Origin of the sequence: Fodinicurvata fenggangensis DSM 21160, from assembly GCF_000686045.1 — a bacterium.
GTDB classification, from domain to species: Bacteria; Pseudomonadota; Alphaproteobacteria; order Kiloniellales; family DSM-21159; genus Fodinicurvata; species Fodinicurvata fenggangensis.
Genome location: NZ_JMLV01000005.1, coordinates 57672 through 115342, shown reverse-complemented (window position 1 = coordinate 115342; position 57671 = coordinate 57672). Strand labels below are relative to the sequence as shown.

At 61.3% G+C, this 57671-nt stretch carries 56 protein-coding genes, 1 tRNA gene and 1 riboswitch (2 of these 58 cut by a window edge); of the genes, 20 read left to right on the top strand and 37 right to left on the bottom strand.

Going from position 1 to position 57671, the window contains the following annotated elements; genetic code table 11:
- Positions 1-502 carry the 3' portion of a 4-hydroxy-2-oxoheptanedioate aldolase gene (gene hpaI / locus BP38_RS0109385; RefSeq protein WP_026987524.1) on the top strand. It extends 281 nt beyond the left edge of the window, so only the last 502 of its 783 coding nucleotides appear in the window; its start codon lies off the left edge, out of view; its stop codon occupies positions 500-502.
- A 2-nt stretch (positions 503-504) separates the two neighbouring features.
- On the opposite strand, the gene BP38_RS0109380 is transcribed toward hpaI, so the two are convergent.
- The 3 genes from BP38_RS0109380 to BP38_RS19895 all read right to left on the bottom strand — a co-directional run bounded on the left by BP38_RS0109380 (position 505) and on the right by BP38_RS19895 (position 2594).
- Positions 505-1464, bottom strand: coding sequence for a calcium/sodium antiporter (locus BP38_RS0109380; protein WP_035724476.1), 960 nt, complete (start codon positions 1462-1464; stop codon positions 505-507).
- 107 nt (positions 1465-1571) lie between these two features.
- A complete protein-coding gene (locus BP38_RS0109375) occupies positions 1572-2126 on the bottom strand; it encodes a PAS domain-containing protein (RefSeq protein ID WP_026987522.1) in 555 nt (184 codons plus the stop codon).
- A gap of 102 nt (positions 2127-2228) precedes the next feature.
- Positions 2229-2594 carry a hypothetical protein gene (locus BP38_RS19895; RefSeq protein ID WP_155992325.1) on the bottom strand — a complete coding sequence of 122 codons (366 nt, stop codon included), beginning with the start codon at positions 2592-2594 and terminating at the stop codon, positions 2229-2231.
- 181 nt (positions 2595-2775) lie between these two features.
- Here BP38_RS19895 and BP38_RS0109365 point away from each other — a divergent pair, with 181 nt between their 5' ends.
- The gene (locus BP38_RS0109365; RefSeq protein ID WP_026987521.1) at positions 2776-4065 is read left to right on the top strand and encodes an NCS2 family permease; all 1290 of its coding nucleotides are present in this window, start codon (positions 2776-2778) and stop codon (positions 4063-4065) included.
- A 343-nt stretch (positions 4066-4408) separates the two neighbouring features.
- Here BP38_RS0109365 and BP38_RS0109360 read toward each other — a convergent pair whose 3' ends face one another.
- From BP38_RS0109360 to BP38_RS0109265, 20 genes are all read right to left on the bottom strand, one after another.
- A complete protein-coding gene (locus tag BP38_RS0109360) occupies positions 4409-5539 on the bottom strand; it encodes an alanine racemase (protein ID WP_026987520.1) in 1131 nt (376 codons plus the stop codon).
- A 101-nt stretch (positions 5540-5640) separates the two neighbouring features.
- A complete protein-coding gene (locus BP38_RS0109355; protein WP_026987519.1) occupies positions 5641-5895 on the bottom strand; it encodes a DUF1467 family protein in 255 nt (84 codons plus the stop codon).
- A gap of 67 nt (positions 5896-5962) precedes the next feature.
- Positions 5963-6367 (bottom strand): methylmalonyl-CoA epimerase, encoded by a 405-nt coding sequence (mce, locus tag BP38_RS0109350; RefSeq protein ID WP_026987518.1) that lies wholly within the window; start codon positions 6365-6367, stop codon positions 5963-5965.
- Positions 6368-6427: 60 nt separating this feature from the next.
- Complete coding sequence (locus BP38_RS0109345) at positions 6428-8122, bottom strand: ribonuclease J (RefSeq protein WP_245602375.1); 1695 nt, start codon at positions 8120-8122, stop codon at positions 6428-6430.
- Positions 8119-8898, bottom strand: coding sequence for a type III pantothenate kinase (locus tag BP38_RS0109340; protein ID WP_026987516.1), 780 nt, complete (start codon positions 8896-8898; stop codon positions 8119-8121). Before BP38_RS0109340 ends, BP38_RS0109345 begins: the two co-directional genes overlap by 4 nt.
- A 3-nt stretch (positions 8899-8901) precedes the next feature.
- The gene (locus BP38_RS0109335; protein WP_026987515.1) at positions 8902-9672 is read right to left on the bottom strand and encodes a biotin--[acetyl-CoA-carboxylase] ligase; all 771 of its coding nucleotides are present in this window, start codon (positions 9670-9672) and stop codon (positions 8902-8904) included.
- Positions 9669-11120, bottom strand: a complete 1452-nt coding sequence (nuoN, locus tag BP38_RS0109330; RefSeq protein WP_026987514.1) for an NADH-quinone oxidoreductase subunit NuoN — start codon at positions 11118-11120, stop codon at positions 9669-9671. The genes BP38_RS0109335 and nuoN overlap by 4 nt, the downstream gene beginning before the upstream one ends.
- Positions 11121-11132: 12 nt before the next feature.
- Positions 11133-12659 carry an NADH-quinone oxidoreductase subunit M gene (locus BP38_RS0109325; RefSeq protein ID WP_026987513.1) on the bottom strand — a complete coding sequence of 509 codons (1527 nt, stop codon included), beginning with the start codon at positions 12657-12659 and terminating at the stop codon, positions 11133-11135.
- Positions 12660-12669: 10 nt separating this feature from the next.
- Positions 12670-14610: an NADH-quinone oxidoreductase subunit L gene (gene nuoL / locus BP38_RS0109320; RefSeq protein ID WP_026987512.1), complete on the bottom strand. Its 1941-nt coding sequence runs from the start codon at positions 14608-14610 to the stop codon at positions 12670-12672.
- A gap of 9 nt (positions 14611-14619) precedes the next feature.
- The gene (nuoK, locus tag BP38_RS0109315) at positions 14620-14928 is read right to left on the bottom strand and encodes an NADH-quinone oxidoreductase subunit NuoK (protein ID WP_026987511.1); all 309 of its coding nucleotides are present in this window, start codon (positions 14926-14928) and stop codon (positions 14620-14622) included.
- A 2-nt stretch (positions 14929-14930) separates the two neighbouring features.
- Positions 14931-15545, bottom strand: a complete 615-nt coding sequence (locus tag BP38_RS0109310; RefSeq protein WP_026987510.1) for an NADH-quinone oxidoreductase subunit J — start codon at positions 15543-15545, stop codon at positions 14931-14933.
- A gap of 109 nt (positions 15546-15654) precedes the next feature.
- Positions 15655-16143, bottom strand: a complete 489-nt coding sequence (gene nuoI / locus BP38_RS0109305; RefSeq protein ID WP_026987509.1) for an NADH-quinone oxidoreductase subunit NuoI — start codon at positions 16141-16143, stop codon at positions 15655-15657.
- Between the two features lie 147 nt (positions 16144-16290).
- Positions 16291-17301, bottom strand: coding sequence for an NADH-quinone oxidoreductase subunit NuoH (gene nuoH / locus BP38_RS0109300; RefSeq protein WP_026987508.1), 1011 nt, complete (start codon positions 17299-17301; stop codon positions 16291-16293).
- Between the two features lie 48 nt (positions 17302-17349).
- Positions 17350-19422 carry an NADH-quinone oxidoreductase subunit NuoG gene (gene nuoG / locus BP38_RS0109295; protein WP_026987507.1) on the bottom strand — a complete coding sequence of 691 codons (2073 nt, stop codon included), beginning with the start codon at positions 19420-19422 and terminating at the stop codon, positions 17350-17352.
- A 36-nt stretch (positions 19423-19458) separates the two neighbouring features.
- Positions 19459-20748 (bottom strand): NADH-quinone oxidoreductase subunit NuoF, encoded by a 1290-nt coding sequence (gene nuoF, locus BP38_RS0109290; RefSeq protein WP_026987506.1) that lies wholly within the window; start codon positions 20746-20748, stop codon positions 19459-19461.
- Positions 20748-21374, bottom strand: coding sequence for an NADH-quinone oxidoreductase subunit NuoE (nuoE, locus tag BP38_RS0109285; protein ID WP_035724472.1), 627 nt, complete (start codon positions 21372-21374; stop codon positions 20748-20750). The genes nuoF and nuoE overlap by 1 nt, the downstream gene beginning before the upstream one ends.
- Positions 21371-22549, bottom strand: a complete 1179-nt coding sequence (locus BP38_RS0109280) for an NADH-quinone oxidoreductase subunit D (protein ID WP_026987504.1) — start codon at positions 22547-22549, stop codon at positions 21371-21373. Before BP38_RS0109280 ends, nuoE begins: the two co-directional genes overlap by 4 nt.
- Positions 22549-23175: an NADH-quinone oxidoreductase subunit C gene (locus BP38_RS0109275; RefSeq protein ID WP_026987503.1), complete on the bottom strand. Its 627-nt coding sequence runs from the start codon at positions 23173-23175 to the stop codon at positions 22549-22551. Before BP38_RS0109275 ends, BP38_RS0109280 begins: the two co-directional genes overlap by 1 nt.
- Positions 23176-23204: 29 nt before the next feature.
- Positions 23205-23753: a NuoB/complex I 20 kDa subunit family protein gene (locus BP38_RS0109270; protein WP_026987502.1), complete on the bottom strand. Its 549-nt coding sequence runs from the start codon at positions 23751-23753 to the stop codon at positions 23205-23207.
- A complete protein-coding gene (locus tag BP38_RS0109265; protein WP_026987501.1) occupies positions 23744-24109 on the bottom strand; it encodes an NADH-quinone oxidoreductase subunit A in 366 nt (121 codons plus the stop codon). Before BP38_RS0109265 ends, BP38_RS0109270 begins: the two co-directional genes overlap by 10 nt.
- 378 nt (positions 24110-24487) lie before the next feature.
- Between BP38_RS0109265 and BP38_RS0109260 the strand changes: the two genes are divergently transcribed.
- Entirely contained in the window at positions 24488-25660 is a 1173-nt protein-coding gene (locus BP38_RS0109260) for an IS481 family transposase (protein WP_026987500.1), read from the top strand.
- Positions 25661-25716: 56 nt separating this feature from the next.
- Here the strand turns inward: BP38_RS0109260 and BP38_RS0109255 are convergent.
- Both BP38_RS0109255 and BP38_RS19890 read right to left on the bottom strand, forming a co-directional pair.
- Positions 25717-25793: transfer RNA gene (locus BP38_RS0109255), tRNA-Asp, on the bottom strand.
- Positions 25794-25869: 76 nt separating this feature from the next.
- On the bottom strand, positions 25870-26757 hold the full coding sequence (locus BP38_RS19890; RefSeq protein ID WP_051609168.1) for a lysophospholipid acyltransferase family protein: 888 nt from the start codon (positions 26755-26757) through the stop codon (positions 25870-25872).
- A gap of 372 nt (positions 26758-27129) precedes the next feature.
- Here BP38_RS19890 and BP38_RS0109245 point away from each other — a divergent pair, with 372 nt between their 5' ends.
- Genes BP38_RS0109245 through BP38_RS0109210 form a run of 8 tightly spaced genes read left to right on the top strand, consistent with a single transcriptional unit; the run spans position 27130 to position 35133 of the window.
- Entirely contained in the window at positions 27130-27891 is a 762-nt protein-coding gene (locus BP38_RS0109245) for a sterol desaturase family protein (RefSeq protein WP_026987499.1), read from the top strand.
- Positions 27892-27916: 25 nt separating this feature from the next.
- Positions 27917-29077, top strand: a complete 1161-nt coding sequence (locus BP38_RS0109240; protein WP_051609166.1) for a hypothetical protein — start codon at positions 27917-27919, stop codon at positions 29075-29077.
- Positions 29074-29901 carry a nucleotidyltransferase family protein gene (locus tag BP38_RS0109235; RefSeq protein WP_026987497.1) on the top strand — a complete coding sequence of 276 codons (828 nt, stop codon included), beginning with the start codon at positions 29074-29076 and terminating at the stop codon, positions 29899-29901. The genes BP38_RS0109240 and BP38_RS0109235 overlap by 4 nt, the downstream gene beginning before the upstream one ends.
- 15 nt (positions 29902-29916) lie before the next feature.
- Positions 29917-30822, top strand: coding sequence for a metallophosphoesterase family protein (locus tag BP38_RS0109230; protein ID WP_026987496.1), 906 nt, complete (start codon positions 29917-29919; stop codon positions 30820-30822).
- Positions 30823-30834: 12 nt separating this feature from the next.
- Positions 30835-32064 carry an LPS export ABC transporter permease LptF gene (gene lptF / locus BP38_RS0109225; protein ID WP_026987495.1) on the top strand — a complete coding sequence of 410 codons (1230 nt, stop codon included), beginning with the start codon at positions 30835-30837 and terminating at the stop codon, positions 32062-32064.
- The gene (locus tag BP38_RS0109220) at positions 32061-33185 is read left to right on the top strand and encodes an LptF/LptG family permease (RefSeq protein ID WP_026987494.1); all 1125 of its coding nucleotides are present in this window, start codon (positions 32061-32063) and stop codon (positions 33183-33185) included. Before lptF ends, BP38_RS0109220 begins: the two co-directional genes overlap by 4 nt.
- A 58-nt stretch (positions 33186-33243) precedes the next feature.
- On the top strand, positions 33244-34203 hold the full coding sequence (locus BP38_RS0109215; RefSeq protein WP_026987493.1) for a diacylglycerol kinase family protein: 960 nt from the start codon (positions 33244-33246) through the stop codon (positions 34201-34203).
- A 9-nt stretch (positions 34204-34212) separates the two neighbouring features.
- Complete coding sequence (locus BP38_RS0109210; protein WP_035724470.1) at positions 34213-35133, top strand: hypothetical protein; 921 nt, start codon at positions 34213-34215, stop codon at positions 35131-35133.
- A gap of 16 nt (positions 35134-35149) precedes the next feature.
- On the opposite strand, the gene spt is transcribed toward BP38_RS0109210, so the two are convergent.
- Genes spt through BP38_RS19880 form a run of 4 tightly spaced genes read right to left on the bottom strand, consistent with a single transcriptional unit; the run spans position 35150 to position 39497 of the window.
- Positions 35150-36358, bottom strand: coding sequence for a serine palmitoyltransferase (spt, locus tag BP38_RS0109205; RefSeq protein WP_026987491.1), 1209 nt, complete (start codon positions 36356-36358; stop codon positions 35150-35152).
- A 6-nt stretch (positions 36359-36364) separates the two neighbouring features.
- A complete protein-coding gene (locus tag BP38_RS0109200) occupies positions 36365-36625 on the bottom strand; it encodes an acyl carrier protein (RefSeq protein WP_211250283.1) in 261 nt (86 codons plus the stop codon).
- Between the two features lie 45 nt (positions 36626-36670).
- Positions 36671-37660 (bottom strand): NAD-dependent epimerase/dehydratase family protein, encoded by a 990-nt coding sequence (locus BP38_RS19885; protein ID WP_035724467.1) that lies wholly within the window; start codon positions 37658-37660, stop codon positions 36671-36673.
- Positions 37661-37700: 40 nt separating this feature from the next.
- Positions 37701-39497: a fatty acyl-AMP ligase gene (locus BP38_RS19880; protein WP_051609165.1), complete on the bottom strand. Its 1797-nt coding sequence runs from the start codon at positions 39495-39497 to the stop codon at positions 37701-37703.
- Between the two features lie 503 nt (positions 39498-40000).
- Here BP38_RS19880 and BP38_RS0109185 point away from each other — a divergent pair.
- Positions 40001-40666 carry a DsbA family oxidoreductase gene (locus BP38_RS0109185; RefSeq protein ID WP_026987489.1) on the top strand — a complete coding sequence of 222 codons (666 nt, stop codon included), beginning with the start codon at positions 40001-40003 and terminating at the stop codon, positions 40664-40666.
- 61 nt (positions 40667-40727) lie between these two features.
- Here the strand turns inward: BP38_RS0109185 and BP38_RS0109180 are convergent, their stop codons facing one another.
- The 3 genes from BP38_RS0109180 to BP38_RS0109170 all read right to left on the bottom strand — a co-directional run bounded on the left by BP38_RS0109180 (position 40728) and on the right by BP38_RS0109170 (position 43669).
- Positions 40728-41219, bottom strand: coding sequence for a hypothetical protein (locus tag BP38_RS0109180; RefSeq protein ID WP_035724461.1), 492 nt, complete (start codon positions 41217-41219; stop codon positions 40728-40730).
- Positions 41191-42858, bottom strand: coding sequence for a sensor domain-containing phosphodiesterase (locus BP38_RS21735; RefSeq protein WP_051609164.1), 1668 nt, complete (start codon positions 42856-42858; stop codon positions 41191-41193). Before BP38_RS21735 ends, BP38_RS0109180 begins: the two co-directional genes overlap by 29 nt.
- A 172-nt stretch (positions 42859-43030) precedes the next feature.
- Positions 43031-43669 (bottom strand): TetR/AcrR family transcriptional regulator, encoded by a 639-nt coding sequence (locus tag BP38_RS0109170; RefSeq protein WP_211250282.1) that lies wholly within the window; start codon positions 43667-43669, stop codon positions 43031-43033.
- 223 nt (positions 43670-43892) lie between these two features.
- Here BP38_RS0109170 and BP38_RS0109165 point away from each other — a divergent pair, with 223 nt between their 5' ends.
- Positions 43893-45221 carry a tetratricopeptide repeat protein gene (locus tag BP38_RS0109165; RefSeq protein WP_026987486.1) on the top strand — a complete coding sequence of 443 codons (1329 nt, stop codon included), beginning with the start codon at positions 43893-43895 and terminating at the stop codon, positions 45219-45221.
- Positions 45222-45368: 147 nt separating this feature from the next.
- On the opposite strand, the gene BP38_RS0109155 is transcribed toward BP38_RS0109165, so the two are convergent.
- The 5 genes from BP38_RS0109155 to BP38_RS0109130 all read right to left on the bottom strand — a co-directional run bounded on the left by BP38_RS0109155 (position 45369) and on the right by BP38_RS0109130 (position 49650).
- Positions 45369-46289 carry an extracellular catalytic domain type 1 short-chain-length polyhydroxyalkanoate depolymerase gene (locus BP38_RS0109155; RefSeq protein WP_035724458.1) on the bottom strand — a complete coding sequence of 307 codons (921 nt, stop codon included), beginning with the start codon at positions 46287-46289 and terminating at the stop codon, positions 45369-45371.
- 44 nt (positions 46290-46333) lie between these two features.
- Positions 46334-47044 carry a histidine kinase dimerization/phosphoacceptor domain -containing protein gene (locus tag BP38_RS21730; RefSeq protein WP_162175142.1) on the bottom strand — a complete coding sequence of 237 codons (711 nt, stop codon included), beginning with the start codon at positions 47042-47044 and terminating at the stop codon, positions 46334-46336.
- Positions 47045-47229: 185 nt separating this feature from the next.
- The gene (locus tag BP38_RS0109145; RefSeq protein ID WP_026987484.1) at positions 47230-47901 is read right to left on the bottom strand and encodes a Crp/Fnr family transcriptional regulator; all 672 of its coding nucleotides are present in this window, start codon (positions 47899-47901) and stop codon (positions 47230-47232) included.
- 397 nt (positions 47902-48298) lie between these two features.
- Positions 48299-48883, bottom strand: a complete 585-nt coding sequence (locus BP38_RS0109135) for a hypothetical protein (protein WP_035724454.1) — start codon at positions 48881-48883, stop codon at positions 48299-48301.
- Between the two features lie 71 nt (positions 48884-48954).
- Positions 48955-49650 carry an RluA family pseudouridine synthase gene (locus BP38_RS0109130; RefSeq protein WP_026987481.1) on the bottom strand — a complete coding sequence of 232 codons (696 nt, stop codon included), beginning with the start codon at positions 49648-49650 and terminating at the stop codon, positions 48955-48957.
- Between the two features lie 207 nt (positions 49651-49857).
- On the opposite strand from BP38_RS0109130, the gene BP38_RS19865 reads away from it, so the two are divergent.
- The 7 genes from BP38_RS19865 to BP38_RS0109095 form a co-directional block, all read left to right on the top strand.
- Positions 49858-51210, top strand: coding sequence for a DUF2254 domain-containing protein (locus tag BP38_RS19865; RefSeq protein WP_051609162.1), 1353 nt, complete (start codon positions 49858-49860; stop codon positions 51208-51210).
- 38 nt (positions 51211-51248) lie between these two features.
- Positions 51249-51405: riboswitch (yybP-ykoY riboswitch) on the top strand.
- 62 nt (positions 51406-51467) lie between these two features.
- Positions 51468-52061 (top strand): TMEM165/GDT1 family protein, encoded by a 594-nt coding sequence (locus BP38_RS0109120; RefSeq protein WP_026987480.1) that lies wholly within the window; start codon positions 51468-51470, stop codon positions 52059-52061.
- A 48-nt stretch (positions 52062-52109) separates the two neighbouring features.
- On the top strand, positions 52110-53567 hold the full coding sequence (locus tag BP38_RS0109115) for a sigma-54-dependent transcriptional regulator (protein ID WP_081816563.1): 1458 nt from the start codon (positions 52110-52112) through the stop codon (positions 53565-53567).
- Between the two features lie 40 nt (positions 53568-53607).
- Positions 53608-56007: a putative bifunctional diguanylate cyclase/phosphodiesterase gene (locus BP38_RS19860; protein WP_051609161.1), complete on the top strand. Its 2400-nt coding sequence runs from the start codon at positions 53608-53610 to the stop codon at positions 56005-56007.
- Between the two features lie 91 nt (positions 56008-56098).
- Entirely contained in the window at positions 56099-56413 is a 315-nt protein-coding gene (locus BP38_RS0109105; protein WP_035724451.1) for an ArsR/SmtB family transcription factor, read from the top strand.
- A gap of 45 nt (positions 56414-56458) precedes the next feature.
- Entirely contained in the window at positions 56459-57493 is a 1035-nt protein-coding gene (locus tag BP38_RS0109100; RefSeq protein ID WP_026987477.1) for a permease, read from the top strand.
- A gap of 76 nt (positions 57494-57569) precedes the next feature.
- Positions 57570-57671, top strand: partial view of a LysE family translocator gene (locus BP38_RS0109095; protein ID WP_026987476.1) — the start only. 543 nt of this gene lie beyond the right edge of the window; 102 of the gene's 645 nt are visible here — the first part of the coding sequence; its start codon is at positions 57570-57572; its stop codon lies off the right edge, out of view.

Sequence of the window (57671 nt, the reverse complement as noted above, 5' to 3'; positions counted from 1 at the left end):
CATGGTGGAAACGGCCGAACAGGCTCGTGAACTCGTGGCCGCCACCCAGTATCCGCCCCACGGACAGCGTGGCGTGGGCAGTGCCTTTGCCAGAGCTTCCCGTTTCAGCACCGTTCCCGACTATGCCACCACAGCCGATGAAGGAATTTGCCTGCTGGTCCAGGTGGAGACCGTGAAAGGCCTGGACAACATAGACGCCATCGCCGCAACTGAAGGTGTGGAGGGGGTTTTTATTGGCCCCGCCGACCTCTCGGCCAGCCTGGGCCATCTGGGCAATGCCGGTCACCCCGAGGTTCGTGAGGCCATTTCGCATGCCTTTGCCCGCATCCTGGCCGCTGGCAAGGCACCGGGAATTCTGGCGCCCGAGCAGGAAATGGCCTGGCAGTGTCTCAAGGAAGGCGCCCTGTTCGTAGCCGTGGGCGGGGATATCGGCCTTCTGCACCGTCATGCGAGCGCGCTGAGCCGCCATTACCGTGAAGGTCTGCCCGACCTGAAGCGCTGAGACTATCCGCTGGCGGTCACAAGCACGGCAATATAGACCAGATAGCCGCCGAGGAAGATCCCGCCTTCCAGGCGCGACAGCCGGCAGCCGCTCCAGGCGGCAACGAGCAGCAGCAGGGTCGCCCCCAGCATCACCCAAAGGTCGCGGTCCAGAATTTTCTGCGGTATGGAGATATCCTCGACCAGGGCGGTCACTCCCAGGATGCCCAGCAGGTTGAAGAGGTTGGAGCCCACGATGTTGCCGAAGGCCACATCCGACTGGCGGCGCAAGGCGGCCATGACCGAGGTCACCAGTTCCGGCAGTGACGTGCCCACCGCCACAATGGTGAGGCCGATCAGTGTTTCCGAGAGACCAGCAGCCGCGGCAAGTTCGATGGCACCGGACACAAGCAACTTCGCACCGGCCAACGTGCAGGCCAAGCCGATCAGCGCCATCGTCAGGCTTCGCCAAAGCGGTGACGCATGCACAGGCACGAAGGCTTCTGCCTCGTGCCTGTGCATGTGTGCACCAGCGTCTTGGCTACGGCTTTCCTGCAGGTAGCACCAGACAACATATGCCATCAGGGTCGCCACCATCCCGCCCCCCATCACCGCGGTCACCTCGCCCGACGGCACCAACAGGCAGGCCGCCAGGCTGACAACCAGCAACATGGCTCCATCGCGCTTGAGCGCAGCAGGGTCAACCAGCAAGGGGGAAAGCAGAGCGGAAAGTCCGAGGATCAGCAGTATGTTCGCAATGTTCGAGCCGACAACATTGCCGACCGCGATGCCAGGGGAACCGGAGAGGGCCGCATTGATGCTGGTCAGCAATTCCGGGGTGGAGGTGCCGAAACCCACCAGGGTCAGGCCGACCAGCAAGGGGGAGATGCCCAACCGCGTGGCACTTGCGACGGCCCCGCGGACCAGCATTTCCCCGCCCAGAAGCAGCAGCCCCAGTCCCGCCACAATAAACAGCCACGTCATGATGAAACCGCCAGCGCTCGTCTAATGATGACTACAGGGTCATCAGATGGGAGCACCACCGCGCTTAACAAGCCGCCTCGACACCAACGCCTATGCGACCCCCCCCTCTAATGACAGCGAAACTCAAGGAGCTTGGCCGAATCCTGCGACGTCCGTTCGGCTTCACGGAAATATCGTTCCGAAATCTGCCGAAGGCTGGGCGGGTGATGGTCGGCGGCCAACAGATAGCCGATCTTTCCGTCTTCGCCGCCAAGCGGCAGGAGAATCCGGTAATACTCCGGGGCCTTGCTTTTCTCCCAACCGGCGACCCAGTGGACCAGCACTTCGCCGCGTTCGACAGTCTCGCAGTAATGACGATACAGCATGCGCCCGAACTGGGGTGGATTCAGGTCCTGCGGGCGCTTGCCCTTCAAACGCGTGTGATGGATCGCGTTGATACTCTCGCCGACAAGTCGAAAGTTGAAATCCAATGCCCCTTGGTCGTTTCGCGTGACTTCGATCAGGAAAAGCCAATCCAGCCATTCGCGAAGTTCAAGGGGGTCCAGATCCTTCTTGAGCGGGAGCTGCCCTCCAGGCGCCAGGCTCCGCCAATAGGCGTACAGCCGATACAAGTCCGGATAATCCTTCTCGATAAGCGCAACTTCCCTTGCCTGTAGCACCACCGCGCGCCCTCCAGCTTGAATCCCCACCTTATGGTTGAGAAAGAATAGCCCTCACAGCGGGAAATGCACCAAAAATTTGAATTGGCAGGTCGTTTTCTCTGCTTACTTTGAATTTTCCAGGCATTCCTTCGCCACCAACTGGCGATCCCTGTCTGTCAGGGGGTCGCCATTCCAATAGGCAGTCCCATCCTCGTCCACTCGGACCTCACCCAGTCGGATCGCCGAGGAGGAAAAGGCGCTGTCCGGAAAGGGGGTGACCTCGAGGGGAAAGGTGAACGACTCCGGCAGCTCGAATTGGCTGCCACCACCAAGGTCGGCCGGTGCAACGGCATTTCCCTCCACATCCACACCGGGCTTGTAAGCCGGATCCTGTCCGCTTTCCGGCGTATAGGGCTGTAACAGTTGACAGTCCGCAGCGGAAATCGTGACTTTTACGCTTTCCGCTGCCACAGAAAGGGGAAGTGCCAAGAAAGCCGCAACAAGAAATAAGCTGTAGCCTTTCACCATGGGAAAAGGATAGCTTAGGCGCGTTTTTCGGCAAAGGAAAAGACGCTGGCGAAAAGGGGGAAAATACTTTCCTGGCGTCAAAAACTGGAAGCGCCTGCCGCCATGTCGGACAAGGGCGGAAGGCATGCAAAAAGGGGGCAAGATGCTGCAATCCTATTTCAAGCTGGCCGAGCATGGCACGACGGTGCGTACCGAAGTCCTGGCCGGCTTCACCACCTTCCTGACCATGGCCTACATCACCTTCGTCAATCCGGCGATCCTTTCGGAAACGGGGATGGATTTCGGTGCCGTCTTCGTGGCCACATGCGTGGCGGCGGCCATAGGCACGCTGGTTATGGGGCTCTACGCCAACTATCCCATTGCACTGGCACCGGGCATGGGACTGAACGCCTATTTCACCTATGGCGTCGTGCTGGGCATGGGCTACGAATGGCAGGTCGCCCTGGGGGCCGTCTTCCTGTCGGGTGTCCTCTTCCTGATTCTCTCCCTGCTGCCGGTGCGTGAATGGATCATCAATGCCATTCCACGCAGCCTGAAGATGGCGATCTCGGCCGGCATCGGCCTGTTCCTGGCCATCATCGCCATGAAAGAATCCGGCATCGTCGTGGACAGCGAGGCAACCTTGATAACGCTCGGGGACCTCACGGCCTGGCCGGCCATCCTGGCCCTCTTCGGTTTCTTCGTGATGGTCGCCCTGGACGTCCACCGCATTCCCGGGTCGGTCATCATCGGCATCCTGCTGGTCACGGCCATCGGCGTCAGCCTGGGCATTTCCGAGTTCAAGGGTTTCATCGACCTGCCGCCCAATCCGGCACCCACGTTCCTGCAGCTGGATATCGGCGGCGCCCTGCAGATTGGCCTCGTGAGCATCGTCTTCACCTTCCTGCTGGTTGACCTCTTCGATACGGCGGGCACCCTGGTAGGTGTCGCCCACCGCGGTGGCTTGCTGGACGAGAACGGCCGTCTGCCGCGCCTGCGGCAAGCCCTTCTGTCGGACTCCTCGGCCTCGGTCGCGGGCTCCCTGCTCGGCACCTCAACCACCACCTGCTACATCGAGAGCGCTGCGGGTATCCAGCAGGGCGGGCGCACCGGGCTGACGGCCGTCGTGGTGGCCGCACTGTTCCTGCTGTGCCTCTTCATCTCGCCGCTGGCCAATACCATCCCCTCCTACGCCACGGCCCCGGCCCTGCTCTATGTGGCCTGCATCATGGCGCGCGGCATTGCCGAACTGGACTGGTCGGATGTCACGGAAGCGACGCCGGCGGTGATCACGGCAATCGCCATGCCCTTCACCTATTCCATTGCGGATGGCATCGGGATAGGATTCATTTCCTATGCGGTCATAAAGCTGCTTTCCGGCCGTCCGGCGCAGTGCCCGATTGCGGTCTACCTGATCGCCATACTTTTCGCGATCAAGTTTGCCTTCCTGTAAACAGGGATAACATTACAAGATGAACGGCCCGCGCACAGCAAGCGGGCCGTTCTTTTTTGACTGCTCCATACTGCAGCGCAGCATAAAATTGTGATGACTCCGCGATTTCTTTCCCTTACTTTCACGATCGTCCACGCAAGGGTGCGTGGATACCAAGTCTGCGGAGGAACGCCGCCCGATTTTCCCCTAGAAGAAAACGGGCAAGAGAAAAGGATCCAAGAGGCTTAAAGCCCGCATCCTTTCAGGCAGGTCGCGAAAGCGAACCTGCCTTTGTTTTTGTCACGAACAGCTCCCGAATTAGGCCAGGCATCTTCTCTTCTGCAAGGGACGCTGTTCAGGCGCTTTACCAGCCGTTGGTTCTCTGCCACTGACCGATGACTGTTCCCTCTGAATCGTGCACCGTATAGCCCTGATAAGCCGCCGCGGTCATGCAGGCGTGATTTGGCCAGATCCTGAGCTTCGTGCCGATCGGAAATCGTGTGAAATCCAAATCCCCTCCGGCCTGACGCAGCAGTCCATGCTCCTGATGCACTGTTTCGACAAACAGGCCCTCAAGAAGCTTGCCATTCAGGCCGGAAACCCAGCCGTAACCAACATCGTCAAGAAAGCGCTTTGCACTGACGTCCTTCGACAACGCCAATCCACCCGCATCAACCAGCAGCGCTCCGGTATGGCGGTTATGTCCGATCACGCTGCATAGGACGGACAATGCCAGGTCCTCCCACTGACAGCTACCGATCCCCAACTGATCAAGGTCATTGAAAACATAAACGCCTGGACGCATTTCGGTGAGCCCATCCAGCCTCTCGGCCGCGACAGCAGTGGGCGTGGAGCCAGCACTGACAATGTCACAGGGCAGGCCCGCTTCACGAAGCCTCTGCGCCGCATCCACAAGTGCCGAGCGTTCCTGCTCCGCGACCTCACGCAGTCTGCTGAATCCCTGGACCTCATAGGCATGCCCGGCATGGGTCATCACACCCTTCAGCTCAAGTTCCGGTGCCTCGTGAATCGCGCGGGCCACGTTCAGGAGTTCAGGCGCATCCGGCAGCAGGCCTGCGCGGCCCCCGCCGCTGTCAATCTCGATCAGGAACTGGAAGCGCGTCTCTAGGCTCAGTGCCTGTTCAGCCAATCCGGCGACCGCCTCGATACTGTCGGCCACAAGCAGCATCCCTGTGCCACTGGCCTGCAGTGCCATGACCTCTTCGGAACGCGCCGGGATCATGCTGACGGCATAGAGAATATCGCGGATACCGGCCTGCGAGAAATACCTTGCCTCATCCAGTGTCGAGACCGTGATTGCGCCTGTATGGCCTGCTGTTGCGTAACCGGCCACATCACTCGATTTGGCGGTTTTCATGTGCGGGCGCAGCGCAAGGCCCGCCCGCTTCATACGCTGGGACATGCGCTCGCAATTGCGGCGCAGGACGCCCTCATTCAGCAGCAGGTTGGGAGTTTTGAGTTCGTCGAGGTGCATGAGCCTTCCAGCAGTTCAGAGATTTTGCCCGAAGTCTTGTCTCGATCCGTTATGAAAATCCGGCCATCGGGACTCAGGAGTCCGGCCGATTGCCCGGTCCCTCAAGAGTAGATGTCGGGCGCCAGGTCGCGGAAGGAGATGATATCGGCTTCGATCACGAAATAAATGATCAGCCAGATGACCGCGCTGATGACAGTCGTGACAAGCGCCTTGCGTCCCAGCATGGGGTTTTCCGGCGCGCCTGCCTCATGGCCCGGCTCCGGGTTCTCATTGCGCCTCACCCCCCATGGCAGGACGGTGAAGATGACCAGCCACCAGACGACGATATAGACCATCAAGCCGGTAAACCAGTTCATCGCCCGATCACCTCACCCTGGACGGTCCGGCCGTCATCGCAAAGACACTGCATCGAAGTCATTCCTGTCAGACCTGCTCCAGTTCGATCAGGGTTCCGAAGAAATCCTTGGGGTGCAGGAACAGGACCGGTTTTCCATGGGCGCCGGTCTTCGGTTCGCCATCCCCCAGGACACGTGCACCCTGCGAGACCAGTCGGTCGCGTGCGTCATGGATATCATCCACCTCGTAACAGATATGATGGATGCCGCCCGCAGGCGATTTCTGCAGGAAGTTGGCAATGGGCGAGTCCTCGCCCAGCGGGCGCAGCAACTCGATCTTGGTGTTGGGCAGCTCGACGAAAACCACGGTTACGCCATGATCGGGCTGGTCCAACGGTTTCGACACCTGGGCACCCAGGGTATCGCGATAGCTTGCCGCGGCGGCTTCCAGATCCGGCACCGCAATGGCCACATGGTTCAAACGCCCGATCATGCCAGTTCGTCCTTCTGCTTCGTCCCTTGCCCTTGCCTGAGGAAAACCCATTCCACCGGATCAGTCCAGGCGGATGACCTGGACCTCGATGATCGGTTTCTTGCCCAGAATCCGTGTCAAGGCGCGCCGTGCAGCCACACGCGCCGCCTCGCCAACGGCATCATCGTCGCCTCGATCCTGACGACTGAGACGATGTAACGCATCCTCTACGGCATCCAGGACATCCTCCTCGATCTGCGGTTCCTTATCCATGTCGAACAGACCACTGGCCGAAAGCACCGGATCGGCAGCCAGGTCCCCCGTATCGTCCACCACAAGAGTCAGCACCGCCGAGCCATTGAAGACCATGCGCTTGCGCATGCGCAGGACGGGACTCTCCAACTCACGCAGCACCGTACCATCCACGACCAGGCGGCCACTGTGGACATGGTCGATCACCTCCGCAGGTCCCGGGACCAGGCGCACCATCGCGCCATTTCGCGTGTCTATGATTTCCGGCACCTGGCAATCGCGCGCCAGGGCGGCATGGGCCGCCAGGTGGCGCGGTTCACCATGAACAGGAACCGCCACACGGGGACGCACCCACTGGTACATCTGCGAAAGCTCGTCGCGACAGGGATGGCCGGAGACATGGATATCCCGCTTCACATCGGCCGTGATCAGGTTGATCCCCCGGTCCGAAAGCAGGTTGTAGAGTGCCAGGATGGATTTCTCATTGCCCGGAATAACCCGTGACGAGAAGACCACGCTGTCCCCTTCCTGCAGTTCCACATCCTGATGGTCCCCGTTCGCGATGCGCCAGAGGGCCGCCCGCGGCTCCCCCTGAGAGCCTGTGCAGAGCAGCAACACCTCTTCACGGGGCAGGTAATCGATATCCCGCACATCGATCAGCGCCGGCATGTTCTGCAGATAGCCGGCCTCGCGGGCCGAAGCGATGATCCGGTGCATCGAGCGTCCCACCAGGGCCACGCGACGCCCATGGGTTTCAGCCACATGCATGACCGTCTCCAGCCGGGCCACATTGCTCGCGAAACAGGCAACGGCCACCCGGCCCTTGAGTCCGGCAAGCTCGCGCTCCAGCGCGGCACGCACATCCAGTTCCGATCCGGAATCGCCCTCGACCATGGCGTTCGTGGAATCGCAGATCATGGCCTGGACGTTCTCATCGGCAAGCGCAACCAGGCGCTGCTTGTCGTAGTTGTCCCCGACCAGGGGATCGGGGTCCAGCTTCCAATCGCCCGTGTGCAGGACAGTGCCGCAGGACGAGCGCAGGATCACGGCGTTGGGCTCGGGGATGGAGTGCGTCAGGGTCACCAGCTCGATCTCGAAGGGGCCCACCCGGAACTGCCCGGACAGCGGCACCTCGATGATCTCCGGTACGTCCGTCGCCTTGTCGTCGGCGAACTTCCGGCGCAGCAAGGCCGCCGTGAAGGGGGTGGCATAGACGGGGCAGCGCAGTTGCGGCCAGAGATAGCTGACCGCACCGATATGATCCTCGTGCGCATGGGTCAGCACCAGGCCGGCCAGGCTGTTCGCCCGCTCGACGATGAAGTCCGGATCGGGCATGACCACTTCGATGCCCGGCAAGTCATGCTCGCCGAAAGCCACGCCCAGGTCGATCATCAGCCACTGTCCGGCATGCCCATAGAGGTTCATGTTCATACCGATCTCACCCGTTCCCCCCAGGGGCAGGAACAGCAGTTCATCGTCACCCGGCGTATGAATGCCCGGAGCAGTCTTGCGTTTCTTGGTCACGCGGGTGCCTTCCTGTATGTGTGATAGAGCATTCGCAATCCGATGACCGTCAGGTCACGATTGACGTGATCGATCGCATCGGTCGTTTCGTGAAACAGGGGCGCCAGCCCGCCGGTTCCGATGACCGTGTGGGCCTGGTCCTTTTCCTTCTGAATACGCGAAACAAGCCCTTCGATCAGTCCAATATACCCCCAGAACACACCGGACTGCATGGCGGTAACAGTGTCGTCCCCGATCACGGCCCTGGGCTTTTCCACCGCAATGCGCGGCAGGCGGGCCGCGGCATTGTAGAGCGCATCCATGGACAGGTTGATCCCCGGGGCGATGATTCCGCCGCTGTAACCGCCGTCGGGATCGATCATGTCGAAGGTCGTCGCCGTTCCGAAATCCACCACAATCAGCGCACCGCCATAGATCTCGTGAGCCGCAACGGCGTTGGCCAGGCGGTCCGCACCCACCTGCTCCGGACGCGAAATCCTTATGGGAATGTTGTAGGCGGCGACCGCCTCTTCCACGGAAAAGGCACTGCAATCGAAGTAGTTGGAAACCAGACGGTCCAGTTCGCGGCTGGCGGCCGGGACCACGTTCGAAATGATGCAGCCCTCCACATCACTTGGTTTGATGCCTTTCAACGCCATCAGCTGCGTCAGCCAGACCGCATATTCATCGGCCGTCCGGCGCGCGTTGGATGAACAACGCCACTGGGCCACCAGGCGCTCACCCTCGAACAGAGCGAAAACGGCGTTGGTGTTCCCGGAATCAATGGTCAGAAGCATGGCTTATCCTGCAGGAAAGACGTTTCCGCTGGAAATACGCCGCCGCGTGCCATCATCAAGCAGCAGCAGAAGGTATCCGTTCGTGTCGATATCCTCGAACACTCCCGAAAGCGTTTCCGATGGCAGGCGCACTTCGATGCGCTTGCCCTTGTGCTCGGCATGCTGCAGCCAGCGGGCGCGAACTGCGTCAAATCCGTTGTCCAGCCAACGGCTGGTCCAGGTTAGCATGTGACGCGCAAAGGCCTCCAGCATTTCCGCCTCGTCCACCTGCCCTCCACCCTCGTTGTGCAGGCAGGTTGCGCGATAGGGCGTATCGAGCGGCGCGCTCGCGATATTGATTCCGCAGCCCAGGATCAGGTGATCGATCCCTCCCTCGGCCCCCGAACGGGTTTCCATCAGGATGCCGGCAACCTTGCCGTTGTTCAGCAGGACATCGTTGGGCCACTTGTAGGTTACATTGACCGGCGGAGAGACGGCGCCAATGGCATCGCCGATTGCCAGCGCCGTCACGAAACCCAGCTGCACCGCCTGGGAGGGCTCGCACTCGGGACGCAACACCAGAGAGAGATAGAGATTGCCCGTCGGGCTGCTCCAGTCACGTCCCTGCCGGCCGCGCCCCTTTGTCTGCTCTTGCGCCCAGACCAGTGTTCCGTCTTCAGCGCCTTCTTCGGCCAGCCGCCTGGCCTCGTCCATGGTGGAGCCGACCGAGGATAACTGGACAAGCCTGTAGGCCGGCGGAAGGCGAACAGGCCGTTCCGCATCTCTCTCCGTCATGGCCCAGCGGGGAAGAAGGCCTCGGCGGCGGCCGAAGCGCTTTCGAGAATGGGCGAGGGCATGATGAAGAACAGCAGCACGATAACACTGGTCGCCGTCAGCACCACAGCCATCTCGCGCCCAATGGGCTGGTCGAAAGCTTCCGAAGGCTCGTCAAAATACATGACCTTGATGATGCGCAGGTAGTAGAAGGCGGAGATCACACTGGTCAGGACACCGATCACAGCCAGGATATAGAGACCCGATTCCACGGCCGCCAGGAAGACATACAGCTTGCCGAAGAAACCCGCGAGTGGCGGGATACCGGCCATTGAGAACATGAAGATGGCAAGCGCCAGCGCGATCAGCGGATTGGTCCGGCTGAGGCCTTTCAGGTCATCGATGCGCTCGACCATACGGTCGTTCACCCGCATGCAGAGGATCACCGCAAAGGTGCCCACATTCATGAAGAGGTAGATCGCCATATAGACGCCCACCGCGCGAATGCCTTCCTGCGTGCCGGCAGCCAAGCCGACCAGGGCGTAGCCCATGTTGCCGATGGAGCTGTAGGCCATCAGGCGCTTGATGTTGTTCTGGGCTATGGCTGCAAGTGCGCCGACAAGCATCGAAGCGACGGCGATGAAGACGATGATCTGCTGCCACTGGTCCACGAGCTCGCCAAAGGGGCCCATCAGCACGCGCACGAACAGCGCAAGCCCCGCGATCTTCGGTGCAACGGCGAAGAAGGCCGTAATGGCCGTAGGCGCCCCCTCGTAGACATCGGGCGTCCACATGTGGAAGGGCACGGCGGAGATCTTGAAGGCCAGGCCAGCCGACAGGAAAACCAGGCCGACCGTCAGGCCCAGGGACACCTCGCCCCCGTTGGCGAAGATTTCCGCCAGGGTCGTGAAATTCGTCGTGCCCGTGAAACCATAGATCATCGACAGGCCATAGAGCAGCATGCCCGACGACAGCGAACCCAGGACGAAGTATTTGAGCCCGGCTTCCGAGGAACGCAGGGTGTCACGGCGAATTGCGGCCACGACATAGAGCGCCAGGCTCTGCAACTCGACGCCCATGTAAAGGGCAATCAGGTCGTTGGCCGATATCATCATCAGCATGCCGACCGTGGAGAAAAGCAGCAGGACCGGCAACTCGAAGCGGGCCATCTGCTCGCGTTCGATGTAGCGCTGCGCCATCACCATGGTGAGCGCCGCCCCGATCAGCACCAGCATCTTCATGAAATCGCCAAAGCCGTCGTTGGCGAAAAGGTCGTTGAAGGCGGAGGTGTTGCGCGTCGGGCCCATGAGAAGCAGGCCAAGGGTCACGATGAGGGCCGTGACCGACAGGGTCATGATCAGCCGCGAAGAGCCCTCGCCGCGAAAGACGCCCAGCATCAGCAGGGCAATGGCGCTGCAGGCCAGGAAGATCTCCGGCAGAGCGGTAAGAATGTCGTTTCCGATATTCACGGTCCGTGCCCCCTAGCGCGAAATCAGGTTCCAGGCAAAGGAAGAGGATCCTCCCTCGCCAAGCGCCAGCTGATAGTTTTCGATTAGGTTCTCCACCGAGGCGGACATCACGTCCAGGACCGGCATGGGATAGACCCCGAACAGGATGGCAAGGATCAGCAGCGGTGCGAAAACCGCCTTTTCCCGCCAGCTGATGTCCAGCAGACCCTTCAGGTCGTCCTTGGTCAACTGGCCGAAGATGACCCGGCGATAGAGCACCAGCATGTAGATAGCCCCGAGTACCATGCCGCTGGCGACCAGCAGGCCCAGCCAACTGGAAAGCTGGAAGGCCCCCATGATGACCAGGAACTCGCCCACGAACCCGCTGGTGCCGGGCAGGCCTACAGAGGCCAGCATGAAGATCATGAAGACCAGAGCATAACGCGGCATGTTGTTGGCCAGTCCGCCATAGCGCGCGATCTCGCGCGTGTGCAGGCGGTCATAGACCACACCGACACAGAGGAACAGGGCGGCCGAGACGATGCCGTGGCTGAGCATCTGATAGATCGCCCCCTCCATACCCTGCTGATTCAGGGTGAAGATGCCAGCGGTGACATAGCCCATGTGCGCAACCGAGGAATAGGCGATCAGCTTCTTCATGTCCGTCTGGGCCAGGGCCACCAGTGAAGTGTAGATGATGGCAATCACCGACAGCGCAAAGATCAGCGGCGCAAAGAACTCGGTCGCCTGGGGCAGCATGGGCACAGAGAAGCGCAGGAAGCCATAGGCCCCCATCTTCAACAGCACGCCGGCCAGGATGACCGAACCAGCAGTCGGCGCTTCCACGTGGGCATCCGGCAGCCAGGTGTGCACCGGCCACATCGGCACCTTCACGGCAAACGATGCCAGGAAGGCGAGCCACAGCCAGTTCTGCAGCGCGGGATCGAAACCGTATTCCATCAGGCTCGGAATGTCCGTCGTGCCCGATGTGAAGTACATGGTCAGGATGGCCAGCAGCATCAGGACCGAGCCGGTCAGCGTGTAAAGGAAGAACTTGAAGGCCGCGTAGACGCGCCGGGCGCCGCCCCACACCCCGATGATCAGGAACATCGGGATCAACACGCCTTCGAAGAAGATGTAGAAGGCGATGAAGTCGAGCGCGCAGAACATTCCCACCATCAGGGTTTCCAGCACGAGGAAGGCGATCATGTACTCCTTCACGCGTGTCTGGATGGCGTCCCAGCTGGCCAGTACGCACAGCGGAGTCAGCAGGGTGGCCAACAGGACGAAAGGCATCGAGATGCCGTCCACGCCCATGTGATAGGTCAGCCCGAGTGAGGGGATCCACTCGGCCTTTTCCACGAACTGGAAGTCCGCTGTGCCGCGCTCGAAGCCGAACCAGATGAACAGCGACAGCACGAAGGTGATCAGCGAGGTCCAGAGCGCGACATAGCGGGCATTGCGTGCAACGACAGCATCATCACCGCGGGCCGCGAAGATGAAGGCCGCACCCACCAGCGGCAGGAAGGTGACCAGGGACAGAAGGGGCCAGGAACTCATCATAGGTCGTTCACCGCAATGCCATGAAGATGTACCAGGAAATCAGCAGAACGACGCCGATCAGCATGGCAAAGGCGTAGTGATAGAGATAGCCGCTCTGCAATCGGCTGACCCGCCGGGACAGGCTCTGCGTGACCGCGGTCAGGCCGTCCGGACCCAGGCCGTCGATCACCGCACCGTCGCCGCCCTTCCAGAGGCCGCGCGCCAGCCAGAAGGCCGGACGCACGAAGACCGCGTCGTAAAGCTCGTCGAAGTACCACTTGTTGAGCGAGAAGCGATAGAAGGGCTCGGCCTGGCGCGCGAATTCCCCCGGCAGCTCGGGCCGGCGGATGTACATGTACCAGGCCAGCCAGAGACCCAGCAGGGTCATGATCATGGGCGAGGCCTTCACCCAGAAGGGCACGTGGTGTGCATCCTCGATGATGCTGCCCAGGACCAGCAGGGAGTCGCCCCAGAAAGCCTCGCGCCCGTCGCCGACGAAGGGTCCATAGAAAACGGCTCCCGCCAGAACCGCACCGGCGGCCAGGACATAGAGCGGCCAGACCATCACGCGCGGCGACTCATGCGCATGCTCGAAGGTATGGTGATCCGCGCGTGTCTCACCATGGAAGGTCAGGAACAGCAACCGGAAGGAATAGACAGAGGTCAGGAAGGCCGCGACCACACCCATGACGAAGGCAAAACCGCCGGCGCTGCTCTGTGCGGCATAGGCCGCCTCGATCACGATGTCCTTGGAGTAGAAGCCGGCAAACCCGGTGACGCCCGGAATCCCGAAGCCGACCAGGGCCAGGGTGCCTATCCACATCAGGGTATAGGTGACGGGGATCTTCTTGTAGAGACCGCCCATCTTGCGCATGTCCTGCTCGTGATGCATGGCGTGAATCACCGAGCCTGCGCCCAGGAACAGCAGGGCCTTGAAGAAGGCGTGTGTCATCAGGTGGAACATCGCCGCGCTGTAGGCCGACACGCCGATGGCAAAGAACATGTAGCCGAGCTGCGAACAGGTGGAATAGGCGATGACCCGCTTGATGTCCGTCTGCGTCAGGCCGACCGTCGCGGCGAACAGGGCCGTGGCACCACCCACGTAGGCCACAACGTCCAAGGCGATGGGCGCATACTCGAACATCGGGGACAATCGACAGAGCATGAAGACACCCGCCGTCACCATTGTTGCGGCGTGGATCAGGGCGGACACCGGCGTCGGGCCTTCCATGGCGTCGGGCAGCCAGGTGTGCAGGCCCAGCTGCGCCGATTTCCCCATGGCCCCCACGAACAGCAGAAGGCAGATCGCGGTCAGGGCGTTGGCCTCCATGCCGAAGATGCTGATGGTGGTCTCCGCCATGTCCTCGACCTGCGGGAAGACCGCGTCGAACTGCACGGCCCCGAACAGCAGGAAGGCACCGGCAATGCCGAGTGCGAAACCGACGTCGCCCACGCGATTGACCAGGAAGGCCTTGATGGCGGCGGCATTGGCGCTGGGTTTCTCGTACCAGAAGCCGATCAGCAGGTAGGACGCAACACCGACACCTTCCCAGCCGAAGAACATCTGCACGAAGTTGTCCGCGCTGACCAGCATCAGCATGAAGAAGCTGAACAGCGACAGGTAGGCCATGAAGCGCGGGATCGACTTGTCGTCGGACATGTAGCCGACGGAATAGATGTGAACGACACTGGAGACGACCGTGACCACGCAGAACATGATGGCCGTCAGGGTATCGACACGCAGGGCCCAGGACAGCTCGAAGGCGCCGGAATCAATCCAGGTGAACAGCTCGGTGGTATAGGCGTTTCCGCCCAGAGCTACGTCGAAAAACACGACAATGGACAGCAGTGCTGCAACCACCATGGGTATGCAGGTCACGAGCTGCGCGCCGCGGTCCCCCAGGGAACGTCCGAGGAAGCCGGCGAGAATCGCACCGATCAGCGGCAGAAATACAATGGCGACATCCATGGCGCCCGCCTATCCCTTCATCATGTTGATGTCTTCGACCGCGATGGAACCGCGGTTGCGGAAATAGACGACCAGGATCGCCAGGCCAATCGCCGCCTCAGCAGCCGCGACTGTCAGGATGAACAGGGCGAAGACCTGCCCGACCAGATCGTTCAGGAAGGTGGAGAATGCCACCAGGTTAATGTTGACCGCCAACAGGATCAGCTCGATCGACATCAGGATGACGATCACGTTCTTGCGGTTCAGGAAAATCCCGAAGATTCCCAGGGTAAAGACAATCGCCGCGACGGTCAGGAAATGCCCAAGTCCGATTTCCAGCATCACACGCCCCCTCCGCTCGGCACATCCTTGACCTCGACGCTGTCTTCGGTCCGGCGCGAAATCTGGTCCGAGATCGACTGCTTGCGCACACCCTCACGGGTACGCAGGGTCAGGACGATGGCCCCGATCATGGCGACCAGCAGGATCAGCCCCGCCGCCTGGAAGAGATAGACATAGCGGTCATAGAGCACTGCGCCCAAAGCCTGGGTGTTGGTGACATCCCCTCCGGGCGAGAAGGGGATCTGCGCCACGCTCTGGGCTTCGGGAACGGCCACCCAGGCCCCGGCAACCATGGCCAGTTCGATCAGCAGGATCAGCCCGATCAGCACGCCGACCGGAAGATACTGCAGGAAGCCATGCTTGATCTGCGTCACATCGACGTCGAGCATCATGACCACGAAGAGGAACAGCACGGCGACCGCTCCGACATAGACCACGACCAGGATCATGGCCAGGAACTCGGCGCCCATCAGCACGAAAAGCCCGGCCGAGTTGAAGAAGGCCAGGATCAGGAAGAGGACGGAATGAACCGGGTTCCGCGCGGCGATCACCATCATGGCCGAAGCCACCACAACGGCGGCAAATAGATAGAAGGCCAGCGCCTGGACTACCATTGGGCTCCCCCTTCCTGTTTGCGACCTGTGCTCGGCACGTCTGCTTCCCCCTTGTCAAACCTCGCACACCAGCATACGGAGGCCTCCGCTGCCGGTGTGCTCACTGCCCTTAGCGATAGGGCGCGTCCAATGCAATATTCTGGGCAATCTCGTATTCCCAGCGATCCCCGTTCTCCATGAGCTTCTCCTTGTTATAGAAAAGCTCCTCGCGCGTTTCGGCTGCAAATTCGAAGTTGGGCCCTTCGACAATGGCATCCACGGGACAGGCCTCCTGGCAATAGCCGCAGTAGATGCACTTCGTCATGTCGATGTCGTAGCGCGTCGTCCGGCGGCTGCCGTCCTCGCGCGGTTCCGCCTCGATGGTAATCGCAAGCGCCGGGCAAATCGCCTCGCAAAGCTTGCAGGCAATGCAGCGCTCCTCGCCGTTGGGATAGCGCCTGAGGGCATGCTCGCCCCGGAAGCGCGGACTCAAGGGCCCTTTCTCATAGGGATAGTTCAGGGTCACCTTGGGCTTGAACATGTAGCGCAGGGTCATCCATAGCCCTGACAGGAGTTCTGTCAGAAGCAGGCTGCGGGCTGTGCGATCGACGAAAGCCATCTCCGTCAAGTACCTTTCTCGCTCAAGATGGACACACCCCCTTGCAAGCTGTGCCCAAAGACCCCCGGTGAACGGGTGGCGACACCATAGCCGCCAGCCCGGTGGACACAAGGCCCCTTTCCGCTTTGCTGCCGCTCATCGCACACCTCATTTCGGCACCCAGTCGAAGGCCACCAGCACACCGGCGGTCAGGACCACCCAGATGAGCGTGAAGGGCAGGAAGACCTTCCAGCCAAGCCGCATCAACTGGTCATAGCGATAGCGCGGGAAGGTCGCGCGGACCCAGAGGAAGCAGAACAGCACCAGAGCCACTTTCAGCGCGAACCAGATCGGTCCCGGAATCCAGGTGAGCGGCGCAATGTCCAGCGGCGGCAGCCAGCCCCCCAGGAACAGGATGGTGGTCATCGCGCTCATCAGGATCATGTTGGCGTATTCGCCCAGGAAGAAGAGCGCGAAGCTCATGGCCGAATACTCGACGAAATAGCCGGCCACCAGTTCCGATTCGCCTTCCGGCAGGTCGAAGGGCGCCCGGTTCGTTTCCGCCAGGGTCGAGATGAAGAAGATCACGAACATGGGCAGCAGCGGAATGGCGAACCACACCGTTTCCTGGGCCAGGACGATGTCGGTCAGGTTCAGTGACCCGACACAGAGCAGCACCGTGATGATGACGAAGCCCATGGAGACTTCGTAGCTGACCATCTGGGCCGCCGAGCGCAGGGCACCCAGGAAGGGATACTTCGAGTTCGAGGCCCAGCCCGCCATGATGACGCCGTAGACACCCAGCGAGGAGATGGCGAAGAGGAACAGGATACCGACATTGATGTCGGCAATCGCCCAGCCCTCGTTCACGGGAATGACCGCCCAGGCCACCATCGCAAGACTGAAGGTGAGCACCGGTGCCAGCAGGAAGACCACCCGGTTCGCTCCCGAAGGCAGGATGGTTTCCTTGAAGAAGAGCTTGGCCCCGTCTGCCAAGGGCTGCAGCAGGCCGAAGGGACCAACGACGTTCGGCCCCTGACGCAGCTGGATGGCACCAATCACCTTGCGTTCCGCATAGGTCAGATAGGCAACGGCCACCAGCAAGGGAACCACGATCGCCAGGATCTGCGCGAGGATGATCCCCACGGGCAGCGCGTAACCTGTCAAGAACTCTTCCACGTCTGTCTTCCCCTGTCGCCTTTCGTCGTCCCGTCGACTCTTGACCCGTCAGCCGGTTGCCGCTGCATCCTGCTTGGGCAGGATGAAAGCTTCGGTGCATTCGGCCATGGTCTTGGAAGCCCGGCTGATCGGATCGGTCATGTAGAAATTCGCAATTGGCAATGTGAAGGCTGCGCTGTCCGGCTTTCCGCGTCCGCCGAAGCCCGACCACTTTTCCGTTGAAATTTGGTCCACCGCCGCGAAGACCGGATTGGTCTCGATCAGACGCTGGCGCACCTCGCCCAAATTGTCATAAGGCAGTGTCTTGCCCACAATCTCGGAAAGCGCCCGGAGAATCGTCCAGTCCTCGCGTGCATCCCCTGGCGGGAAAACCGCCAGGCGCGCCAGTTGGACACGCCCCTCGGTGTTGACATAGGTGGCATTCTTCTCGGTGTAGGCCGCCCCCGGCAGGATCACGTCCGCACGATGCGCACCGGCATCGCCATGGTGGCCCTGATAGACCACGAAGGCCTTGCCCAGACGCTTCGTGTCGATCTCATCAGCGCCGTGCAGCCAGACCAGATCGATCTCGCCGTCCTCGCAGCCTTGAAGGATGCCTTCCAGGTCACGACCGCCTTCCTGGGGCAAGAAGCCCAGATCCAGTCCGCCCACGCGTGAAGCCGCGCGCTGCAGGACGCTGAAGCCATTCCAGCCTTCGGGCGCATCCTTGCCTACAGCCCCTACGGATTCGGCAAAGCGGCGGATCGTGCCCAATAGCGCCTCGCCATCCGGGCGCGCAAAGACAGCAGACCCCATGATGATCAGGGGCCGCTCGGCCTTCTGCAGAACCTTGGCGAAATCGTTCTTGCCCTCGGCCAGCTCGGCCAGGCTGTCCGGACCAGCCCCCAGGTATTGGGTTTCGAAGGTCAGGTCGACGGGTTCGCCGATCACCCCCACCGGCATGGCCGTCTGCAGGAAGCGCTTGCGCAGGCGCGCATTGATCATGGCGGCTTCCCAGCGCGGATTGCTGCCAATCACCAGGACGGCATCAGCGTCCTCGATCCCGGCGATCGTCGTATTGAAGATGTAGCTGGCGCGCGGTCCGGTTCCGATGCGGCTGCCGTCCTGGCGGCAATCCAGGTTGGGCACGCCCAGTCCCGTCATGAAATCCTTGAGCGCCATCATGGACTCGGCATCACAGAGATCGCCGGCAATGGCCGCCATGCGCTCCGGAGCCGTGGCCTTCATGCGCGCCTGGATGGCCGTGAAGGCCTCGTCCCAGCGCGCCGGTTTCAACTTGCCGTCGTCGCCACGCACATAGGGACGGTCCAGGCGCTGGCGCGCCAGGCCGTCACAGGCATGCCGGGTCTTGTCGTTGATCCATTCCTCGTTGATGTCCTCGTGCAGGCGCGGCAGCACACGCATCACCCGCCCGCTGCGGGAATCCACGCGAATGTTGGAGCCCACAGCATCCATCACATCCACGGACATGGTCTTCTTCAACTCCCACGGCCGGGCCGCGAACTGATAGGGCGCAGAGGTCAGCGCGCCCACGGGACAGATATCCACCAGGTTGCCGGACAGTTCGGAATCGATGGCCTGCTCCAGGGTCGTGATCTCGGCGTCCTCGCCGCGATTGACCATGCCTATTTCCTCGACGCCGGCCACTTCGGTGGCAAAGCGCACGCAGCGTGTACACTGGATGCAGCGCGTCATGATCGTCTTGATCAGCGGCCCCATGTACTTCTCGGGCACCGCGCGCTTGTTCTCCTCGTAACGGCTGCGGTCATAGCCATAAGCCATGGCCTGGTCCTGCAGGTCGCATTCCCCGCCCTGGTCACAGATCGGACAGTCCAGCGGATGGTTGATCAGCAGGAATTCCATCACGCCATTGCGCGCCTTGTGGACCTTCTCGGTGTCGGTATGGATAACCATGCCGTCACCCGCCGGCATGGCACAGGAGGCGATCGGCTTGGGCGCCTTTTCCATCTCCACCAGGCACATGCGGCAGTTGCCCGCGATACTCAGGCGATCATGGTAGCAGAAGCGCGGAATCTCGACGCCCGCAAACTCGCAGGCCTGCAGGACCGTGACACCTGCTGGCACTTCGATTTCGCGACCGTTGATGGTCAGCTTCGGCATATCGACCCTTCTCCCAACCTGCTTTGCAACCCGGCGCTACTCTGCGGCAACCGCGCTGTTGCTCGTGTACTCATTGATCCGGCGCTCGATCTCCGGACGGAAATGACGGATCAGGCCCTGGATCGGCCAGGCAGCCGCATCGCCAAGGGCGCAGATCGTGTGACCTTCCACCTGGTAGGTGACGTCCAGCAGACTGTCGATCTCGTCAACCGTGGCCTGGCCTTTCGCCATACGCTGCATGACCCGGTACATCCAGCCCGTCCCCTCGCGACAGGGTGTGCACTGGCCACAGGATTCATGCATGTAGAAGTGCGAGAAACGCCCGATGGCCCGCACGATGTCCACGGACTTGTCCATGACAATGACCGCCGCGGTGCCCAAGCCGGACTTGGCCTCACGCAGGGAATCGAAATCCATCAGCACGCTGTCGCAGGTCGGCTTCGGGATACAGGGCACGGATGACCCGCCCGGCACGACGGCCTGAAGATTGTCCCAACCGCCGGTGACTCCGCCGGCGTGCTTCTCGATCAGCTCCTTGAGCGGGATACCAAGCTCTTCCTCGACGTTGCAGGGTTTGTTGACGTTGCCGGAAATGGAAAAGATCTTGGTGCCGGTGTTCTTGGGACGCCCCAGGTTGGTCCACCACTCGGTCCCGCGCCGCAGGATCGTCGGCACCACGGCAATCGTCTCGACATTGTTCACGGTGGAAGGACAGCCATAAAGGCCCACAGCCGCCGGGAAGGGCGGCTTCAGGCGCGGCTGGCCCTTCTTGCCCTCGAGCGATTCCAGCAGCGCGGTTTCCTCGCCGCAGATATAGGCGCCGGCGCCGCGGCTGACCTCGATATCGAAGGCCCAGTCCGATCCGCAGGCGTTGTCGCCCAGAAGACCCGCGTCTCGGGCTTCGGCAATGGCTGCTTCCAGTCGCTGCAGAGGCTCCCAGTATTCACCGCGGATGTAGATGTAGGCCTTGTTGGCGCCCATCGCAAAACCGGCCACCACACAGCCTTCCAGCAGCATGTGCGGATCGTTGCGCATGATTTCCCGGTCCTTGCAGGAACCGGGCTCGGATTCGTCGGCGTTGACCACGAGGTAATGCGGACGGCCATCGTTCTCCTTGGGCATGAAGGACCACTTCATGCCGGCCGGGAAGCCGGCCCCACCGCGTCCACGCAGTTCGGATTCCTTGACCAGTTCCAGCAGCTTCTCGCGGCCCAGCGCGATCAGGTCCTTTGTATTGTCCCAGACGCCGCGTTTGCGCGCGCCTTCCAGGCCCCAGTCCTGCTGGCCATAGAGATTCAGAAAGACGCGATCCTTGTCCTGGAGCATCAGGCATCCCCCCGGCTGTCGGCCTGGATTTCAGTCAATGTGGTCGGCCCGCCTTCCGGCTCGGAACTCAGGCGGCCGGTCTGGGAACCGGGCTTCGGCGTCTTGCCGGCCCGCAACTCCTCGACGATCTCCGCCGCGCGCTCGGGCGTCAGATCCTCGAAATAGTCCCCTTCGTTGAGCTGGAACATGGGCGCGTTGCAGCAGGCACCGAGGCACTCCACCTCGCTGACGGTGAACAGGCCGTCCTCGCTGGTTTCGCCCAGCTTGGAGATGCCGGCCGCCTGCATGCAGGACTTGACGATGTCGTCGGAGCCCCGGACCCAGCAGGTCGTCGTGCGGCAGACCTGGATGTGGTGCTTCCCGCGCGGTTCGGTATAGAACATGGTGTAGAAGCTGACGACCTCGTGCACCCGGATCGGCGCCATGTTCAGGAAGCCGGCCACGTACTCGATGGCCGGTACGCTCAGCCAGCCACCATTCTGCTCCTGCGCCAGGTAGAGCAGCCAGATGACCGCGCTTGCCTGGCGTCCCTCGGGATAGCGCGCGATATAGCCCTTTGCCCGCTCCAGATTCTCCGGTGTGAACTGGAAGTCCGTTTCCGGCACCTGATAGGTGGTAACCTTCATCGATCGACCTCTCCGAAAACGATATCCATGGAACCGAGGATGGCCACGGAGTCGGCCAGCATGTGCCCCTTGCACATGTAATCCATGGCCGACAGGTGCACAAAACCCGGCGCGCGCAGCTTGCAGCGATAGGGCTTGTTGGTGCCATCCGAAACCAGATAGACGGCGAACTCGCCCTTCGGCGCCTCGACGGCGGCATAGGTTTCACCCGGCGGCACGTGATAGCCCTCGGTATAGAGCTTGAAGTGATGGATCAATGCTTCCATCGAGCGCTTCATCTCGCCCCGGCGCGGCGGCGTGATCTTCTGGTTCTCCACCATCACCGGGCCTTCCGGCAGCTTGTCCAGGCACTGCAGGATGATCTTCACCGACTGGCGCATCTCCTCCATGCGTACGAGATAGCGATCGAAGCAGTCGCCGTTCTTGCCGACCGGGATCTGGAAATCCAGCTGGTCATAAACTTCATAAGGCTGCGCGCGGCGCAGGTCCCAGGGCACGCCGGAGCCACGCAGCATGGGTCCCGAGAAGCCCCAGTCCATCGCCTCTTCGGCGGAGACAACGCCGATGTCGACGGTCCGCTGGCGATAGATGCGGTTGTTGGTCAGCAGCCCCTCAAAATCGTCAATCAGATTCGGAAAGTCCTCGCAGAATTCGCGGATATCATCCACCAGGCCCGCCGGCAGGTCCTGATGCACTCCGCCCGGGCGGAAATAGGCCGCATGGAGGCGCGCGCCACAGACCCGCTCATAGAATTCCATGATCTTTTCGCGCTCTTCGAAACCCCAGAGCATGGGCGTCATGGCGCCGACGTCGAGCGCGAAGGTGCAGATATTCAGCAGGTGGTTGGCGATGCGCGTCAATTCGCTGTACAGCACGCGAATGTACTGGGCGCGGGGAGGCGGCTCGATTCCCAGCAGCTTCTCAACACCAAGTGCGAAGGCATGCTCCTGATTCATGGGGCTGACGTAATCCAGGCGGTCGAAATAGGGGATCGCCTGGAGGTAGGTCTTGTACTCGATCAGCTTTTCGGTGCCGCGATGCAGCAGGCCGATATGCGGATCGGCACGCTCGATCACCTCGCCGTCCATCTCCAGCACAAGGCGCAGGACGCCGTGTGCCGCCGGATGCTGCGGCCCGAAGTTCAGGGTCAGCGGTTTGATGTGTGCTTCGGCCATCAGGCTTTGCTCTCCTGCGTCGCGTCCTCGTCCTCTGCCTTCTCGTCACCAGGCAGATGCAGCATGCCCTCCCAGGGAGAGATGAAATCGAAGTTGCGGAATTCCTGCACCAGGTTCACCGGCTCGTAGACCACACGCTTCTGGTCCTCGTCGTAGCGAACCTCGACATAGCCCGTCAGCGGGAAATCCTTGCGCAGGGGGTGCCCCTCGAAACCGTAGTCGGTCATGATTCGCCTTAGATCCGGATGATCCGAGAAGAAGACGCCAAAAAGGTCCCAGACCTCGCGCTCGAACCAGATGGCGGAGCTGAAGATGTCGACGACGGACGGCACCGGAGTATCCTCCGAAGCCGGCACCTTCACCCGAATGCGCAGGTTGTGCTTCAGCGAAAGCAGGTTATAGACCACCTCGAAGCGCTCGGGCCGGTCGGGGTAATCGACCGCCGTGACATCCACCAACTGTTTGAACTGGGCATTGGGATCGTCGCGCAGAGCGGTCATGACCTTCACCAGGCTTTCGCGATACGCCCAGACGATCAACTCGTCGCGTATCGTTTCCGTCCTGAAGATGTCGTCGGGCAGTGACGACGTCAGGTGTTCGCCGAGTTCTGTTAGCGTTGGATTCATCTCTCTACCGATCCGGACCGAGAAAGCAGTTAGCGCTCGATGACGGCCTGCCGCTTGATCTTCTTCTGCAGTTGCAGAACGCCGTACAGCAAGGCCTCTGCGGTGGGCGGGCAACCGGGGACATAGATATCCACCGGCACGACACGGTCGCAGCCGCGCACCACGGCATAGGAATAGTGATAATAGCCGCCGCCGTTGGCGCAGGAGCCCATGGAAATGACCCAGCGCGGCTCGGCCATCTGGTCATAGACCTTGCGCAAGGCCGGCGCCATCTTGTTGGTCAGCGTCCCCGCCACGATCATCACGTCGGACTGACGCGGACTGGGGCGAAAAACGGTCCCGTATCGGTCCAGGTCATAACGGCTGGCGGCCGTGTGCATCATCTCGACGGCGCAACAGGCCAGACCGAAGGTCATCGGCCAGAGGGAACCGGACTGGGCCCAGCCAGCAAGCTTGTCCAGCTGGGCAACCACGAAGCCCTTGTGCTGGATTTCATCGCCAACTTCCTTGAGCACAGCCTCCTGATCCGCGCCGGGACCGAGCGGGGCCTGCCTGATTGTGCTCTCGCTCACTCCCATTCCAGGGCTCCCTTCTTCCACTCATATACGAATCCAATGGTCAGCAGACCAAGGAAGATCATCATCGACCAGAAGCCGAACATGCCGATCTCACCCAGCGAAACCGCCCAAGGGAAGAGGAAGGCAACCTCGAGATCGAAGATGATGAAGAGGATGGCCACCAGATAGAAACGCACGTCGAACTTGCTTCGCGCATCGTCAAAGGCCTCGAAACCGCACTCATAGGACGAGACCTTCTCGGTATCGGGGCGCTGGCGGGCCACGAGATAGGAAGCAACAACCATCACGACGGCCAGACCCAGGGCCAGGCCGATGAAGATCAGGATCGGCAAGTATTCCGCCAAAAGCTCGTTCATCGCTCGATCGCTCTCTGACCACTGCGGCTGCACCCGGAACCTGCCCAACACTGGACTGTTCCCGAAAGCGCCCCGCAGCCTTTCTTAACACAGCTGTTCTTGTCTTCCAGGCCGTTTCGGATAACAGCCCGGGCGTTTTCGCGGCGGACTATAGGCCGATAGACCTTACGGGAAAAGCAAGAAACGACCCTCTGTGTCTACCAGTTGGCCTGATCCGCCTGCAACCAGGGCACAACCGAACCACACCAGGGGGTTACCACAGGCCGGCGGATGGAAAAAACAGTGAAGCCGGAAAAATTCAGGTGAGCGACCCGAGAGATAGGTGACGTTTTGTACCGAACAGATAGGTAACACTTTTCGCTTTTGCGGGAGGTGTTCATGCCTTGGAAGGAGTGTTCGGTTATGGATGAACGTCTTCGTTTTGTGGCTCGGCTTTTGGATGGAGAGGGTATGAGCCATGTTTGCCGGGAGTTCGGGATTTCCCGCAAGACCGGTTACAAGATCTACAAGCGCTATCAGGAGCAGGGGATCGAGGCGCTGAACGACCGGTCTCGTCGTCCGGTGCGCTATGCCAACCAGTTGCCAGAACCCATCGAACGGCTGATTGTCTCCTGCAAACGAGACAAGCCGCACTGGGGTGCACGCAAGATTCGCGAGCTCTTGGTGCGCCGCCTGGCCGGGGACGTGCGCATTCCGGCACGCAGTACCGTGCATGCCGTGCTCGATCGTCACGGCTTGGTCAAGCAGGCGCGCAAGCGGCGCAACAAGGCTCAGGGCACACCGCTATCAACGGGCAAGGCTCCAAACGATCTCTGGTGCGCCGACTTCAAGGGCGAGTTCCGGCTTGGTAACCGGCGCTACTGTTACCCGCTAACCGTCACGGACCATGCCTCACGCATGATCCTGCTCTGTGAAGCCCTGGACACAACGCGCGAGCCGCCGGTTATCGAAGCCTTCCAGCGCCTGTTCACCGAACGCGGCCTGCCCGATGCCATACGCAGCGACAATGGCTTGCCTTTCGCCTCGCCCAATGGCCTCTACAATCTCTCACGGCTCTCGGTCTGGTGGTTGAGACTGGGTATCGCCATTGAGCGCATCCGGCCCGGCCACCCGCAGCAGAACGGCCGGCACGAACGCATGCACCTCACCCTCAAGCAGGAAACCACACGCCCACCCGGAGACAACAGCCTGCAGCAGCAGGCGCGCTTCGATGACTTCGTCAGCGAATTCAATACCGAAAGACCGCATGAAGCACTCAGCATGCTCTGTCCGCGAGAGCACTATACGTCCTCAAAGCGCACCTATCGTGGACTGCCCGAGCTGGATTATCCTTTCCACGACAAGGATATCCTCGTCACCTCCTGCGGACGCATCTGCATGCACCGAAAGAAAATCAACATCTCAACCGTCCTGGCCGGCCAAAGGCTCGGTATCAAGGAGGTCGATGAAGGCATTTGGCTCGTAAGCTTCATGCACTATGATCTGGGATATATCGATCTGGAACAGAAAACCTTGCAGACCATAAGCAACCCTTTTGCAAATAGGGTGTAACCCATGTCTCAGGTACAAACTGTTACCTATGTCTTCGGGTCAGACAAGTGAGGAAATGGCGGGAGTGACGGGACTTGAACCCGCGGCCTCCGGCGTGACAGGCCGGCGCTCTGACCAACTGAGCTACACCCCCAGAACATTTCACGGAGCCGGGCAAGCCAGCGTTTCCGTGACGGGAGCGATCACTTACTCCACCCATCTGGGGGGTGTCAAGCAGCCCTGCGCTTCTTCTTGCGTTTTTCTTTCAACTCCTTGCCCGGCTTGGCCCAGCGGCGTTTCAGGCAAAGCCATTCACCCGGCTCTTCGCGGATCCAGCGCTCGAAAATCCCGTTGACCTGGCGCGTCATTTCCAACGCCTGCTTGTCGGTTCCCATCTCTTCGTGTGGCGGAGAAACAGGCGGATGGATGATCACGCGATAGCGCGCTGTTGCGACACGCTCGACACGCACCGGCACCAGGTCATTGCGCGTACGCAGGGCCAGACGTGCCGGGGCCGTCGTGGTCAGGGCCGAGCGCTCGAAAAAGGGGACATGCTCGCCCTCGTCCACGCGCTGGTCCACCAACAGTCCGATGGATTCCCCGCTCCCCAGACGGCGCAGCAGGATTCGGATGCCACCATGTTTTTCCACCAGCTTCATACCCTGACGCTGTCGCCAGTACTGGACCATGGCATCCACCAGGGGATTGCTCTGCGGCGTATAGACAACGGTCAACGGGCGCCCCATGGCCGGCATCAAGCCGCCCAGAATCTCCCAGTTGCCCATGTGGGCCGTGAAGAAGACGGCCGCCCGCCCCGTGCGATCCAGTTCTTCCAGATAGGCATGGTTCTCGATCTCGACACGCGGGTCGGGAGACGATCTGTCGCAGATCTTTCCAAGATGAGGGAATTCCGCCAGAACGGCCCAGAGATTGCCCCAGCTCTTGCGGATCAGCCTTGTGATTTCGGCCTCCCCGGCCTCGGGGAAAGCCACGCGGTAATTGGCGCGCATGTAACGACTGTCGCCCAGACGCGAGACCACCTTGCGCCCGAACCAACGGCCCATGGCCGATGCAGGCTCGACAGGCAACAGGCGCGCCATGGCCCAGAACAGCAGCATGAAGACCGCCTCCAGACTCCAGAGCGTATAACAGACCGGACGTGACTGCCGAACGGCCTTGCGTAAGCGGTATAATCTTTTGGAGAGGCGGCGGCGTTTCCGGCGCAATGTTTGGGCATCCTGGTCACGGGCGACAATATCAGCCCCGCGGAGCCCGCCGCATTTCAAAACAGGCAGGGTACGAGGCGGGCAAGACATAATTCACCGCGGAAGGTTTGAAAACCGTCAAGCGTGGAACGGGGTTCGATCACAAATGGTTTCAACTCCCCCTGCACGGCAAAGCTTTACTTGCCGTTCACGGCAGTTTTCAGTACTTTTCCACAGCGCATAGAAAGCGTGAATCATCACAATTTCCAAGCATCGAGGTCTGGTGTGGCTCTGAAGCTCGGTCCCTGGTCGGGACGGAAATATTTCCTGGACAAGATGACGTTGCGGGACCTGGTCGGTGCCTATTTCACGCATCACGCCATCATGGCCTATCTGGTCCTGGCAATCGGGTGTCTTGTCTACCTCGTGCTGAACCCGAGCAACTACTGGGGGCCGGCACTGGCGGCTGTGCTCGTTCTGCCGATCTATCCCCTGGCCTGGTACCTGCTGCACCGCTTTGTCCTGCATGGCCGCTGGCTCTATCGCATGCCCCAGACGGCTGCCCTGTGGAAGCGCATCCATTTTGACCATCACCAGGACCCGAATGATCTCGGGGTGCTGTTCGGCGCGCTCTACACCACGCTGCCAACGATCCTGATCGTCACCATTCCCCTGGGCTGGGCCATTGCCGGACCCAGTGGTGCCGTTGCAGCCGTGGCTTCGGGCTTGTTGACCACCTGCTTCTATGAATTCTGCCATTGCATCCAGCACCTGCCTTTTCAGCCCCGCTGGAACTGGCTGAAGCGGATGAAGAAGCTGCACCTGGCCCATCACTTCCACAACGAGCAGGGCAATTACGGGATCACCAACTTCACCTTCGATCGCCTGCTCGGCACCTATTACAGCCATCCGCGCGAGACGCCGCGCAGTTCCACGGTCTTCAACCTTGGCTACACCGGCGAAGAAGCATCACGTTATCCTTGGGTTGCCGAGCTTTCCGACGAAAACCAGCAACCGGGCGCCATGCGCCCCGCCCGCAATCGCTGATTTCTCGTCCGCCTTGGCAAGACAGGTGCAAACACCGCCCCGATCGTCGGAAGACATCGAAATCCGCCCGGTCCGCAATCGCCGAGACCTGGACAGCTTCATCGAGGTGCCCTGGCACGTTTACGACGGGGATCCGAACTGGATTCCGCCTCTGAAGCTGGAGCGGCGCCTTCACCTGTCACAGGACAAGAACCCCTATTTCCAGCACGCCGAGGCCGCCTTCTGGGTAGCCTGGCGCGCCGGCAAACCTGTCGGACGGATCTCGGCCCAGATCGACCAGGCTTGGCTGGAACGTTACCAGGATGCCACGGGCCATTTCGGCTTCCTGGAAGGCCAGGATGATCCCGCCCTCTTCGACAAACTGCTGCAAACGGCCGAGAACTGGCTGAAGGTACGCGGCATGAAGCGAGTCACTGGCCCCTACAGCCTGTCTGTCAATGACGAGTGCGGGCTGCTGGTGGAAGGTTTCGACAGGCCACCGGCACTGATGATGGGGCATACCCGGCCCTATTATGGTAGTTATGTCGAGCAGGCCGGCTACCAAAAGGCAATGGATCTGCTGGCCTATGACATCGATGTTGGCGCCCCCCTGCCGCCACGAGCCCGCATGCTGGTCGACAAGATCGCGGATGACCCGAAACTGCGCCTGCGCCCGCTGGACATGTCACGCTACAGGGAGGATCTGCGGCTGATTGTTGATATCTTCAACGATGCCTGGTCGCAGAACTGGGGCTTTGTCCCCATGACCGAGGCCGAGGTCGAGAATATGGCCAAGAGCCTGAAGCCGATCATAAAGCCGGAGTTCGTCTGCATCGCCGAATACGACGGCGAGCCGGCTGCCATGACGGTTACCCTGCCAGACGTTCACCACCTGGCGGCCGATCTGAACGGGAAGCTGTTTCCCTTCGGATGGGCCAGGCTGCTCTGGCGCTTGAAGTTTTCCCACTGCGAGACGGGCCGCATGCCCTTGATGGGAGTGCGTCGAAAATACCAGAGCTCCTCCCAGGGTGCGGCACTGGCCCTGGGCGTAATCGACAGGGTCTACAGCTATCATCGCGCCCAGGGAAAGAAGCGGGGCGAGCTTTCCTGGGTTCTGGAGACCAACAGGCCGACGCGGCGCTTGATTGAAACCCTCGGCGGACAAGCTGACAAGATCTATCGGCTCTACGAGAAGGAATTGGCGTGAGCGGAGAAGCGCGGGGCTTCACGGCACTGGTCCTGGCCGGACAGCGCCCTGGCACGGATCCTCTGGCCCGTCATTGCGGTGTTGAACTGAAATGCATGGCGCCGGTTGGCGGCACGCCCATGTTGCAGCGTGTGGTCGAGGTCCTGGCCCGCAGCCCCCATATCCGGAAAATCTTCATCAGCCTGCCGGACCCGACTGCAGTGGAGGAGCTGCCCCTGCTAACCAGCCTGCACGCGGAGGGGCGCCTGCATGCCCTGCGCAGCGCTCCGTCGCCCAGCGCCAGTGTCTCGGACTTCTGTGCCCGTCAATGGCACAGCGACAGTCCCCTGCTGGTCACGACGGCCGATCATGCCCTGTTGAACGATGAAATCCTCAACCGCTTCTGCCGGCAGGCGCTTTCCAGCGAGGACGACATCCTGGCCGGCCTGACTCCCTCGGCCGTGCTTAAAGCGGCCTACCCCGACAGCCGGCGCACCTACCTGCGTTTCCGTGACGAGGCCTACAGCGGAGCCAACCTCTTCGCACTGCTGACACCACGCGCGCAGAAGGCCGTGACCTTCTGGCAGACTGTCGAGCAGGACCGCAAGAAGCCTTGGCGCATTGCGCGGCGAATCGGCATAAGGACCTTGATTGCTTATCTCGCAAGGCGCCTGACCCTGAAGGATGCCATGCAGGCACTTTCCCGGATCGCGGGCGCACAGGCAGGGGCCGTGATCCTGCCGATCGCCGAAGCCGCCATAGACGTCGACAAGCCCGAAGACCTGGACCTGGTAAAGTCGATCCTGGCAGAACGTGCGAACGAACAGGGCCCCGCGAGCAACTGAAAAGGACGGGCCGTCTTGTACAGACTGGCACACATATCCGACATTCACCTGCCGCCCCTGCCCAGGGCCGGCATGAGGGACCTGCTTGGAAAGCGCCTGTTGGGCTGGCTTTCCTGGCAGAAGCGCCGGCGCCACATACACCGGATTGAAGTGCTCGACCAGCTCTGTTCCGACCTGGCTGAGGAGGCGCCGAACCAGATCGCAGTCACCGGAGACCTGGTGAATATCTCCCTGCCCGCCGAATTTCGCATGGCCGCGGACTGGCTGAGCGCCCTGGGGCCGCCCGAGCAGGTCAGCGTCGTGCCCGGAAATCACGATGCCTACGTTCCGGTTCCGCCAAGCCAGGGTCTTGAAGCCTGGAATGCCTACATGAGTGGAGATGACAGCCAGGCTGGACCTGGCTTCCCCTACCTGCGCCGGCGTGGCCCCCTCAGCCTGATCGGTCTGTCGACCGCCCTGCCGACAGCACCGGGCCTGGCCAGCGGCGCGTTGGGCGAGCAGCAGTGTGTGGCCCTGGAAACCCTCTTGCAGGAAACACGGCAGAGCGTCCGCGTAGTCCTGCTGCACCACAGCCCCCTGCCGGGTGTCAGCAAACCCCGGAAGGCCTTGCGCGATGGGGACCGCCTGCGCGCAATACTGAAACGACAGGGGGCTGATTTGATCCTCCATGGTCACGAACATCGCCCGATTTCCGGACAGGTGGAGGGGCCCGACACGCCCATCCCCGTGCGTGGCACGGCCTCCGCCTCGGCTTTGCCCCACGGTCGCAAGCCAGGCGCTCTCTATCACCTCTACGGCTTCGAACAGCTGGATGACAAGCGTTGGCAGATCACGGTCGAAACGCGTGGCTACAGCCTCGATGAGGGTCGTTTCATTGCTGTTTCCGATCCACCCGCTATACTCGATCCAGCACACGCATAGCCCGGCCGCACAATGCCCATCTTCGATCGCTACATACTGCGGCAAGTCTTCCCGCCCCTCGCCTTCACCCTGCTGATCGCGCTTCTGGTCCTGCTGGTCGAGCGCATGCTGCGCGTCCTGGATTCCGTTCTGGGCTCCCAAGGCACCATGCAGGTGGTCTTCGAGCTGCTGGCCTATCTGGTCCCCCACTATCTGGGCCTCGCCCTGCCCATGGCCCTGTTCCTGGGAATCTACTTCGCTTTCCGCCGGCTCAGCCGCGAAAGCGAAATGGACGCCATACTCGCCTCGGGCACGGGTCTGCATCAGCTGATGCGCCCGGTCATGCTGGCAGCCGTGCTGTTGAGCCTCTTTGCCGTCCTGATCTTCAACACACTGCAGCCGCACAGTCGCTACGCCTACCGCTCGGTCCTCTCCTCGGTCCAGAACATGTCCATCGAAGCCCTGATCCAGCCCGGGGTCTTCGTCAGCAGCGACAACACGACCCTGATGGTCGAGGAAATCTCTCCGGACCGGCGCCAGTTCCGGCGCATCTTCATGCACGAGGAGGACAAGCAAGCGGACGAAGCCGCCACGATCACGGCTCGTGAAGGTATCCTGACGGAAAGCGAGGATGACAGCCCGCCCTTCGTCCAGCTTTTCAACGGTGTTCGCCTGACCACACCGGTTGAGCCCGGCAAGGTCGAGGGCGCACGTGAGCTTGAGTCTGGCAGCGAACGCAGCGACGGTCTGCTGCGATTCAACGAAATGCAGACCGTTCTGGGCGAGGATGCCTACGATGCGGTCCAGCCCCGGGGGGAGGACGAGCGCGAGTACACCATCCCCGAACTCTGGACCTTGAAGGACAATCCACCCGAAGGATTGGAACGTTCACGTTTGCTGGCTGAGATGAACGAGCGCCTGGTCCGCATCGCTTCCATCCTGGTTCTGCCCTTCATGGCGGTGCCGCTGGCCTTGAGCAATCGCCGCAGCCAGCGCTCGTCCGGCGTTGCCGTTGGCGTCATCACCCTGCTCGCCTTCAACGAGGCCTTGCAGCAGGGTGTCCGCATGGTGCGACGCGAACAGGTCGAACCCCTGCTTGGTGCCTGGGGGCCGCTGCTCATCTTCCTTCTTGGCTCGGTGCTGCTTTTCATGGATGTGGCCTTCCGGGTGCCCCGCTACCAGGGGATCGGGATAGTGGACCGGACCACCACTTTTGTCGGCAACTTGATTGAAAGGCGCCGCAAGCGCAGGGAGGCATCATGAGGATCCTGGATCTTTACCTGTCGCGCCTGTTCATCCTGCGCTTTCTGCTCATCCTCGTGGCTGGATCCTTCTTCATCCTGACGCTCGATATCATGGAGGTGTCCAACGACATTGCCGAGATCGAAGCGGAGAGCGAACTGCAGGCCACACTTCAGTATGCGCTCCACCGCTTCCCATCCTTCCTGTCCCAACTGCTGCCCATCGCCACTCTTCTGGCCGCCTTGCTGACCCTGGCGGAGATGCAGCGTCACCGGGAACTGGTTTCCCTCTGGAACAGCGGTTTGTCCCCGATCCGTATCATGCGTGGGCTACTGCCTGTCGGCTGCCTGCTCGCCGTCCTGCAATTTACCCTGGATGACCAGGTTCTGCCCGAGACCACGGTCCAGCTGCGGGAATGGAGTATCGGTGAATTCGGCGAAACCCAGAATCTTGCCGGCGCCGACGGCAAGATCTGGTTGCGCAGCGGTAACGATTACCTGCGCATGCCCGAGAAGAACCTGGGCGATGACCAGTTGCAGGACATCACCCTCTTCCGTCGCGATGACAGAGGCCTGCTATATGAACGTCTGGATGCGCGCAGCGCACAGAGAACGACCAACGGCTGGCTGCTGCGCGAGGTTACACGACAGGGAGAAGCGCAAACCACAGCCGAAAAACTTCCCGTCTACCTCTGGGATGGCCAGATCGATCCGGAGGGCCTGCGCCTTCTGGCCCGACCACCACGCGAGCTGTCCCTGTCCCAGTTGGCCTCACTGATCAGCAGCAAGAGCTACGGCCAGCGCTCGCCCCAGGTCTACAAGACCTGGATGAACGCACGTATCACCCAGAGCCTGACCCCGATCCTGCTGATCTTCCTGGCCGTGGCCTGGGGGCAGGATTACAGGCGTACCGGCACTCTGACCCGCCTGATGATTGGCGGCGTGGCCATCGGATTCACCTTCTTCGTGATCAACGGGACGTCGATCGCACTGAGCGAAGTCGGCACCATGCCCAGCTGGATGGGGGCCTGGGCGCCTTTCACGGCCATGGCCTGCCTGATCGGTTTCCTGGTGGTCAGACGAGAAGCTTCGGAACCCATACAGCTTCGCTCGGAGCGCTCATCCAGCGGCAATGCCGCTTGACCAAGCGGATTCAGGCCAATAGGCACGGGCCTCACACTTCCCAGGACAGACACGGCACATGAAACCTGGCCTCGTCAGCAACCCTCTCAGCCAGCAGAACAAGCAGGGCATGGACCGGCTGGAAAAGGCCGTCGACGCCTTTCCTGAGCTTCATTACGAAAGGCTGGACCGTTTTGAGGACCTGCCCACCGCGCTTGATCGCCTGGCGGCCACCGGTGTGGACCTGTTGCTGATCAATGGGGGCGACGGCACGGTCCAGGCGGTCATGACGGAAGTGCTTGAACGACGCCTCTGGGGAGACACCCCTCCTGTCTTCGGCCTGCTGCATGGCGGCATGACCAACATGACGGCCGTGGATGTCGGCTTGTCCGGCAAGCCTCACAAGGCTCTGGAGCGGCTCCGCAAACGCCTTGCCGACGGGAACCTCGACTCAAAGCTCAGCCGGCGACGCATCCTGCGTCTTGAAGGCGCCCTGGACACCCCGCCACAGCGCGGCATGTTCTTTGGCGCGGCCGCCATCTACCAGGCCATCCAGCTGTGCCGCTCCGAGGTCCACCCTCTGAAGATCGAAGCCGATTGGGCGGCTGGACTGACGCTGCTGCGCTTGCTGACTGGATGGGTTTTCGGGGGCAAGAGCCGGGAGGCCATACGCGGTGAAACGATCACGGCCGCTTTCAACCAGGCGCCAGGCGAAACCCGCAGGGAACTTCTGGCCATCGCCACGACACTGGACCGCTTGGTAGTCGGCTCGCGCCCCTTCTGGAATCAACAGGGTGAACCTCTGCGCTACACCTCGATCTGCTATCCACCCAAGGGCCTGCTGCGCCACAGCCTGAAAGTCCTGTATGGTGGCAACGAACGCAGGCTTCCCGAGGACTGTTACCGTAGCCGCGGCGCCGAAAGCGTCGAACTGGAGCTGGAGGGCCCCTTTACCCTGGATGGGCAGTTCCATGAACCCGATCCACAGCGTCCCTTGCGACTGAGCGCACCGGACACGCTGGATTTCGTGAAGCTTTAGACCCGGATTATGGCAGAACTTCCGGACAGCCTGAACGAGCTTGTGGAGCAGGAAAGCCAGCAGTCCGCAGATCCGGCAGTGTTCAGCATTGCAAAAGCTGCCTGTGAAAAGGCAACCAGAGGCCGGCCGGAAGCGGTGCGTGCGGTCCTGTTCTATGGCAGCTGCCTGCGCGGAGGAACGCCCTATGATGGTCTGGTCGATCTCTACCTGCTGCTGGACAGCTATCAGGACCTGCAGGACAGCCGCGTCTTGCGCTATCTGAATTACCTCCTGCCCCCCAACGTCTACTACATTGAGACCGAGCACGCGGGGCGCAGGGTTCGGGCCAAGTATGCCGTCGTGACACTGGAACAGTTTGCCCACCGCGTGGGGCCGGCCGGTTTTCATCCCTATTTCTGGGCCCGTTTTGCCCAACCGAGCGGCATACTTCTGGCGCGCGATGGCGAAAGCCGTCGACAGACCGTGATGGCCCTGGCACGCGCCGTGACCACCTTGGCGCAGAAAACCCGTCCGCTTTTCCGATCGCCGCCCACATCCGAAGCGCTTTGGTCCCGGGCCTTTGCCGAGACCTATCGCACAGAACTCAGGGCCGAAGGCGGCGGCCGGGCACGCGAACTCTATGAGCGCTACCAGGAACGCTATGACCGGGTCTGGGACAGCCTGAGGGACTCCCGGCTGCTGGCCGACAGACAGTCGACACGTCAGGCGGTGCTGGCCTGGGGTCTGCGCCGTATTGCAGGTAAGGTCCTGTCGATTCTGCGCCTTGCGAAAGCTGCCTTCACCTTCGCGGATGGACAGTCCTATCTGCTCTGGAAAATCGAACGCCATTCGGGCGTCCGCGTGGAACCCACAGCCTGGCAGAAGCGGCACCCACTGCTTTCGGCACCTCTGCTGGCCTGGCGCCTCTATCGCAAGGGCGGATTTCGCTAACTGTCCCGGGCTGCCCCTAGGCCGAGGCGGAAGCCTTCTGTGCCTCCCACTCCCGTAGAATCTTCTCGAAACGGCCACAGACCTCTTCAATCTGTGCCTCGCTGTGGGCTGCGGACACGGAACAGCGCAACAGGCACACACCATTGGGCGTTCCCGGCGGAATGGCCAGGTTCACGTAAACGCCTTCCTCGACAAGGCGATTCCAGAAAAAGACGGCCGTCTGCTCGTCGCTCAGGCGCACGGCGATCACAGGACTGGCCGGCGAACAGATCTCGAAGCCCAGGTCGCTCAGTCCCTGGTACAGGGCGTTGGCATTGCGCCAGAGCTTGTCTATCAGGCCCGGATCCTGCTCGATTTTCTCGATCGCCTTGGTCACGGTCACGACACTGGCCGGTGAGGCAGAGGCCGTGAACATGTAAGGGCGACTGCAATAGCGCAGGCGGTCGAAGTGCGGATGGTTGGAAGCGCCGAACCCGCCGATGGCCCCCAGACTCTTGCTGAAGGTCCCAGCGACGAAGTCCACATCATCCTCGACGCCACAAGCTTCGGCCACGCCGCGCCCATGCGCACCCATGACCCCCAGGGAATGGGCCTCGTCCACCAGGAGGAACGCCCCGTGGCGTTTCTTGACCTCGATGAACTCCTTCAGCGGTGCGATATCGCCCAGCATCGAATAGATACCCTCGACAATGACGAGCGCGACCCCTTCCTCGTTCTTAAGGCGGGACAGACGACGGTCGAGATCGGCTGGATCGTTGTGACGGAAGCGGATCAGCGTGGCACCGCTCAAGCGACAACCGTCATAGATACTGGCATGGGAATCGGCATCCAGGAGAATGGTGTCCTTGGGGCCCGCCAGTCCGGCAATCATGCCCAGATTGGCCTGGTAGCCCGTGGGAAAGACTATTGCCGATTTACATTTCAGATAGCGGGCAATCGCCTGTTCCAATTCCTCGTGCAGAGCGTAGCTTCCATTGGCAATCCGCGAACCGGTGGTGCCGGTTCCCTGTTCCCGCATGGCCTCGCAGCCGGCCTCGATGCAATCCGGATCGAAGGTCAGGCCCAGGTAGTTGTTGGTGCCGACCAGGATTGTCTTCCGCCCATTGATCAAGGCCTCGGTGGGCGAGAGTATCTTGTCCATGCGCAGGCCAAAGGGATTCAAACCCACCTGCAGCAGGCTGTCGCGCCGTTCGGCTATGGGTCCGTACTTGTCTAAGATATCCATGACGTGTCAGCCGGCCTCCTTCTGCTTCTGGACGGCAGAGACCAGATCGTCGACGGTGCGCATATCCGCCACGAGATTGATGGGAATATCGATGTCGTATCGATCCTCGACCTCCATGATGATGTCCATGGCAGCCACGGAATCGATATTCAGATCGCTGTTGAGGTCGGTGCTGCCCGTGATCTCGATCTTGTTTCGATTGTACTGTTCCAGAAAGCCGCAGATATCCTGGAACACGCTGTCGCTGTTGTTCTGCATCTCGTCCATGATCCGTCCGATCCCTTGGCCAATGGCGCTGCGTTGGAGCGCCTGTTAGAGCCATTCCTGTTGTTTATACCAGTTGAGGGTTTGCGTAAAACCGTCCAGAAATCCACGTGGTGCCGGGCAGTCCGGCAGCTGGCGGCGCCAATGCCCTTCAACACGCCAATCTGCATGACTCAATTCCCGCAGCTTTCCAGGCGTCAGCACTGGCGCGCGCGCCGTCATCCGCCCCAGCATTTCGCTGCTCCAGGCGATTGGATAGACCAGCGCAGGCGGCAGGCGCAGCAGGCGCACCCTGTGCCCCGTCGCCTCTCCCGCGATCCGAACCAGGTCTTCCCAACCATAACCGTTCTCGGTTTCATCATCGGGTTCCAGGCAAAGGGGCCGGCTCAACTCGCTATCCAGGGAGGCCGTCAGGGCCTCGACCAGGTCTTGTGCATGGATCAGGGAGAAACGCGCGCCGGGACGTGCGGGAACGGCCAGCAGGCCCCGGTTCATCTGCTGGAAAAGGGGCAGTGTGGCACGATCGCCTGGACCATAGACGGCCGGCGGCCGAACGATCACGAGTTCCAGCCGGTTCGACCAGGCGCGCACGGCATCCTCGCCGTTGCGCTTACTCTCAGCATAGGCGGAAAGCTGCGGCTCACGCGCGGCCAGCGTGGAGAGATAGATCATCCGCTCCACCGAATCTGTCCGTCCCGCCGCCGCACAGAGACGTTCGGTGGCCTCGGCATTGACCCGATGAAAATCCTCCGCCTGCCGCGCCTTGATCAGGCCCGCACAGTGAATCACCGTGGATGCGCCCTGTACCAGTCGGCTCAGTGCCTCCTCCTGCTCCACTGCACCTTCAACGATTTCGACGCGCTCCTCGAAGATCGGGTCCGGCAGGTTGGCCCTGATCTCCTGCCAGGCTTCGGGACGGCGCAGCAACAGGCGCAGGCGACAGCCTTTCTGCAACAGCCGTCGCACAAGAAAGTTGCCGATGAAGCCGGTGGCACCGGTCACGGCGACGTTCGCCGCAACATTCAGTCTTCCGGTCATGTCTGCACCGCTGTTTCGAGCGGGAAGGAAAGCCGCAAGTTCAGTCCGAGCCGACGGCCATGGCCAGGACGGGGGACTCCTGCTGGCTGGTGTGCAGGTCCTCGTTCACGTCGCGAATGCGGCCGGCAACGAAGTCCGCCTTGGCGGCCGCTCGGCTGAGCTTGCCCGACGAGGTAAAGGTCAGGGACCGGGTCGGAGCCAGCACCACCTCGCACCCCACCCCGGCCGTCTTCTGGACGACGGCGGTAACATAGCGACGCAGCGCTTCACGGGCTTCCGGATCGGGTGTGCGGCATTCCACCACCAGGACAACGCGCTCGCTGTCCTCGTCATCACCCAGGGCAAAGGCCGCGACGTCGCCGGCACGGATGCCGTCCAGCTTCTCCACGGCCCACTCCAGATCCTGCGGCCAGATGTTCCGGCCGTTGCAGATGATCAGGTCCTTGCTGCGCCCGGTGATGACCAGTTCACCGTCAACCAGATAGCCGAGATCACCGGTGTCCAACCAGCCGTCGGGCGTGATCACGGCGCGGGTGGCTTCCAGGTCGCTGTAATAACCCTGCATCAGGCTAGGCCCCTGGACACAGACGCGGCCGATGGCGCGCTCGGGCAGTTTGCTGTCATCGTCGTCGCGGATCTCCACCGCATGGCCCGGCAGGACCCGGCCACACTTGACGAAGGTACGCACCGAAGCGGCGGCCCCGTCCCGATGGGGAGAAACGGGAACGGCCACGCCCTTCAGGGCAGCGCTTTCGCGATCCACATGATCCAGCTGCAAGCCGGTATCGAGATGCGTGAAACTGACCGCCAGGGTGGATTCGGCCAGGCCGTAACTGGGCAAGAAAGCCTTGGGGTTAAAGCCGCTTTCGGCAAAGCGCTCGGCAAAGCCCTGCAGGACGCTGGCGCGCACCATTTCGCCGCCAATACCGGCGACCCGCCACTGGGACAGCTCGAATTGTGCCGGATCCACGTTCGCCGAACGCCGCAGGCAGAGGTCATAGCCGAAGGTCGGGCTGAAGGAGATCGTGCCCCCGTACTCGGAAAGGATCTTCAGCCACAGCATGGGTCGGCGCGCAAAGGTCGTGGTTGCCAGGTAGTCTATGGAAACCTGCGCCAGGGCCGGTGTCAGGAAGAAACCGACCAGACCCATATCATGGTAGAGCGGCAGCCAGGAGGTTGCCCGATCGCCAGGCTGCAGCGCCAGGCCGTGCTGCCCGATGCCGCGTGCATTGCTGGTGATGGCCTTCTGCGTAACCAGAACACCGCGCGGCAGACTGGTGCTGCCCGAGGAGAACTGGATGTAACAGGGATCCTGGCGTTCCAGCGGCCGCAAGAAACCGTTCTTCGCGCTCTCTGCGCGGAACTCTTCATGGGTCCCCACACGTTCGATGCCAGCTTCCTGCCCCGCCGCACGCAGCATGTCAATCAGGTCATCGGAGGCAACCGCCGCCGAAACGGCGGCCCGCTTCATCATGGCAGCCAGCCGCGCCACATAGGCATCCCGTCCGCCCAGATTGACGCTGAGCGGCAAGGGAACCGGAACGATGCCAGCGTACTGGCAGGCAAAGAAGAAAACAAAGAATTCAGGCCGCGTCTCTGCAATCACGGCCACGCGCGAACCGCGCTCAAGGCCTGACGCAACAAGCCGCGGCGCCAGATCCAGCGCTTCCTCGCGAATTTCCCGATAGGTCATAGCGCGGTTGAGAACGCCCCGCTCGGAAAAGAAGTTGCAGCCGGTCTGCCCGCGGGCGGCATAATCCAGACCTTCCGCAAGAGTCTCGAACTCCCCGACACGGAGCGGCAGGTCTTCATTTGTCGTAATTGTCGAACGCGTCATGCCCGGTTTGTTCCGTCCCGTTGTTCATTGGCTTCATATTTCACTCGCCCCCACCCTTGTGGAAGGCGTCTGTCTGTCAGGTTCCTGCTGGTCACCGCTGCACCCCTGCGCACGGCTGAATGGAATCCCCCGTTGGTCGGCCCCGTCCCCTGCCCCGACCGAAGTCACTCAGACTTAACTGCCAAGTGCCTGATTCAGGTCGGATTCCGCCAAGAGGCCGGTACCTCTTATGGTTATAAGGATTTTGACGCCAGATATGAAATGAAATCGAGTTTCAGTTCCTCCCAAGCACTGTCATTAGAGAGTTCCCACCAATGCATTGAATAATAAGAATTTTTACTGCCCAGTCCTGCTTTTCACAGAACAACTGTGACGGAATGTTGCAGTGCCCTCGCCAGCACAGGCGCAAGATGCTGTAGCAACAAGAGCGACCCGGCCTTGCACCGGCCCGCCTCGGGGCGTTTACTGCCAGTTACGGCATGCCAAAGGAAGGCCGGATTGTCATGCATCTCGATGTCTATCTCGATACCATTTGTCCCTGGTGCCTGATCGGCAAGCGCCGGCTGGAACAGGCCCTGGAGCTTTGGCGAGGGCGGCAGGTACCTCGCATCCATTGGCGAGCCTACCAGTTGAACCCCGAAATGCCGCGTGAAGGCATGGACCGTAAGAGCTATTTGCGCTTGAAATTCGGTTCGGACCAAGGGGCGCAACGCGTCTATCAATCCATTGCCGAGACGGCGGAGCAAGAAGGTCTTCACTTCGCTTTCGACGCCATCCAACGCACACCCAACACATTGGATTCGCATCGACTGATCCGCTTTGCAGAAAGCCATGGTCTCCAGGATCGACTGCTGGAACGTCTGTTCCAGGGATATTTCCTGGAAGGCGCCGACATTGGCGACAGCACCGTTCTCGCCAGACTGGCCAAGGAAAGCGGCCTGCCCGGACCGGAAGCCGAAGCCTATCTTGCCAGCGATGACGACCGGCAAACCATTCGTCAGGAAGATACCAACGCCCGCGTGAACGGTATAGTCGGGGTGCCCTGTTTCGTGGGAAACGGCCGCTATGCCCTGCCGGGCGCGCAGCCCCCGGAAGCCCTGGTCCGTCTTTTCGAGCTCATGCAACAGGAGGGACAGGCTGCCGCCGAACCCGCCGAGACAGGGACATAAACTCTCCGCCCCTTGGCAGAGACTGGCGTTCCCCTGTCTATTTGCAGGGTCCTTCGTGTGATCAGGGCCGCTTGGGCGCAACCTCGACCTGGACCTCGAAGGCACAGGTCTTGCGATCCCTTTGCAGGGTGCGTGCAAAACAGTCCATACGCCCGCGATTGATTGGCGTCAGTTCGATCCGACAGCCGACAGGACCGGGTACGGTGGCCACGCGAACCTGGCAGTAGCTTCCGGCATCATTCGAAAAGGCATAGCCGAGGGCCTGCACGACAACACCGCCGTCGGCAAAATGAACCCCGGCCCGAACGCGCGCGCCTGCGGGAACGCTGTCCGCCGGCGCATGAGTCCAGCGACCCGACTCGAAACGCAATTCCAGGGGCTCTGCGCTCTTGTTGCTATAGGTGACATGGCCTTCTGCCGCCCGGCCATGCCCCGGCAAGAAACAGGCGAACAGGATGACCAGCAGGAAGAACAGTCCCGAGAGGGCATAAGAGCCGGCGCGCGAACCGCCGGTTCCCGGCAGATCAAGACGGGGCAAATCTGCGCAGGCCACGCAACATCCCCTCTGCTTGCATATCCGCTTCGGCCTCCCTGCCAAGGCGCGGCTTTGCAGCCGGCTTCCCAAACAACCAACCCTGCGCCAGGGGCAGCCCCAATTCCCGCAAGCGCGCCGCCTGGGTTTCGGTTTCCACGCGCTCGGCGACGATATCTATTTCCAGGTCATCGCAAATCCGTTTCAATCCGCGCAGCATGGCGAGATCACGCGGTGCACGCCCCAACTCGCGGATGTAGCGGCCATCGATCTTGATACCATCGACGGCCAACGCACTCAGATAGCGGAAAGAGGCCGCTCCGGCCCCGAAGTCATCCAGGAAAACCCGATACCCCAGCATGCGGATGGTTTGAATGACACGGTGGGCGGTCTCGAGGTCAGTCAGCTCGGCGCTTTCCGTGATCTCGAACGCAAGCCGCCGGGAAACAGCCTTGTTGGCCCTCAGCGTGGCATCCAGGCTCTTCACGAACACGCTGTTCAGGATGGAATGTCCCGAAAGGTTGACCGCCAATTTCAGACGGGGATCGCATTTGCTGTGTGACAAGACGTTCACGGCATGATGACAGACTGCCAGGTCGAAGTCGCAGATCAAGCCAAGGTTCTCGGCGAAATCCAGTTTCTCCTGTGGTGATACCTCCTCCTCGAAACGTACCAGAAGTTCGAAATGCGCCGGCCTGCGGTCCACCAGCCGCACGACGGGTTGATAGAGGAAATGGAACCTGCGCTGTGCCAGGACCTGCCTGAAATCTTCCATTCGTTCCAGCGTCTCACGAACCGAGTTCTCGATCACGCCGGGAAGGTCTTCACCCGGAATGCGCCCGCTGCTGGCAAAGCGTTCGGCGGCATAGGCGATGGCGCGTATCATGTCCGCCTTTTCCAGTCCGCGACTTTCCAGCGGCAGCATCGCACCCTCCACCGACAGCTTTCCAGCCATTGGATGCGATTGCCGCAGAGCGGACGTAAGGCGCCGTACCATCTCCTGCCCCGACAGCCCAGCCTGGTGCACCAGACCGAAACGATTCTCTGACAGCCGGGCCACGGTCTGTCCATCTAGGGAAGACGCACGCAGGCTGGCGCAGACGCGATCCAGCAGCAAGCGGGAGTCCGACGCCTCCAGTTCGCTCCGGAGCTGTCCCAGACCATCCAGGTCCAGGAGGGTCATGGCAACTGTCTGGTCCAGTTCCCGCGCATGCTGCAAGGCTTGCTCGACGGCCCGCGGGAAGGCAGAGCCCTGCAAAAGCTGGCTTTCGGGATCCCGCGGGGCGCTGGACTGGACCAGAGACTGGACACCCCTCAGGGACAGGGTGCAGTGCACCAGGCCGGGATTGTCCGGCAGGCAGCACAGGCCGAGGACCGCGGAGCGCGCCTGCCCCTCGGCGCCGTTCAGCCGGACAGCCAGAGGACCTATGCGCTCACCGCTGCCCAGCCCATTGATCATGCCACGGACAAAGGCACGATCCTCCTCGGCAAACAGGCTGTCGAGAGCTTGCCCCACCAGCTTGCTTTCCGACTGTCCGGTCAGGTTCTCGGCCGCACCGGCAACGAAAAGAATCCGGCAATCGCGGCCTGTTTCAAGCAGAAGGTCAGCGCCCGCAAAGGAAAAAGCCAGAAGGCGCGGCAAGTGGGAGGCGAGGGACATGCGGGATCCGGACGGCTTTCTCGACACGAGTTTCGCCTAAAGACTGCAATGACACATGAAGATCGCGGCAAAGGCGTGCCTGCAGTCCAGGCACCTTCAGTCTAGACAAGGGTATCATAAGGAGAGGTTAACAACTTGCTCGCCGTTGCCGCGAACAAGTTTGGACAGCCGCTTACAGCACCTGCTGTCGTGGCAGGAAGAGCATGCGCACGAAGGTGCGGAAGAGCCGTACCTGGCGCGGCAGCGCCTGTGGGTCCTCGGTCAGCCGGGACAGCACGATTCCGCCATCCACCAGGGCCTGCGCCATGTCAGCCAGATCATCGAGATCAACCTCCACGCTGGGTGTATAGAGCGCGGCAATCGCGTTCAGGCGCGACCGGAAAAGCTCCCGCCAGCCAAGAAAGCCCTGCAGGGTCAGGTCCCGCACCTCGCGGCTGAACAGGCGATCCTGATAGACATAGGACGCGACAAGGCAACCGGGATGCGTCCCCGGCAGGTTCGACATCATCTCCTCGAAAAGGCGCATGCCGACCAGAAAACTGTGCAGCGGGTCCTCATGCAGTTCGTCGGCACGGCGCAGAATATCGGCGAACATTGCGTCGTGCTCGGCGATGTAGCGTTCCATCATGGCCCGCGCCAGTTCGTTCTTGTCCCGGAAATGATAGAAGAAGGCGCTCTTGGTAACGCCGGCGCCCGCGATCAGTTCCTCGATGGAGGTGGCGGCAAAACCCTTTTCCAGGACGGCAGCTTCCGCCTGAACCAGGATACGCTCGCGCGCCGCGCCGCGTTTCATCGGCAATGACAGCGTCATGTTCTGTACCAAGAGTCCAGTTGCCGGTTGATCCCTGTTCGAGACCACCTTTCACAACCAGTGTTCATTATCTTGAGGAAAGAGAGTATCTGCGGTTCCCGCGCTCCTGGCAATCACTGTACCGCATGACGGCTATTGCCCCTTCTCGAACAGCCCTACTGTCCAGCGCACACGGGGCTTCGTCCCCTTTTCTCAAGAAACTGGAACCAAAGGGTAAATTTTGATGACTATCGAGGATTCCTGGAAACAGGCGGCAAGTGGAGCCTCCCGTAAGAGTCTCGACCTATACGAAATCGCATTGCAGGAACTGCTCTGCTACCGCAATGACCCCGTGGCCACTGTGGAGTTGGCTCTGGAAGACAGTCCGGCCTTCGTGATGGGCCATGCCTTGAAAGCCTGGCTTCACCTGCTGGGCACCGAGCCCGCCGGCCTGCCAGTGGCACGCGACAGCCTGAGGGTTGCCGAAGGGCTACCGGCCACGACGCGCGAGAAAGCTCATCTCAAGGCCGCCAGCCTGCTGGCGGACGGCAAGTGGCATGCGGCCGGGCGGGTTCTGGAGGATATCGTTCACGAACACCCCCATGACCTTCTGGCCCTGCAATCCGGCCATCTGGTGGATTTCTATACCGGTAATTCCCGCATGCTGCGCGACCGGATCGCCCGTGTTCTGCCGGCCTGGGACCGTCAGCAGCCAGGCTATCACGGTGTCCTGGGCATGCAGGCCTTCGGCCTCGAGGAAACCGCCGACTACGGACGGGCCGAAGCCTATGGCCGGCGCGCACTGGAACTGGAGCGGCGGGATGCCTGGGCGCAGCATGCCGTGGCACACGTCATGGAGATGCAGAACCGCTATGACGATGGCATCGCCGGGATGACGGCGGATTCCGATGCCTGGTCGCAGGACAATTTCTTTGCCGTGCACAACTGGTGGCATCTCTCGTTGTTCCATCTGGAACAGGGGGACTTCGATCGTGTCCTGGACCTCTATGACGGGCCGATCGCCGGCAATGGCTCACAAGTCATCCTCGACCTGGTGGATGCCTCAGCCCTGCTTTGGCGCCTGCACCTGCGCGGCCTGAACCTTGGCGAACGCTGGTCAGCTCTGGCCGAGACCTGGGCGCCTTTCGTCAAGGCCCCGAACTACGCCTTCAACGACGCCCACGCCGCAATGGCGTTCGTGGGGGCTGGCCGGGACGACCTGATGGATGAATTGCTGGATATGCAGGTCGTGGCGATGGAAATCGAGGCAGACAACGCGCAGTTCACCCGTGTGGTCGGACGCCCGCTCTGCCTTGCCCTGAAAGCCTTCGGCGAAGGGGATCACCCTGCGGCGCTCCGCCTGCTGAGGCCGGTGCGCAACCAGGCGGCCCGTTTCGGCGGCAGCCACGCTCAGCGGGACATCATCGATCTCACGATGATCGAGGCCGCCCTGCGCGGTGGTGAGGACACCTTGGCCAGGGCCCTGATCGCCGAACGGGCGTTCCTGCGGCCCGACAGCCCGCTGACGGCTCTCTTCCAGAACCGGAGCGAAAACCTGCGAAAAGCGGCGTGAATGGCGCAGGCCTTGAGAGTTGTGACCTCGGACCGGGTGCGGCAAATGCCCACCCGGTCCGGGCACATCCCGCAATCCGCCGGCAGGCTGATGTGCTATCTGCTGGTGGCGAACCCATCCACCGCCAAACCCAGGTGAAAACCCAACTCAGTGCACAGTCTTGGTCGCTCCCAAACCCCAGAAGGCGGCAATGTGGTGTGTGGAAGAGATGTTCACGTCGAGCATGTAGTCACCGCTGGAGCCGCAGCCGTTGCGCCCGCCCGTCTTGAGCGGCGTGCCATGACCCATACCGGTGATGCTGTATTCCTCCAGGAGCTCGTGTCCCTTTGCGTCGCTCCAGACCCGCCGGGGATAACCGTCAACGAGGTGAGTGACACTCGGCTTCCGTCGAAGTTTGAGAAGCGTACGCCACTGGCGGATGATGTCTTCGACGTTCGATGGATCGACTGTATGGTCCCTGCTGCCGTGCCAGATCGAGATCGTCGGCCAGGGGCCATCATGCGTGGAGGCGCTGCGCAGGCGTGCCGCAAGTTGTTGCCCTGTCGGCCCCCCACGACCGCACATTCGACGGAATGCGGCCCGAACGGTGCTGGCGCATCCGTAGGGCAGCCCGGCGATGATAGCACCGCCGGCAAAGACTTCCGGATAGGTCGCCAGCATGACCGAGGTCATGGCGCCGCCGGCCGACAAGCCCGTGATGAAGATGCGCTGCCGGTCGATGTCGTGATCACAGACCACCTGTTCGACCATCTGCCGAATTGAAAGGGATTCGCCGTAGCCCCGGCAACTGTCACGCGGCTCGAACCAGTTGAAGGCGAGAAACAAGTTGTTGAAGCGCCGCTGCTCGGGAAACAGCAATGCGAAGCCATGCCGATCGGCAAGTTCGGACCAGCCGGAACCGTGGTCATAATCCTCCGCCGACTGCTTGCAGCCATGCAGCACGATCACGAGCGGCGCATCAGCAGGCAGGTCTTCCGGTATGTATGTCAAAGCCTGCAGGGCTCCCGGATTGGTTCCGAATTCATTCAGCTTCGAAAGACGATCAGTCGTGTCGCTGCTTTCTCCCATAGACGAGAACGGGGACATAAAATAATTGAACGGGTTCAGTAAACTTAACATGATCCGTTCCTTTCGCGGCCAGCGCGCAGTCCCGGACTTGCCTTGCCGGGAACGCCTTTTGACATTCCAGCTCCGGTGTCGGAGACAATGAGCCGCCAGCGCGGTTCCTCCATCTCCTGAGCGACGACGGTCCGGGGGGCGGCTCTATCTGAGACAAATGCACGCTTGAGGGCGTTGACCACCAGCTCGGCCGCAAGGCGACGGATACTGACACTCTTCTTGCGCGATATCCTGGAACTATCCGCCTGCCCCTCGATCGTGATCGGACGGCTGCCGCCGACCGGCGCGATTGCCTGTGTTTCGCAAAACCGGGAGAGATAGGGGGCAATTTCGATCTGTTCTCCCTGCTCCATGATGCCGGGCCGCTGGTGGGTGTCCTGCAGATATAAGCGCGCTGCTTCCGACTGCACCGCGCGTGCCTTCAGGAGAAGGATGCCGGCGACGACCTGAAGGTTATTGGCGATCCGTTGCTGGGTCTCTTGAAGAAGGATCTCCTTCTGTCGAAGCAGTTCCGCCGTCCGTCGCTCGCCGGCGCGCTGCTCGCTGATGTCCTCGACCGAGAGAAGCACCCGAGGCGCGCGAACCGATTCCACGATCGCCCCGGCCTGGGCGCTTGCTTCGTCGATCTTCGGTAAAAAACGATTGGCGGACACTGCCGAACCGTTTGCCCGGGGCGGGCGCTGAGGCCAGTATTGCGTTTCCATGTCAATTCTCCCGCAAAAGGCGCCCAAGTACGCCCCCCCCCCGGGGGCGCGCAGGAAATGAATGTCCTGGCGGCTCAGCCGCACAAGGACGTTCCAGAGAAGGGGGAAACTCTCCGTAGCCATGATGCTACGCTCATGTCAGGGCGGAGACTGTGCAGAATTGACCACTTCGCAGGGAGGTGGGATCAGGGCTCGATATGCGGCTTGTCGTGCAGGACGGCATTGAGCAGTGAGCTGTGGACTTCGATCCCACCATTGTACGAGATGAAGCCGAGCTTCCGGAACTTGTTCATGAAAAAGCTCACCCGCGCCCGTGTCGTTCCGATCATCTGCGCGAGCGTTTCCTGGCTGATCTTCGCGATCATTGGTTCCGGCTTTTCGTCTTGGCCGAAGTTCGCCAGAAGCAGGAGCAGTCGAGCAAGGCGCTTCTCGCTTGAATTGAACAACTGATCGACGAGGTCCGCCTCGACCCGAACGGCACGGCTCAGAAGATGGGCGATAAACAGCTCGGAGAATGCCGGCTCTTCACGGATTACGCGCAAAATCGCCGTCTTGTCCAATCGCGAGATGACGGCGTCCGTCATGGTTTCAACCGTCGAGAGCCGTAGCGCCTGCCCGGCAAGACATCCTTCGCCGAAGAATTCGTTTTTGTCCAGCATCGCGACGACGGCTTCCTTGCCTTGCTCCGACACGACCGTGACCTTCACCTTGCCCTTCTGGATATAGAAGACCGCATCAGCGGGATCGCCTTGCGAGAACACGATCTGGCCTTTGTCGTAGTTGCAGATAGTCCTGCCCTTGCCGACATGGCTGAGAAAAGCTTTGGGATCGAAGGTCGGCTGGCTTTTCGCCGTCATGGCGCGATCTTTCCATTTAAAGCGACAGTTGCGTTGCCGGCTTTTGTACCATCTTTGCAATCTCCCCATCCGCCCAGGCAAAGATTGTCGGCGAAACGGGAGTTGAAATCTGGACCAAGGCATTGTGCGGGCGTCCTTCCGCACAAGCGGCGATGTCTTGACATCCAAGTTCCAATATAGAATGGATCGCAACGCAACTCAAGCGCGATTTCCAATCTATCCACCTTCTTTGGGCTGTACCACCGGAGATGTCCTGGACTAGCAGAAGCGAGGGTGAGTTCCACCACCTCTCGAGCTCCACGGCAAGGCGCAGCACCTGCGCCTCCAAGAGCCCGTTGACAGCATTAAAATACAATCTTAAAGAGAGTTTCCGCGAGCGGCATGATGGTCGATTGCCTCAGGGACGTGCCTTCGGAGCGGGATCGGCAAGCGCCCGCCCAGTCCGGGCGCAGCCTGTCAGTTGCTCTTCGCCAATCCTGAGCACCGCGCCATAGGCAAAGTAGTGTCCCGACATGCTGTCGCGGCAGGCATTGCGGCGCAATTCAAGCAGGACCGGCTCGCCATCGGCTTCACCCAAGCTGTAACGCCAGAGTTCGCCTTGTGACTCGGCAACCGGGTTCGAGAAGCGCCACTCCCGTGTGGTTTCCGCCAGGCGCGAAATCCGGGCCTCCTCCACATCGACTTGAGCCGACCAGAAGGGCTCGTTCCCGTTGGCCTTCCAGAGTAACTCCGGATCTTCATCGCAGCCCTTCGTTTCGCCATGAGCGGCATGGATCAGCTTTGTGGCCTTCAGGCTCCCCTCCTGCTGCTGAACCACCAGGTCGACAAAGATATTCCGGTCTTCTCCCAGACCTAGTTCTCCTAACAATTCCACCAGGGAGATATCTGAAAGACCATCCTGCAATTGTTCCGGCGCACCGGCGGAGCAAGACTGGAAGACAAGTCCCTGGCCACCATGGCCCACATGCCCTCGCATCCGCATGCTGTCATGATCCTGCGAAGGCACTTGGCTACAGGCAGCAAGCGCAACTGTCAGGATTATAGCGACAACTCTCATATCTCGATCTCCTGTTCTCCCAACTGGGCACGCAGGTTCCGTGCCATGTCCGCACGCATGGGTGCCTCCACCTCGACGGCGGCGCAGTCGGGATAAAGTGGCAGGCTGACAGCCCGGGCATGAAGCTGAAGCCCATGCCGGTCGGGTTCGCTCATGCCTGTTCCATAGAGAGGATCCCCCAGGATGGGCCAGCCACTGACCGCACAATGCACGCGAATCTGGTGCGTGCGCCCCGTTCGCGGATAGAGCGCCAGCCAGGCATGACTTGGCCCGCGCGCCAGAACGCGGTACTCCGTCAGCGCCGGCTGCCCATCGGCCTCCGCCTTCATCCGCCAGCCCTGACGCCCACTGACCTTTCTCAGCGGCAAGTCGATCCGGCCACGCTCGTGGGCAGGCTGGCCCACAACCAGGGCCCAGTAGGTCTTGCGAACCCGCCCTTCGGCAAAGAGTGCATTGAGACGGCGCAGGGCGCTGCGTTGGCGGCCCAGCACCAGACAGCCGCTGGTATCGCGGTCCAGGCGATGGGCCAGGGCCGGTGGCTCCGGCAAGCCGAAGCGCAAGGCCCCCAGACTGTCCTCCAGACTCACCCCGCCTCCTGGCCCGGCGTGCACCGGCAGGCCGGCGGGCTTGTCGACCACCAGCATCCGCTTGTCGCGGTACAGTACACGAGACTGGATTTCCTGCGGAGTCACACTTTACCTCGAAACCGAACAGCGTCCATTGCACAGACGACGGAGCCACAAAGACCGCTTCTGGATCTTATCAGCTGTTTTCCCAGTGGGGAGCAAGAGATGGATCCAAACTGAGGGTGCGGCCGCGCCCGATAATAAAGGCTTTTGGACAAGCGCTCTTTGGCGCGTATCCTGATTTTCGTTTCGCTCTGACTTCGGGGGAATTGCGTGATCGAGAGAGTCCTGAATATCTGGCAGAGTATCCGTTCCAGCCTTTGGTTCCTGCCCGCTCTGCTGATCCTGACCGGTCTTGTGGGCGCCAATTTCATGCTGATGCTGGATGCCCCACGCTTCAGCCAACAGGATGCCCCGAGCTGGTGGCTACACAACGGCAGTGCCCAGGATGCGCAGAACCTGCTCTCCACCCTGCTGTCTTCCCTGGTCACAATGACCACCCTGGCCATCTCCATCACCATGGTCGTACTGAGCATTGCAGCCAGTCAGATGGGGCCACGCCTGATCCGGGCCTTCATCGCGGACCGCCGCATTCAGGCCATCCTTGGTTTCTTCCTCGGCACCATTGTCTACCTGCTTCTGGTGCTGCAGGCGATCAGCGGCGACTGGAAAACCGACCAGGTGCCCGACCTGGCCGTCAGCCTGGGTGCCCTTCTGTTCCTCTTTTGCGTCCTGCTGCTGCTGATCTTCGTACACCAGCTTTCGCGTTCTATCGTGGCGGATACCATCATCCGCCGCGTGGGAGGCACCTTCGATGCCACCATCGCCCATCTGATTTCCCACGAAAAGCATAAGAAGACGCAAACGCCTGTGCCTCCCTCCTTCGAAGGCGCGACGGAACTGCCCCTGGACAAGGGCGGCTATGTCCAGACCATCAACCACGAGAAGATGGTAGCTGCCTTGAAGCATGCCGACGCCTGCGCCGAACTGACCTTTCGCCCTGGACATCACGTGCTCCCAAAGGGGGCGCACATCCGCATCGTCCCAGCCGAGAACGCAAGCATCCGGCTGCACCAGCACCTGAGAGAGGCGGTCGTCACCGGGGACGAGCGGACGCCGACCCAGGATCTGGAGTTTGCCGCGCGGCAGTTGGTGGACGTCGCCCTGCGCGGTCTGTCTTCCAGCATCAACGATCCGAACACTGCCATTGCCGCCATCGACCGCCTGACACTGTCACTGGCGCGCATCATGGCCTATGGCGCCAATAGCGAAACCTATCACGATTCGAAGGGCACGCCCCGCCTTGTCATCCCGGTATCGGACTTTGCCAGCATTCTCGGAACAGCCTTCGACCAGATTCGCCAGGATGGCGCGGAGCGCCCGGACATCCTGATTCGTATGCTCGAAGCCCTGATCAAGCTGTCGGTCTATATTCGCCTGCCGGTTCACAGGGACCGAATGCTGGCCCAGGCCGCCATGCTGGTCGGCGCCGGACGTCGCAATGTGGCTGAGGGCCGCGACCGCGGACAGATCGAGCGGCGCTATGCGCAGGCTGTGGCGGCAATCGAGACGGCCGCCCTCGAAGCGGGCCTCTCCTCTGCCCCCCCGCCACAGGACACGCGTTGAAGACAACGTTGCAACTGCGGGAGACGGGGGCTATCTTCGCGCCCGTCATTGGGGAGTAACCAACCTCCTGTTCCAAGAGGGGCCTGTATCAACAGACTTGGCCGCACAGCGCGTGTCGTGGCCGTGGTGCAGGCAGCCGGAAAACCCACTTTCCGTGCCTGGTGAGACCTTTGGCATTGCTGTTCCGCAACCGGGGGGCCGGGTGAGAACGGCAATGTCACTGGCGTGTCCATCACCCGGCCCACAGCCGTTGCCAAATGGAAGCCTTCCTCGTCTCGACCCTTGCCGTTGCCGTCGCTGAGATCGGTGACAAGACCCAGCTTCTGACCTTCGTGCTGGCCACACGCTATCGTGCCGCAGGTCCCATCATGGCCGGCATTCTGCTGGCCACTTTGGCCAATCACGCTCTGGCTGGGACACTCGGGGTGCTGGTCGCCGAATACCTGCCGGACGACATGCTGCGCTGGCTGCTGGCCGGTTCGTTCCTGGCGATGGCCGCCTGGAGCCTGGTTCCCGACAAACTGGACGAGACGGGGGACGATACCGCCGCCAACCGACGCAGTGCCTTTTGGGCCACGCTTGTGACCTTCTTCCTGGCCGAGATGGCGGACAAGACCCAGGTGGCGACCATCGCGCTGAGCGCGCAATTCCAGAATCTGCTCGCCGTGGTGATCGGCAGCACGTTGGGCATGATGCTTGCGAACGTGCCCGTCATCTACATGGGAAGGGTCGCGATGGGCCGGATCGACCTGCGCTGGATCCGTGCGCTGGCCTCCCTGTTGTTTGTTGTCCTGGGACTCTGGGTCGCCGTTGGCGCATCAGCAGCGGGATTTCCCGACATTCCCTCTTGATGCTGCCTGGTCTAGACTGCGCCCAGACAGAAAGGGCCAGGAGCTGCCATGTCCACCGCAAGGGACACCGCGCCAATTCAGGATACAGAAGGCGAAACCGCTGCACGCCCCTCGATCCTGATGATCGAGGACACAGCCGCCCTGGCCGCCGTTTACCAGGAATATCTCAAACGCGAGGGCCATGATGTCATCACGGCCACGAACGGCCAGACGGCCCTGAGATTCCTGGCCGAAACACCGCCCAGCCTGGTCCTCTTGGACATCCGGTTGCCGGACATCGATGGCCTGGAGATCCTGGATCATATCCGGCAAGCGACCCCGGGCACGCCGGTGGTGGTCATGACCGCGGATGGCTCCGTGAACCTGGCTGTCCAGGCCATGCGCCGTGGTGCCTACGACTTCCTGGTCAAACCCTTCACGGCCGACCGGCTTCTGGTCACCGTGGGCAACGCCCTGGAACGCCTGCGCCTGCAGGAAATGGTCGAGACCTACCGTGCCCGCATTGCGCAGCCACGCTTTCATGGTTTCATCGGTGCCTCCCTGCCCATGCAGGCCGTCTATGAAGTCATAGAGAACGCAGCCTCCAGCCGAGCCACCGTCTTCATCACCGGGGAATCAGGAACCGGTAAGGAGATTTGTGCCGAAGCCTTGCATCAACAAAGCCCGCGCAGGGACGGCCCTTTTGTCGCCATCAACTGCGCGGCCATTCCACATGAACTGATGGAAAGTGAAATCTTCGGCCATGTGCGCGGCGCCTTCACCGGCGCCATTGCCGACCGAGCCGGTGCCGCTGCCCGGGCCGACGGCGGGACGCTATTCCTGGACGAGATATGCGAGCTCGGGCTGGACCTGCAGGGGAAGCTGCTGCGCTTCCTCCAAACCGGTCGCTACGAGCGCCTGGGCGGAACCCACTCGGAACAGGCGGATATCCGCATCATCTGCGCGACAAACCGGGATCCACAGCAGAGCGTCCGGGACGGCCTTTTCAGGGAAGACCTTTATTATCGCCTCCATGTCATTCCCATCCACCTTCCGCCTCTTCGCGAACGCGGTGACGACATACTCGAGATCGCGCGCCACTACCTTGCGCAGTTCGCTGTGGAAGAGGGCAAGCAACTGCTGCACTACACGAACCAGGCCGAGCAACTCCTGCGCAGCCGCTCTTGGCACGGCAATATCCGTGAACTGCAGAACGTCATCCGCAATGTCGTGGTGCTCAATGACGGTGAGGCGGTCACAGTCCCAATGCTGGAACAGGCCTTCGCGCCGACTGCCGGAAAACAACGACCCGTGACACCTCACACGCAGAACAGGTCATCAGGACAGGCGGCGCAGGAAGACAACGCTCCACCCACAATTCGACCGCTTCACCAGGTCGAGCAGGAGGCGATCCTTCAAGCCATAGAAACCTTTGACGGCAATATTCCGCGCGCGGCAGTGCATCTGAAGGTCAGCCCCTCGACGCTGTACCGCAAACTGCAATCGTGGCGCGCGAAAATGAATTGATTTATAGTCTTCCAGTACAGGTTTCCAAAAGGCAAACAACGTGTTTTGGCGTTCGCACATAGCCGAGAAAGCCGCACTTCTTTACCTGGCCGCTTCAACGGCCTGGATCGTCTTCTCGGACCAGTTTGTGGAACTGGCCTTTCCAGAGGACAGTGCCGCGCTGCAGACCGGCAAGGGCATTTTCTTTGTCCTGGCCATGACGGTGGCCATCTACCTGCTCGTGCGCATACTGGTGGACCGTCGAAGTGCACTGCAAGAACGCTACGCCGCAGAACGCATCGTGGGACAGTTGTTGGACGATGTGCTGGCCGATCGTGCGCTCGCCCAGATGTTCACCGACCTTTCCAACCGTCTCTGCCATGCCTACAAGCTGGAGGATATCTGGATCCTGCAGAAACATAAGAACGGCCAGCTCACCGTCATCGCCGAAGGAACAGGCAAGGCGCGCGGTCATACCCGAAGTGGCGATCCCAATCTGTTGGACAAGGCCGATCAGGTGTTGCGCGACGGACGTCCCCTGATCCTCGGTGACGAAGGGACGTCGGCGCACAAACTTCGCCTGCCGGGCAGGCATCCACAGCCCTCTCGCATCTCTGCGCTCTTCCCTCTCACCACCGATGGTTCGGCGTTTGGTGTCCTGGTCTGCTTCGAAAGGGGACCAAACCTTGTGGCGCGGCGCCTGAAGACAATCTTCGAGGATCTGGGCCGTAGCATTGCCGTCGCATGGCAAGCCAATGAGCAGAACCGTCGCCTGCTGCTGCAGGACAAGGCACTTTTCGAAATCGCCAATTCCATCGTCATCACCGATGCCGACGGGATCGTACTCTGGGTCAACCGTGCCTACGAAAGGATGACGGGCTTCGAAAGCCATGAGGTGGTGGGCCACCCCATGGCCCAGTTGCGACAGAAGGATCGGGACGCTAAGCAGCAGAACCATCTTTGGCGCACGATCCTGGCTGGCAAGCCTTTCAAGGGCGAGTTGGCCTACCGGCGCAAGGACGGAACACTGGTCAGCATTTTCCAGACCGTCACCCCGATTCATGCAGACGGTGGCGCCGTCACTCATTTCATTGCGGTGCAGGAGGACATAACGGCGCGCAAACAGGCGGAAGAACGCCTGATGCACCTGTCACGCCACGACCTGCTCACCGGGCTGCCCAACAGGACAGCCTTCAACGAGCACATCACGGATTTGGCCAGCAGCAGCCGGGCCAACGAACGCAAGTTCGCAATCCTGATGCTGGATATCGGACAGTTGGGCCGGATCAACGAGACCTGGGGCCATGAAGCAGGGGATGCTGTTCTGATTGAAACCGCCCGGCGCCTGAAGGAGACGGTTCCCATAGGTGGCTTCCTGGCCCGCTATGGGAATGACGAGTTTGTGACCGTCCTGCCTTACGAATCCGGAATCAATATTCCCATGAAGGCGGCGCAGGATCTGCTGGACGCCATGACACCGCCCTTCGTCCAGCAGGAAACGCTGATCCACTGTCACGCCAACATCGGTGTGGCGCTTTTCCCCCAGGATGCGCGCCAGACAGGAAAACTGCTGCGTAACGCCGAACTTGCCCTGCAAAGGGCCGAGAAGGATAGGGGCCTCAGCTACTGTTTCTATTCGGCAGAGATCGACGAGGACCTGCGCCACCGCACGCGCTTGCGGGAGGAACTCTATGCGGCGCTGGATAGAGATGAGCTGCAACTGCTTTACCAGCCCCAGGTCTGTCTCACGACCAACGAGATTGTCGGAGCGGAAGCCCTCTTGCGTTGGCGCCACCCCGAACGCGGCCTGCTTGCCCCCGGGGCTTTCATGGACGTGGCCGAAGAAAGTGAAGTGATCCAGTTAATCGGCAATCAAGTCTTTGCCAAGGCCGTTCGCCAGGCGGCCAAATGGGCGCAGGAAGGCCATCCCATCCGTGTTGCCGTCAATTTGTCCTTTGCCGAGTTCGCCCGCGCCGAGTTGGTCGAGACCATCCGCGAAGAGCTTGAAGCCTCCGGCCTCGATCCCAAGCATCTGGAACTTGAGTTGACTGAAAGCATGTTGGCCCAGGACATGGAACAGGCTGCGGTCATGCTGCAGAAGCTGCATGCGCTTGGGCTCAGCATTGCCGTGGATGATTTCGGAACGGGATACTCTTCGCTGGCCTATCTCTACCGCTACCGCGTGGATCGTCTGAAAATCGACCGCTCTTTCGTGCGCGACATTGGACAGGACCACACCCCCTCGGCCATTGTCGAGGCCATGATCGGCCTGGGCCATACACTCGGGATGAAGGTTACGGCAGAAGGCGTCGAGACCGACGTCCAGCGGCAATACCTGCAACAGCTTGGATGCGACGAGATACAGGGCTTCCTCATATCTCATCCCTTGCCGCCGGACCAACTGGAGCAATTCCTGAAGCAATCCTCCACGGAATCACCACGACAGGCGGGCATGTCCTGAGTTTCAACACCCGAATGGGATCTTAGGAAATTGTCATTGATTATATCTATTATTCTAGTTATATAGTTATTATAGCATCATGGAGGCTTTCATGCAGGATGCCACAGCCGCCCAGGCCCTGGCCGCATTGGGCAACACGACACGACTGCAGCTGTTCCGCCTGCTTGTGCGAGCCGGCGAAGAGGGTGCAACCGTGGGCGAGCTTCAGCGCATGCTTGAGATTCCCGCCTCTACAATGGCACATCATCTTTCCTCCTTGACCCGGGCGGGCCTTGTAATTCAGGAGCGGCAGGGTCGGGAGGTGATATCCCGCGTCGACTTCCGGTTGACCGTCAACCTTGTTGGTTACCTCACGGACGAATGCTGCACCGGACTGAAGGTCGAACGGGCGGACGACGCCGCCTGAAAAATTTTTACTCTAATATATCGACTAATCTAGGGATATCGTATAATGAAAATCGCGCTCTTTCGCTTGCCGCGCCCTGTCATCCCGCCCCTTCCCTTTGACACAGCACTGGCGGCCAGCCTTGCGGTGCTGTCCGGGCTGGCCCTGCTGGCACCGAGCCAGCTTCCGGAAACGCTGTCCTTCACCCTGCGCAGCCTTCTGAACATCCTGCCCTTCCTGTTGTTCTCAATCCTGGTGGCAGCCACGGCACGTGCCACGGGCGCCGACAGCCTGATCGCGCGGGCTTTCCAGGGCCGGACGTCCGTCATGATTGCCTCGGCAGCCATGCTCGGTGCCCTGTCACCCTTCTGCTCCTGTGGCGTGATCCCCCTCGTTGCCGCACTGCTGGCCATGGGCGTGCCCCTGTCCGCCGTCATGGCCTTCTGGCTCGCATCTCCCGTCATGGATCCCTCGATGTTTGTCTTGACGATTGGCGTAATGGGCCTGCCCTTTGCTCTGGGCAAGACGCTGGCCGCCATGGGCATCGGCCTGCTGGGGGGCCTTGTCGTTCACTTGCTTCAGCGTTCGGGCCTCTTCACGGATCCCCTGCGCGCCGGCGCCGGAAACGGAGGCTGTGCCGGCAACCAGGTACGCAGTCCAAGTCAGGTTGTCTGGAAATTCTGGCCGGACCCCGAACGGCGCAACAGGTTTCTCGGCGAGAGTTACAGGAATGCGGCCTTTCTGGGAAAATGGCTGTTGTTGGCTTTCCTTCTGGAGAGTCTGATGCTCGCCTACATTCCCGCAGACCTTGTGGTGCGCCTCGTGGGGACGGACTCCTGGCTTTCACTTGCCAGCGCCACGCTGATCGGTGTTCCGGCCTATCTCAATGGCTATGCCGCATTGCCCTTGGTGGGAGGATTGGTCCAGCAGGGCATGGCCCCGGGTGCGGCCATGGCTTTTCTGGTGGCCGGCGGCATCACCAGCGTTCCTGCAGCCATCGCTGTCTTCGCGCTCGCCCGTCTGCCGGTATTCCTGGTCTATGTCGCCCTGGCGCTTGTGGGTTCCCTGACCGCCGGACTGCTTTATGGCCTGGTGACGTAGGACATCGGCAAGGTTGTATGAGGCGGGCCCGTCCGATTAGTTTGCTGCCATCTCAGAAGCCTGTCGGAAGTTCGCCATGGGGCCCCTTGAAGCCATCCTCGCATTCACTCTGGCCGCCGCCCTGCTGACGCTTACGCCCGGAATCGACACGGCACTGGTGCTGCGAACGGCCCTTGTG

Coding starts and splice junctions, on each gene's coding strand:
- spt (WP_026987491.1), bottom strand. CDS start 36,358: ATGGATATCTTAGACAAGTACGGACCCATAGCCGAACGGCGCGACAGC.
- BP38_RS19880 (WP_051609165.1), bottom strand. CDS start 39,497: ATGACGCGTTCGACAATTACGACAAATGAAGACCTGCCGCTCCGTGTC.
- BP38_RS19890 (WP_051609168.1), bottom strand. CDS start 26,757: ATGCTGCTGTTCTGGGCCATGGCGCGCCTGTTGCCTGTCGAGCCTGCA.
- BP38_RS0109100 (WP_026987477.1), top strand. CDS start 56,459: ATGAAAATCGCGCTCTTTCGCTTGCCGCGCCCTGTCATCCCGCCCCTT.
- lptF (WP_026987495.1), top strand. CDS start 30,835: ATGCCCATCTTCGATCGCTACATACTGCGGCAAGTCTTCCCGCCCCTC.
- BP38_RS0109325 (WP_026987513.1), bottom strand. CDS start 12,659: ATGAGTTCCTGGCCCCTTCTGTCCCTGGTCACCTTCCTGCCGCTGGTG.
- nuoI (WP_026987509.1), bottom strand. CDS start 16,143: ATGGCTTTCGTCGATCGCACAGCCCGCAGCCTGCTTCTGACAGAACTC.
- BP38_RS0109170 (WP_211250282.1), bottom strand. CDS start 43,669: ATGACGCTGTCATTGCCGATGAAACGCGGCGCGGCGCGCGAGCGTATC.
- BP38_RS0109210 (WP_035724470.1), top strand. CDS start 34,213: ATGGCAGAACTTCCGGACAGCCTGAACGAGCTTGTGGAGCAGGAAAGC.
- BP38_RS0109270 (WP_026987502.1), bottom strand. CDS start 23,753: ATGGGAGTGAGCGAGAGCACAATCAGGCAGGCCCCGCTCGGTCCCGGC.
- BP38_RS0109280 (WP_026987504.1), bottom strand. CDS start 22,549: ATGGCCGAAGCACACATCAAACCGCTGACCCTGAACTTCGGGCCGCAG.
- BP38_RS0109115 (WP_081816563.1), top strand. CDS start 52,110: ATGTCCACCGCAAGGGACACCGCGCCAATTCAGGATACAGAAGGCGAA.
- BP38_RS0109220 (WP_026987494.1), top strand. CDS start 32,061: ATGAGGATCCTGGATCTTTACCTGTCGCGCCTGTTCATCCTGCGCTTT.
- BP38_RS0109275 (WP_026987503.1), bottom strand. CDS start 23,175: ATGAATCCAACGCTAACAGAACTCGGCGAACACCTGACGTCGTCACTG.
- BP38_RS0109355 (WP_026987519.1), bottom strand. CDS start 5,895: ATGAACTGGTTTACCGGCTTGATGGTCTATATCGTCGTCTGGTGGCTG.
- BP38_RS0109265 (WP_026987501.1), bottom strand. CDS start 24,109: ATGAACGAGCTTTTGGCGGAATACTTGCCGATCCTGATCTTCATCGGC.
- BP38_RS0109155 (WP_035724458.1), bottom strand. CDS start 46,289: ATGGGAGAAAGCAGCGACACGACTGATCGTCTTTCGAAGCTGAATGAA.
- BP38_RS0109360 (WP_026987520.1), bottom strand. CDS start 5,539: ATGCACCTCGACGAACTCAAAACTCCCAACCTGCTGCTGAATGAGGGC.
- BP38_RS0109335 (WP_026987515.1), bottom strand. CDS start 9,672: ATGACGGAGAGAGATGCGGAACGGCCTGTTCGCCTTCCGCCGGCCTAC.
- BP38_RS0109165 (WP_026987486.1), top strand. CDS start 43,893: ATGACTATCGAGGATTCCTGGAAACAGGCGGCAAGTGGAGCCTCCCGT.
- BP38_RS0109185 (WP_026987489.1), top strand. CDS start 40,001: ATGCATCTCGATGTCTATCTCGATACCATTTGTCCCTGGTGCCTGATC.
- BP38_RS0109105 (WP_035724451.1), top strand. CDS start 56,099: ATGCAGGATGCCACAGCCGCCCAGGCCCTGGCCGCATTGGGCAACACG.
- BP38_RS19885 (WP_035724467.1), bottom strand. CDS start 37,660: ATGACCGGAAGACTGAATGTTGCGGCGAACGTCGCCGTGACCGGTGCC.
- BP38_RS0109200 (WP_211250283.1), bottom strand. CDS start 36,625: ATGGACGAGATGCAGAACAACAGCGACAGCGTGTTCCAGGATATCTGC.
- nuoE (WP_035724472.1), bottom strand. CDS start 21,374: ATGAAGGTTACCACCTATCAGGTGCCGGAAACGGACTTCCAGTTCACA.
- nuoG (WP_026987507.1), bottom strand. CDS start 19,422: ATGCCGAAGCTGACCATCAACGGTCGCGAAATCGAAGTGCCAGCAGGT.
- BP38_RS21730 (WP_162175142.1), bottom strand. CDS start 47,044: ATGGAAACGCAATACTGGCCTCAGCGCCCGCCCCGGGCAAACGGTTCG.
- BP38_RS0109365 (WP_026987521.1), top strand. CDS start 2,776: ATGCTGCAATCCTATTTCAAGCTGGCCGAGCATGGCACGACGGTGCGT.
- BP38_RS0109120 (WP_026987480.1), top strand. CDS start 51,468: ATGGAAGCCTTCCTCGTCTCGACCCTTGCCGTTGCCGTCGCTGAGATC.
- BP38_RS0109145 (WP_026987484.1), bottom strand. CDS start 47,901: ATGACGGCGAAAAGCCAGCCGACCTTCGATCCCAAAGCTTTTCTCAGC.
- nuoL (WP_026987512.1), bottom strand. CDS start 14,610: ATGGATGTCGCCATTGTATTTCTGCCGCTGATCGGTGCGATTCTCGCC.
- BP38_RS0109135 (WP_035724454.1), bottom strand. CDS start 48,883: ATGCGGATGCGAGGGCATGTGGGCCATGGTGGCCAGGGACTTGTCTTC.
- nuoF (WP_026987506.1), bottom strand. CDS start 20,748: ATGCTCCAGGACAAGGATCGCGTCTTTCTGAATCTCTATGGCCAGCAG.
- BP38_RS0109310 (WP_026987510.1), bottom strand. CDS start 15,545: ATGGTAGTCCAGGCGCTGGCCTTCTATCTATTTGCCGCCGTTGTGGTG.
- BP38_RS0109260 (WP_026987500.1), top strand. CDS start 24,488: ATGCCTTGGAAGGAGTGTTCGGTTATGGATGAACGTCTTCGTTTTGTG.
- BP38_RS0109215 (WP_026987493.1), top strand. CDS start 33,244: ATGAAACCTGGCCTCGTCAGCAACCCTCTCAGCCAGCAGAACAAGCAG.
- BP38_RS21735 (WP_051609164.1), bottom strand. CDS start 42,858: ATGTCCCTCGCCTCCCACTTGCCGCGCCTTCTGGCTTTTTCCTTTGCG.
- BP38_RS0109380 (WP_035724476.1), bottom strand. CDS start 1,464: ATGACGTGGCTGTTTATTGTGGCGGGACTGGGGCTGCTGCTTCTGGGC.
- mce (WP_026987518.1), bottom strand. CDS start 6,367: ATGATCGGGCGTTTGAACCATGTGGCCATTGCGGTGCCGGATCTGGAA.
- BP38_RS0109340 (WP_026987516.1), bottom strand. CDS start 8,898: ATGCTTCTGACCATTGATTCCGGGAACACCAACGCCGTTTTCGCTCTG.